The following is a 54,732-nucleotide window of genomic DNA, read 5'->3' as shown; positions in this document are numbered from 1 at the left end:
AAGACCGTCGCCTTTACCGGCGTCCTGTCGCTGCGCACGGCCTCTGAGAAATGGCTGGTCACCCCCATCGCGCTCACGGTGCTGCCATGACGGAAAAGCATCCGATCGGGCTGAAGATGCGCGGGGCGGTCAAGGTCTACCCCGGCACCCGCGCGCTCAAGGGCGTGGATTTTGATCTGCGCATGGGCGCGGTGAATGTGCTGGTGGGCGAAAACGGCGCCGGAAAATCGACGCTGATGAAGCTGATCGCCGGGGTCGAGGACATGACCGAAGGCACGATCACCATGGACGGCCGCGAGATGCGCTTTCGCACCAAGGCCGATGCGGTGGCGGCGGGCATCGGCATCGTGTTTCAGGAACTGAACCTGTTTCCGAACCTGAGCGTGGCGGAAAACATCTTCATCGGCCATGAAACCACCCGCGCAGGCATCGACATCGACATCGAGGCGCATCGGCGCGCAACGCGCGTTCTGATGGAGCGGCTTGAGCAGAACATCCATCCCGACACGCCCTTGGGCAACCTGCGCATCGGGCAACAGCAGATCGTGGAAATCGCCAAGGCGCTGGCGCAGAACGCCCGCATCCTGATCCTCGACGAACCCACCTCGGCGCTGTCGGCGGCCGAGGTCGAGGTGCTGTTCCGCGTCATCGACGAACTCAAGGCGCAGGGCGTCGGCATCGTCTATATCAGCCACCGGCTCGAAGAGCTGATCCGGGTCGGCGATTACATCACGGTTTTGCGCGACGGCACCATCACCGGCGCGCGGTCGATGGAGGGCGTCGACATCCCCTGGATCGTGCAGGCGATGATCGGGTCAAGTTCGAAAGAATACGGCCGCTCCGAAGTTGCGAATTTCGGCCCCGAGATCTTTCGCGCCGAAGCCATCGCCCTGCCCCGCGCGGGCGGCGGCTTCACCGTCGATCATGTCTCGCTGTCGATCCGCGCGGGCGAGATCGTCGGGCTTTACGGGCTGATGGGGGCGGGGCGCTCCGAATTTCTGGAATGCGTGATGGCGCAGCACCCGCATGCGGGCGGGCGGTTCTTTGTCGAGGGCAAGCCGCTCACCGAACGCGACGTGCCCGGGCGCATCGCGCGCGGCATCGCGCTGATCCCCGAAGACCGCAAGCGCGACGGGCTGATCCAGATCATGTCGATCCGGGAAAATCTGACTCTGTCCTCGCTGCCCGGTTTCGCGAAACTCTTCCACCTCGATCTGAAACGCGAGGCGCAGACCGCGCTGGATTTCATCAAGCGGCTGACGATCAAGGTGGCGAGCCCGGAAAACCCGGTTTCCTCGCTTTCGGGCGGCAACCAGCAAAAGGTCGTCATCGGCAAGGCGCTGATGACCGGGCCGAAGGTGCTGTTGATGGACGAGCCCAGTCGCGGCATCGACATCGGCGCCAAGGCCGAGGTCTTCCGCACCATGCGGCGTCTGGCCGCCGAGGGTCTGGGCATTCTGTTCGTGACCTCGGACCTCGACGAGGTTCTTGCCCTTTCCGACCGCATCATCGTCATGGCGCAGGGCCGCGTGACCGGTGAGTTCCCCTCCGGCACCGAAGCCGCGAAGGTGATCTCGGCCACCACTGCCCCTGCGCAAAACTCGAAGGACATCGCAGCATGAGTGCCGCTTCCCCCTCCACCCCCGCGCCGGGCTCGCCTTTGCTGCTGACGCTGCTGCAGGCCCGGACCTATGTCGCGCTGCTGCTTGTCTTCGGCTTTTTCGCCGTCATGGCGCCGAATTTCCTGTCGGTCGCCAACAGCGTGATCGTGGCGAAACATGCCGCGCTGACCGCCTTTCTGGCGATCGGCATGACCTTCGTCATCATTACCGGCGGCATCGACCTGTCGGTGGGCTCGACCGTGGGGCTGTGCTCGATGGTCTCGGGCTGGCTGATCCTTTACGGCATCGATCTTGGCACGGTCGGCACGATGCATTTCAACACGCTGGAAATCACCCTGATCGTGATGTGCGTCGGCGTTTTCGTGGGCTTCATCAACGGGATATTGATCACGAAACTGAACGTCGCCCCCTTCATCGCGACGCTGGGCACGCTGTACATCGCCCGCGGCGCGGCACTTCTGTCCTCGGGCGGGCGGACCTTCCCGAACCTCTCGGGCAACCCGGACTATGGCTCCGACAGTTTCCCGGCGATCGGCGCGGGCACTTTCCTTGGCCTGCCGGTGCAGATCTGGATGCTGATCGCGGTGGGGCTTGTGGCCGCCTATATCGCCAGGCGCACGCCGCTCGGCCGCCATATCTATGCGGTGGGCGGCAATGAACGCGGCGCGGCGCTCTCGGGGGTCAAGGTCAACCGGGTCAAGCTTTTCGTCTACATGTTCTCGGGCTTTTGCGCCGCCATCGTCGGGCTGATCATCGCCTCGCAGTTGCAGGCGGCGCATCCGGCGACGGGGGAAACCTTTGAGCTGAACGCCATCGCGGCGGCGGTTCTGGGCGGCACTTCGCTTTCGGGCGGGCGCGGCAAGATCGGCGGCACCATCGTCGGCGCCTTCGTGATCTCGATCCTGTCGGACGGGCTGGTGATGATGAGCGTGTCCTCGTTCTGGCAGACGGTGATCAAGGGTCTTGTCATCGTTGCCGCCGTGGTCATCGATCAGGCGCAAAGCCGGTTGCAGGCCCGCGTGGCGCTGCAGCAGGAAGCCGCGCTTGGCCGCTGACGAATGGGCCGTTGACCGGCCCCGCCCCCGCCCCTAAGGAGGTCCGAGGCATCCCTGACGTTTCCGCAACCCGCAACCGATAGGCGAACCCGTGTCGACGAAACCCGTTCCGATCCGCGACGACAGCAAGGCCGGTCTCTTGTCCGAACCGCGGCGGCGTCGCATCCTTGAATGGATCGAGGAAGAGGGCTCGGCACGGGTGCGCGATCTGGCGGTGGCGTTTCAGGTCTCGGAAGCGACGATCCGGCAGGATCTGGAAAAGCTCGAAGCCGAAGGGTTCATCACCCGCGAACATGGCGGCGCGTTTCTGAACGCGCCCTCCTCGCGCGCCGAGGGGCTGGTGCTGCATCATCAGGACAACATGGACAAGAAGCGGCTGATCGGCGCGCTCGCGGCGTCGCTGGTCAGTGACGGCGAGACGATCATCCTGGATGCGGGCACGACGACGACCGAGGTGGCGACGCGGCTGGTCACCCGGCGCAATCTGACGGTGATCACCAATGCGCTCAATATCGCGATCATCCTCGGCTCGGTGCCCGGGTTCGCGGTGCACATGCCGGGCGGGCAGTTCAAGGCGCCCACCCTGTCGCTTTCGGGCGACAAGTCGGTCGATTACTTCCGCAACATCTTTGCCGGAAAGCTGTTTCTGGCCACCGCAGGCGTGGCGCTGGATGCCGGGCTGACCTATCCGAGTTTCGCCGATCTGCAGCTGAAAGAGGCGATGATCCGCGCGGCCTCGCGGGTCTATCTGGTCGCCGACAGCTCGAAGATCAACAAGAGCTCCTTCACCCGGCTGGGCTCGCTGGCGGTGATCCATGCCTTCATCACCGATGACGGGATCTCCGACAAGGACGCCAAGGAATTCGAGGCCCGCGGCATCGAATTGCTGATCGCGACCTGACGGGTTCGGGCGGATCAGGAAAGGCACCGCCTTTCCCCGCCCGCCGCGCAGCCGACGTCACAAGACCGTTTCCCCAGGCACAGCAGAGGCCGGCGCCTGCCCCGGCGGGCGAGAAGCGCCCGCCATGGGCGGGGCGGGCGCTGGCCGAGGGCCTTTGGGCCCCCGGCGGCCCCGGGACCACTGTTCCGCGTGACCTCGGCGATAGCCTCGGTCAAATCCCCCCCTCAGCGCAGCGCCGCCTCGATATTGCCGCCGTCCACCGTCATCACATGCGCCGTCGTGCGCTCGGCCCGGGCCAGCGCCACGAAGGCCTCGGCCACGTGTCGCGCCTCGACCTCGGCCCTCAGCAGGTTCCCCGCCATGTAGGTCCCCGCATCGATCCCCCGCGCCGAGGACCGCGCCGCGATCATCTCGGGCGTCAGCAGCCCGGACCGGATCCGGTCGGCATTGATGCCGTTGACCCGGATCCCCTCGGGGCCCAGTTCCAGCGCCAGCTGCCGCAAAAGAAAGAAGCTTGTGGCTTTCGGCAGGCCATAAGCGGCAAAGCCCTTGCCCGGGTTCACCGCCTGTTTCGACACGTTGAACAGGATCTGCCCCGGCTCGGCGCCGCGCGTGCCGCGTCCGGCGGCCTGCGCCCGGTAAAGCGCGATGGCGGCTTGCGAAAACGCCAGATGCGCGAAGAAGTTCAGCTCGAAACTGCCGCGCAGCACCTGCTCATCGAGCGTCGCGATATCGCCGGTGATCGCCGCGCCCGCATTCGACACAAGGATATCGAGCCCGCCAAACCGCGCCGCACAGGCCGCCACCGCCGCCGCCGCCGCGCCCGGTTGCGTGATGTCGCAGCCATGCCCGGCGTGATCGCGGCCAAGCGATGCCACCGCCTTCTCCAGCCCTTCGCCGGGACGGTCGACGATGAAGATCGAAGCGCCCAAGGCCGCGAAAGCCTCGGCCGTCGCCAGACCGATCGCCCCCGCGCCGCCCGTCACCAGGACCACCCGGCCCTGCAACGCGGGCGCCTTGGCCGTGCCCAGCTTCGCCAGTTCGAGCGGCCAATATTCCATGTCGAACAGGTCGGCGTCGGAAATCGAGCGGAAGCCGCCCGCCACCGGACCATCCGCCTTCACCCGCGCCGATTGGCTGCCGATATCGGCCGCGATCCGCGCGGCCTTCGCATCCGCCCCGGCACCGATCGCGCCGATCCCTTCCAGCCAGATCAGCCCCGGCATCGGGTTCAGCATCGCCACCGGACCGCCAAAGCGCGCCTTGTTGGCGTCAAAATAGGCGCGGTAGCGGGTGACGTAATCGGTAACCGCCGCGCGCATCGCCTCGGGCGTTTGCGCGTCTTTGCGCAGCACCAGAACCTCGCCTTTGGTGCGGATGACGTGATCGGGCGTCACCACCCCGGCCCGCGCCAGAGCCTCCAGATCGGGGCGGGACACGAAGGCCCGCGTCGCGTCATCGGCGCGCAGATCGAGGACCGGCAGCGCGGCCTCTTCCGGCAGCGCCGCGGCGAGCGCGCCGCGCAGACCCGCCAGCACCGGGGCAATCCCGGCCACCGGCAGGGCGGCGGCGGGCACGAGCGGCGCGGGGCGGCGATCCGCCAGCCAGGCCTCGACCAGATTGGCATGTTCGATCACCCGGCAGTAGCTCGATTTCGCATCCGGCCCCCAGGTGAAATGGCCGTGGTTTTTGAGCAAAAGCGCTTCGACGCCCGGGTTCGCTTCGTAAGTGGCCAGCCCCGCCTTGGCCAGACCGAAGCCCGGCTTGACGAAGGGCACGAGCGCGATCCGCTCCCCGAACAATTCCCGCAGCGCCGCCTCGGCCTCGGGCAGGTTCGCCAGCACCAGAAACGGCGTCGCATGGGTGTGATCGACGAATTTATGCGGCAGGAAGGCGTGCAGCAGCATCTCGACCGAGGGGTTCGGCGCGGCGGGATCGAGCAGGTTGAGCCGCTGCAGCTTCACCAGCACCTCATCGGCCACCGCATCGCAGGCCGCAAGCCGCAGCATCGGTTCCAGCCGCACCGCAGGCATGCCAGCCGCGTCGATCGTCGCCAGATCATGGCCCGAGCCCTTGACATGCAGCACCGAAACCGTCTCGCCGAACAGGTCCCGGGCTTCGGTCTTCACCGAGCTGTTGCCGCCGCCATGCAGCACCAGCTCCGGCTCCGCGCCGATCAGCCGCGCGGAATAGATCCGCTGGCCAAGGTCATCCCCGGCCGCCGCGGCCGCCTCGTCATTCCAGAGATTGCGGATCATCGGGGTCTCCTTTTCTCGCGGGCGCGGCAACGGCGCTGGATTTCCTTACTTTTGTCACCTATTTTTGTCAAACGGCGAAACCCGGAGGGCAAGATGGCGGGCACGACACGGAAGCGATCTCTGGGGCGGCCGCTGGGCCGGATCAGCGGCGAAAACGCGGTGATCGAGGTGGCGTGGATGTATTACCACGACGGCCGCAACCAGCAGGACATCGCCGAGACTTTGGGGATTTCGCGGGCGACGGTGGTGAACTACCTGCAGGAGGCGCGCGAAACCGGGCTCATTCGCATCACTTTGGCCGCGCCCGCCTTTACCGCGCATCGGCTGTCGCTGGAACTTTGCGCGACATTCGGTCTGACCGAGGCTTTCGTGGTGCCCGATGACGGGCTGGAGGCCGACACCGCTTTTGCCCGCGTCGTGCGCGGGGCGGCGCTGTGGCTGCCCGACCTTCTGGCGCCCGGCGACCGGCTGGGCGTGGCCTGGGGCCGCACGGTCTATGAACTGGCCGAGCAGGTCGAAAACCGCGCGATCGCGGATCTGACGGTGTTGCAGCTGGTGGGCTCGATGGCGACGCCCTATGGCTTCACCGCCGAGGCCTGCTCGACCCGGCTGGCGCAACGGCTGGGGGCGCGCTGTCTGAACCTGCATGCGCCCGCGGTGCTGTCGCGTGCGGCGCTGGCCGAAGAATTGCGGGCCGAACCGATCCTCCGGGCGCAGCTTCAGGCGCTGCAGGGGGTGAACAAGCTTCTCTTTTCCGTCGGCACGGTGAGCGAGAACAGCCATGTCGTCAGTTCCGGTCTGGCCACGCCCGAGGAGCTGGCCGCCCATGTCGCGCGCGGCGCGGCGGGGGTGATCTGCGGGCGTTTCGTCGATGCGATGGGGCGGCAGATGCCGGGCGAGACCGAGGCGCGGATGATCGGCATCGACCTGCCGCGGCTGGTGGGTCTGGAGATGGGGATTCTGGTGACACCGGGGCTGGATAAGGTGGTGCCCAGCCTCGCCGCGATCCGCGGCGGCTATGTCACGCATCTGGCCACCTCGACCCGGGTGGCCGAGGCGCTGCTGGCGGCGGCTTAGGGGGGGGCTTGCGATGACCGAGGCCATCGCCGAGGTCACGCGAAACAGTTGCCCCATGACCGCCGGGGGCCCAAAGGCCCCCGGCCAGCGCCCGCCCCGCCCCATGGCGGGCGCTTTCGCGCCGCCCGGGCCGGGCGCTGGCCTCTGTTGCGCTTGCGGCAGAGGGTCTTTGCACAAAGGGTGCGACACGGGCGGGGAAAGGCAATGCCTTTCCTGATCCGCCCGAAACGAGCCTCAGCCCAGCATCGCGGCCTTGAGATCGGGGAACATCGCCGCCATCGCCGCCTCGTTCGCCGGGCAAAGCCCGCGCTCGGTCAGAAGCCCGGTCACCAATTCGCAGGGCGTCACGTCAAAGGCCGGGTTGCGCGCGGGCGTGCCATCGGGCGAGATCTGCACCAGCGCGATCTTGCCATCCGCGCCGCGGCCCTGCACCAGCGTCACTTCTTCGGAATTGCGCTCCTCGATCGGGATTTCCTTCACCCCGTCCCGCACCCGCCAGTCGATCGTCGGCGAGGGCAGCGCGACATAGAAGGGCACGCCATTCGCCCGCGCCGCCAAGGCTTTCAGATAGGTGCCGATCTTGTTGCAGACATCGCCGCGCGCCGTGGTGCGGTCGGTGCCGACGATCACCATGTCGACCTCGCCATGCTGCATCAGATGGCCGCCCGCATTGTCGACCACCAGCGCATGCGAGATGCCATGGTGGTTCATCTCCCAGGCCGTCAGCTGCGCGCCCTGATTGCGCGGCCGGGTCTCGTCGACGAAGACATGCACCGGGATCCCCGCCTCATGCGCGTGATAAATCGGCGAGGTGGCGGTGCCCCAATCGACCGTCGCCAGCCAGCCCGCATTGCAATGGGTCAGGATGTTGACCGTCTGGCCGGGCTTTTTCGCCGCGATCGCCTTGATGATCTCCAGCCCGTGCTGGCCGATGCGGCGGTTGATCTCCACATCCTCGTCGCAGATCTCGGCGGCGCGTTTCGCCGCCACCGCGGCGCGCAGCTCGGGCGGGACCGGGCGCAGCACCCGCACCATTTCATCGAGCGCCCAGCGCAGGTTGATCGCCGTCGGACGGGTCTCGTGCAGCACCTCCCAGGTCTCGGCCAGACCGGCGTCCGAGGGATCCTCCTGCATCGCCACGGCGACGCCCCAGGCGGCCGCCGCCCCGATCAGCGGCGCGCCGCGCACCCACATGTCACGGATCGCCACGGCGAAATCGGCGCGGCTTTGCAGATCGACGATGCGCAATTCATGCGGCAACCAGCGCTGGTCGATCACCTGCACGATGCCGCGCGCGTCCTGCCAGATCGTGCGATAGGGGGTTCCGTCGATCTTCACCGCATCCTCCTTTGCCCGCCTTGCGGGCCTGATTTGGCCGCAGGTGTTCCATCGGATGCAGCATAAGTCAAACGCTAATGACAATTGCAAAGCCGTCAGGGCGCCGCTGCGACGAAGCGCCCCGCGGGGCCTAGGCCCGCCCCGCGGGGACGGACCCGGGGTCTTCCGGACCGGGGTCAGATCACCAGGAAATCCTCTGCCGTCAGGATCGAGCCGGTGACGAAGGCGACCAGCACCCGGGCGCCCGCGCCGGTGCCGTCGGCGTCGTAATAAAGCCGCGCCGTCGCGGTATCGAACAGGATCCGGTCGCCCGCATCCATCGCCCGGCCGCCCTCGTTCGCGACAAAGGCGCTGTCGGCCAGCGCCCCGCGCGCCAGCGTGGTGAAGATCGCATCGTCAAGCCGGATCTGATCGTAACCGGCATAGAAATCGGTGATCAGATCGACATTGGTCACCCCAAGCGCGGTGTTGAAGACGATCACGTCGCTGCCCAGCCCGGTGGTGATCACGTCATTGCCCAGACCGCCCGCCAGCACATTGTCGGCCTCGTTGCCGATGATCCGGTTGTTCAGCGCATTGCCGGTGGCGTTGATCGTGTAGGTGCCGGTCAGGGTGACATTCTCGACGAAGCGGACCCCGGCATAGGCATCCAGGTTGATCGTCACCGAACTGCTGACATGATCGCGCCCGCCCGCATCGGCGGTGCCGCTCGGGGTCACGGTCTCGAAGATGCGGTCGCCGCTCTCGTCGACGATGTAGCTGTCGTTGCCCGCCCCGCCCAGCATCCGGTCGGCGCCGGTGCCGCCATCCAGCGTGTCATGACCCTCGCCGCCCTGCAAGGCGTCGGTCCCCGCCATGCCGCGCAGAAGGTCATTGCCAAGCCCGCCCGCCAGCAGGTTCGCCGCCGCATTGCCGGTCACCCGGTTGGCCAGCGCATTGCCGCTGCCCGCCAGAACCGTGCCGTCCAGCACCAGGTTTTCCAGATTGGCGCCCAGCGTATGGCCGGAATAGGTGGCGATCACCGTCTCGGTGCCGCCCCCCGCGGCTTCGGTGATCCGGTCGCCCGCCCGGTCGACGACATAGACATCATTCCCGGCGCCGCCGCGCAGATCATCGGCGCCCAGACCGCCGTCGATCCGGTTCGCCCCCGCGGTGCCGAGGATCGTATCCGCCCCCGCGCCGCCGATCGCATTCTCGACGCCCACCAGCCGGTCGGTGCCGACATAGGCCGCATTCACCGCGCGGCCCGCCAGAAGATCGATGACGATCCCCGAGGCCGCGGTGACGGCGCGGTAATCGGCCGTGTCCGAGCCCGCGCCGCCCAGCAGCAGATCATTGGACACATCCATCGCCCCGGCGCGCAGCACATCGTCGCCGGTGCCGCCGGACAGCGTGTCCCGCCCCGCCGCGCCGTTCAGCGTGTCATTGCCCTCGCCCCCTGAAAGACTGTCATTGCCCGCAAGGCCCAGGATCTCGTCGTTCAGGGCCCCGCCCGTCAGCGTATCGGCCAGGTTCGTGCCGCGGATCACGTTGTCGATGTCAAAGCCGCCCCAGTCGATCGCGGCGCCGGTCGGGTAAAGCGCGGGGCTGGGCGCGCCCCAGGACAGGTAATTGCCCGCCCAGGCGGCCATCGCCGCGGCCGAGGTGAAATCGGGCAGCGCCACCCCGCCAAGATAGACGAAGATCTCGTCGAAACCGATCATCTGCGGCGTGCCGCCGACATCCACCACGACATGGCGGCTGATGTGCAGCACATCGGTGAAGGTGCCGTCATCGTAATGCACGCGCCGGATCGCGACCATGTGCCCCTGACCCAGCGCCTCGTTCACCGGCCCAAGGCTGGTCAGCACATAGGACATGCTGGAATCGGCGAATTGCATCGGGTCGGTCATGCCACTGCCCGACAGGATGAAGGTGTTCTGCCCGTCGGGAACCCGCAGAGTGACGGTGCTGTGCTGCAGGGTGTTCACCTGCTCGGACCAGTCCGTCGGATCGGGAAAGCGGCGTGTCAGAATCCAAGAATCGAAACGATAAGAAAGCGTCATGGTGTCCTCCCGTACCAGAGCGGGGGAATTGCCTCACGAAAGCGTGAGCCGCGCCATGACCGGCATCAACTTTGGTTCGAATTGGGGGCATCCGGCGCATATGCCGCAGCCGCTTTGGCGCAGCCGGGCAGCTGCGCGATCCAGGCGCGGATCAGCGCGACCGCCTCGGGCTCATCCAGGAAGGGAATATGCGGACGGCCCGGAACTTCGGCGAAAAGCAGGTCGGGGCGGCGGCGGCGCATCTCGGCCACGGTTTCGGGGCTCAGAAGGTCGGAATTCGCCCCCCGGATCAGCGCCACGGGCAGACCGGCGCAGGCGTCGAACAAGGGCCAGGTCTCGAAGACGCCCGCGTCAAAGGCGTGGAGGAAGGCGTCGCGCAACTCCGGATCGTAGTTGATCTTCACGCCTTGCGGCGTTTCGATATTGTGCCGTTCGGTCTCTTCCAGCCAGCGGCTGGCGGGGACGTTTTCATAGCCGACCATCGCGGCGGGCAGCTTCTCGACCAACTCGGCAAAGCTCTTCGTCCCCGGATTGCGGCCGACGACGTCGAAGATGCGCTCCAGCCCCGCGCGCTCGATCACCGGGCCGATGTCGTTCAGGCACAGCCCGGTCAGACGATCCTTCGCCACCGCCGCCAGATACATCCCGATCATCCCGCCGCGCGAGGTGCCAAGGATGGCAGCCCTTTCCACGCCCAGATGGTCGAGCAGCTGCAGCGCATCCGCCGCCTCGCGCAGGACGGTATAGGTCGCGCCGCCGGTCCATTGGCTGTCGCCGCGGCCGCGGTAATCCATGCGGATCAGACGGCAGGGCGGCAGATGGGCCGCCAGATAGTCGAAATCGCGCCCGGTGCGGGTCAGCCCGGCCAGCGCCAGAACGACAGGCCCCTGCCCCTCGTCGGCGAAAGCGATCTTCGCGCCATCATCTGCGGTGAAAAACGCCATCCTACCCTCCAAAGCAAAGGGCGCCCGAAGGCGCCCCGTGTCACAGTCCATCCTCAGATGTTCTCGGGCTGCGGCATGCCCAGCACATGATAGCCGCAATCGACCATCACCACATCCCCCGTCGTGCAGGCGCCGTAATCGGAACACAGGAACACCGCCGAGCCGCCCACCGCTTCCAGCGTCGCATTCTGGCGCATCGGGCTGTTGGCTTCCGTGTGGCGGAAGGTCTTGCGCGCCCCGCCGATGGCCGCGCCCGCCAGCGTCTTCATCGGGCCGGGCGAGATCGCATTCACCCGGATCCCCTGCGGGCCAAGGTCATTGGCCAGATAGCGCACGGCGCTTTCCAACGCCGCCTTGGCCACGCCCATCACGTTGTAAAACGGCGTCACCCGGTTCGAGCCGCCATAAGTGAGCGTGATCAGCGCGCCGCCGTCCGGCATCAGCTCCGACGCGCGGCGGGCGATGTCGATGAAGCTGAAGCAGGAAATGGCCAGGCTGTTCTTGAAATTCTCGCGCGTGGTGTGGATGAACCGCCCCGCCAGCTCGTTCTTGTCGGAATAGGCGATGGCATGGATGACGAAATCGATCGTGCCCCATTCGTCTTTCAGCCGGGCAAAGGCGGCATCAAGCGAGGCATCGTCGTTCACGTCGACATCGACCAGAAGCGTCGATCCGACCGAGGCCGCCAGCGGCTCGACCCGCTTGCCGAAAGCCTCGCCCTGATAGGAAAAGGCCAGTTCCGCCCCCTCGGCCGCTAAGGCCGAGGCGATGCCCCAGGCGATCGAGCGTTCATTGGCCACGCCCATGACGAGGCCGCGTTTTCCCTTCATCAACTCAGCCATCGTTCCTCAACCCTTGTAGGCGCTCATCACCAGCGTGGCATTGGTGCCGCCAAAGCCGAAGCTGTTCGACAGAACCGAGTCGAATTCGACGTTTTCGACCAGCTTGGTGGCGATTTCCTCGGGCTTGATCGCCGGGTCCAGCTCGGTGATGTTGGCCGATCCGGTGATGAATTTGCCCTGCATCATCAGAAGGCAATAGATCGCCTCGTGCACGCCGGTCGCGCCGAGGCTGTGCCCGGTCAGCGATTTGGTGGAGGAGATCGGCGGCACATTGCCCTCGCCGAACACCCGCCGCACGGCCTCGACCTCGGTCACGTCGCCCGCGACCGTCGAGGTGCCATGCGCGTTGATATAGGTGATCTGGCGGCCTTCGGGCAGGGTATCAAGCGCGAGCCGCATCGAGCGTTCGCCGCCCTCGCCCGACGGCGCCACCATGTCATAGCCGTCCGAGGTCGCGCCGTAGCCGGTGATTTCGGCATAGATCTTCGCGCCGCGGGCCTTCGCGTGTTCGAGTTCCTCCAGAACCAGAACGCCGCCGCCGCCCGCAATCACGAAACCGTCGCGGGTCAGATCGAAGGCGCGGGCCGCGGTGGTCGGCGTGTCGTTGTATTTCGACGACATCGCGCCCATCGCGTCGAAGAGGCAGGAAAGCGTCCAGTCCAGCTCCTCGCCGCCGCCGGCAAAGACGATGTCCTGCTTGCCCATCTGGATCAGCTCGGCGGCGTTGCCGATGCAATGCGCCGAGGTCGAGCAGGCCGAGGTGATCGAATAGTTCACGCCCTTGATCTTGAAGGGCGTCGCCAGACAGGCCGAGTTCGTCGAGGACATGCAGCGCGTCACCATGAACGGCCCCATGCGCTTGGGCGAGCCCTTTTGCAGCACGGTCTGATGCGCCTCGAAGAAGTTCGAGGTCGAGGGCCCGCCCGAGCCCATGATCAGCCCGGTGCGCGGGTTCGAGACGTCGCTGTCCTCAAGCCCCGAATCGCGGATCGCCTGTTCCATCGACAGGAAGTTGTAGGCGGCGCCGCGGCCCATGAAGCGCAGGTTGCGCTTGTCGATATGGTCTTCCAGCACGATCTGCGGGGCGCCATGGATCTGGCTGCGGAACCCGCGCTCGGCATATTCGGGGGCAAAGACGATGCCCGAGCGACCGGCCCGCAGGCTGGCCGAAACCTCTTCGGCATTGTTGCCGATGGGGCTGACGATGCCCAGCCCGGTGATGACGACGCGCCGCATGGGGGCCTCCTGTCCTTCTTCGATCAGCTCTCCGAGAGAGCCACTTTCATGTCCTTGACCACATAGATCACTTCGCCATCGGCCTCGACGATGCCGTCGGCCACGCCCATGGTCAGACGCCGGGTCTGCAGGGCCTTGGTGAAATCGACCTTGTAGGTCAGCATCTTGCGGTCGGGGCGGACCATGCCGGTCAGCTTGACCTCGCCCACGCCCAGCGCATAGCCCCGTCCCTGCCAGCCGCGCCAGCCGAGGTTGAAGCCGGTGAGCTGCCACAGCCCGTCCAGGCCAAGGCAGCCCGGCATGATCGGATTGCCCGGGAAGTGGCAGTCAAAGAACCACAGATCCGGCGTGATGTCGAATTCGGCCACCACATGGCCCTTGCCATGCAGCCCACCGTCTTCCGAAATCTCGGTGATGCGGTCCATCATCAGCATCGGCGGCGCTGGAAGCTGGGCATTGCCCGGCCCGAACAGCTCGCCTCGCGCACATTTGAGCAGATCTTCCTTGCCGAAGCTTGTCGGATAGAGTGACATCGGCGTTTCCCCCCAAGGTCTTGTCCCCCTTCCTCTAGCACCGCCCCGCCCGAAGGTGCAAGACCCGCCCCCCGCCCCGGGGGTGCGTCAGAATCCCGTTGAATACGAAGCCGGTTCAACTTATAATAGTTACAGGAAAAAAGGGTTTTCGATCATGAAGACGATGGCTCAGGAACGTGGACTGCGCTGGCTCGCCGCGGGCGGGCTTCGGCCGACCCGGCAGCGGATGTCCTTGGCGTCGCTTCTGGTCGGCGACGGGACGAACCGGCATGTGACCGCCGAGGGGCTTTATGCCGCCGCCCGCGACGCCGGGGAAAAGGTCTCGCTCGCCACGGTCTACAACACGCTGCGCGCCTTTTGCGAGGCGGGGATCATGCATGAAATCACCGTCGATGCCGGGCGCAGCTATTTCGACACCCGGATGGACGACCACCCGCATTTCTTCTGGGAAGGCGAGAACCGGATCTCCGACGCCCCGGTCGAGGAGCTTGAACTCGTCCGCGTGCCGAAGGCCCCCGAAGGGACCGAGGTCAGCCGCGTCGATGTGGTGATCCGGCTGAAAAAGATCTGATCCGGGACGAAACGCCGCGAGCAAGGCCGGGACAAGCTCCCGGCTTTTTTCTTTGCCGCCAACGCCCCCCTTCATCTTGCTTCAAATACCTTGGGGGTCCGGGGGCGAAGCCCCCGGCGGGTCGCCGCGCATCGCGCGGCGAAATCCGCAAACCAAAAGGCACCCCGCAGGGTGCCTGATGCTGACGACCGTGCGAGCGGATCACTCCTTGGAACGTTCCACATAGGAGGTGTCGGCGGTGTTGATGATGATCTTCGTGCCCACACCGATATGCGGCGGCACCATCACGCGGATGCCGCCGGTGCACATCGCGGGCTTGTAGGAGGAGGACGCGGTCTGCCCCTTCACCACCGGCTCGGTCTCTTCGACCTCGACGGTGACCTTTTGCGGCAGCTCGATCGACAGCGCCACGCCTTCATGCGTCAGCATCCAGACCCGGATGCCGTCGCGCAGGTGGACTTTCGCATCGCCCACCACATCTTCCGACACGGTGATCTGGTCGTAGGTCTCGGGGTTCATGAAGTGGAAGCCCTCGCCATCCTCGTAAAGGAAGTCGAATTCGTTCTCGTCGACATGCGCCTTTTCCACGCTGTCCACGGTGCGCCAGCGTTCCGACACCTTCACCCCGTCCGAAATCCGGCGCATCTCGACCTGCGTCACCGAGTTGCCCTTGCCCGGGTGGATGTTTTCGGCGGTCAGCACGATGTAAAGCACACCGTCCATGTCGACGACGTTGCCCTTGCGCAGCGAAGAGGCGATGACTTTGGCCATTTGAGGTTCCTTGAATGGGGTCTAAGACAGGCTCTGGCGCCCGGATGGCGAAGCGCCTAAACCATCGCGAGCCGTATTTCCAGCAAAAAGCCCCGAAAATGAGCCAAACGCCCTGGTGGAGCCCCTCTCGTCACGCCGATCGCCGCCCGGCGCTGCTGGCGCGTGCCCGCATTCAGGCCGCTTTGCGCGGCTGGCTCACCGATCACGCCTTCCTCGAGGTCGATCCGGTGGCGCTGCAAGTGAGCCCCGGCAACGAGGCGCATCTGCATGGCTTTGCCACCACCGCCATCGGCAATGATGGCGCGGGCGTGCCGATGTATCTGCACACCTCGCCCGAATTCGCGATGAAAAAACTGCTGGCGGCGGGCGAAACCCGGATCGCCGCCTTTGCCCATGTCTGGCGCAACCGGGAACGCGGGGCCCTGCATTCGCCCGAATTCACCATGCTGGAATGGTATCGCGTGGGCGAGGATTACACCGTGCTGATGCAGGACTGCGCCGATTTCCTGCGTCTGGCCGCCGAAGCGGCGGGCAGCGCCGTGCTGCGCTACAGGGGGCATGAGTGCGACCCCTTTGCCGTGCCCGAGCGGCTTTCGGTCGCCGAGGCCTTCCAGCGTCACGCGGGCATCGACCTTCTGGCCACCTGCGGGGCGGACGGGTCGACCGATGCCGCGGGGCTGCGCGCCCAGGCCCGGGCGGCGGGGATCAAGGTCGGCGACGCGGATACCTGGTCGCTGATGCTCTCCAAGGTGCTGGTGGAAAAGGTCGAGCCGCATCTGGGCCATGGCCGGGCGACGATTCTGGATCGTTATCCGGTGGCCGAGGCCGCGCTGGCCCGCCCCGCCCCCGATGATGGCCGCGTCGCCGAACGGTTCGAGCTTTACGCCTGCGGGGTGGAGCTGGCGAATGGCTTTGGCGAATTGACGAACGCGGCCGAACAGCGGCTGCGGTTTCAGGCCGAGATGGACGAGAAAGCCCGCATCTACGGCGAGCGCTACCCGATCGACGAGGATTTTCTGGCGGCGCTCGCTCAAATGCCCGCGGCCAGCGGCATTGCGATGGGCTTTGACCGGCTGGTCATGCTCGCCACCTCGGCGCCGCGGATCGATGACGTGATCTGGACGCCGGTCAGCGATCAGATCGCGTAAAGCCGCAAGACCTCGAGCGGCACCAGCTCCAGCGTGCGGCGATGCGTGGCCTCCAGCCGGATCTCGGGGGCGCAGCCCTCCTCATGCGCCTGCAGGAAGCGGCTGGCGCAGAGGCACCAGCGATCGCCGGGCTTCAGCCCGGCAAAATCATGCTCGGGCCGCGGCGTGGACAGATCGTTGCCGACATAGGCCGACCAGGCCAGAAATTCCGCCGTCATCACCGCGCAGACCGAATGAAGCCCGCGATCCTCCCAGCAGGTGTTGCAATGGCCGTCGCGAAAAAAGCCGGTCTTCGGCGCCATCGAACAGGCCTCCAGCGGCCCGCCCAGCACATTGACCGAAGGTTCCATTTCCATGTGACACCCCTTTCAGGGGCCAGCCTGCGCCAGTTGCCGGAACATCGCAAGGTTTTCATCGGTCACGCCGTCCGCGGCAAAACCCAGATCGGCGGCATTGACCGCAATGACCACGTTCCGGGCGGGGTTGATATAGATGAACTGCCCGTAGATGCCCTGCGCCATGTAGTCGTTGCCGAAATCGGCATTGTCCCTGGGCACCCACCATTGATAGCCGTAGCCCGCCCCGTCCGCCGCCTGATGCGCGGTCGAGGCCGCAACCCAATCGGCGGGCACGATCTGGCGGCCGTTCCAGAAACCGCCTTGCAGGAACATCTGCCCGATGCGCGCATAATCGCGCGTGCGCAAGTTCAGCCCGCCCAGAACGAAACCCGTGCCCTCGCCATCGGTCAGCATCACCGGGCTCGCCTCCAGCGCCATCGGCTGAATGATCCGCTCCGCCATCAGATCGACCGGATCGCGCCCGGTCGCCCCCTTGATCACCATGCCCAGAACATGCGTGTCGACCGAGACGTAATGCATGTGGCTGCCCGGCTCCGTCGCCCGGGTCTTGAGGGACGCCGCAAAGCCGTCCATCGAGCCGCCCAGCGCCAGCACCCGGCCCATCCGGTTGATGTCGCTTGAAAACTTCATGTAATCTTCGTCGAAATGCACGCCAGAGGTCATCGTCAGCACATCGCGGATGCTGACACCGTCATAGGCCGAGCCCTTCAGCTGCGGCACGAAATCCACCACCTGCGCGTCCAGATCGGGGATGGCGCCCTCGGCCACCAGCGTCCCGAACAGCGCCGAGAGCACCGATTTCGCCATCGACCAGCTGATCCGCAGATCCTCGGGCCCGGTGCCCTTGTAGTAGTTTTCATAGGTGATCCGGCCATCGCGCAGGATGACAAGCGCGGTGACCGCGCGGCGGCTGATCCAGGCCTCGGCCTCGGGGGAGAGCGTTTCCGGCACGCCCATCGGCAGCGCCGAGACCGGCCCGGGGCCGCGGTCGAGCACGCGGGCGTGAAAGAGCCGGTCCATCTGCGAGAAATTCTCGACGATCCGCCCCTCGTCGAACAGCATCTGCACCGCCATCAGCCGGGCGATGTCATCGCGTTTCACCAGGGCCGCGCCCGCGCCCAGCACAAGCAGAACCAGAAGAACGCGCCAGAAGATGCGCAGAAAACGCCGCATGATCCCCTCCCAAGCTCCGGCGCCTGGCGCCTGACGAACCCGCAAAGGAAAGCACGCCGCCTGCCCCGGGGGCAAGCGGCGCCATGCAGCCTGTCGCTGCGTCAGTCCCTAGTAGATGTAGCGGATCTGATCCGACCAGTAGCGCTCCATCCGGCGCAGGGTGCGGTTCATCTCGTCCATCGCATCGAGCGTGATCACGTTGCGCGCATCCATGCCCTTGGCATGGCGTTCAAAAAGCGCCGTGACCCGCTCGCGCAGATCGACGCCCTTCGCGGTCAGCTTCACCCGCACCGAACGACGGTCGATCTCGCAGCGCTGGTGATGCATGTAGCCGCATTCCACCAGCTTCTTCAGATTGTAGCTGACATTCGAGCCCTGATAGTAGCCGCGCGTCTTCAGCTCGCCCGCCGTGACCTCGTTCTCGCCGATGTTGAACAGCAAAAGCGCCTGCACCGGGTTGATTTCCAAAATCCCCAGCCGTTCGAATTCGTCCTTGATCACGTCCAAAAGCAGACGATGCAGACGTTCGACCAGAGACAGACTGTCCAGATAGCAGGACATGATACCGGGAGAGGCGCCTTCTTCCGTTCCGGGCGCTTTCATCGGGGTTTGAAATGACATTCGGTTCTCCGCCAGCCTCGCTTCCTGAGACCACCTTGGCGGCAAAACCCGAAAATACGGTTAAACCCAGACGAAGTTTCGGAAATTCGTCACAATTTCTGCAAGATAGCGCCTCAGCCCCGCGCCAGCTTGCCCTGCATGAAGGCGCCGATTTCCGCAAACAAATCAACATATTGTGGCGGACAGGGCAGCGCCCCCGAAAACCAGGGGTACAGATCCTGGTCATTTTCTTCCAGAAGCGTATCGAACAGATCGAGCTGCGCGGTATCGAATCCTTCAAGCTTCGCATCGGCATAGGGCCCCAGAATCAGGTCCATCTCGCGGATGCCGCGGCGCCAGCTGCGCATCTTCATCCGCTTGATCCGGGCTTCGTGCGTTTCGCTCATGATCCACCTTCCTTGCCGTGCGTGTCCCTGCCTTGCACCCGCCAACCCCGCCCGTCAACTGCGTTTTCCTTGAACGCCCGCGCCCGCGCGCGTAAGGAGGGGCGACCCAGAACAGGAGCCCGCCATGGCCTTTTTGTCCGATACGCTTGCGCGCGTGAAACCCTCGCCCACCATCGCGGTGACCAACAAGGCGCGCGAGCTGGCCGAGGCCGGGCGCGACGTGATCGGCCTTGGCGCGGGCGAGCCCGATTTCGACACCCCCGCCCATATCAAGGCCGCCGCCATCGCCGCGATCGAGGCGGGGCGCACGAAATACACTGCCGTCGATGGCATTCCCGAGCTGAAGAAAGCGATCTGCGCCAAGTTCGCGCGCGAAAACGGGCTGTCTTACAAGCCGAGCCAGATCACCGTCGCCTCGGGCGGCAAGCAGGTGCTTTACAATGCGCTCGTCGCCACGCTGAACCCGGGCGACGAGGTGATCATCCCCGCGCCCTATTGGGTCAGCTATCCGGACATGGTTCTGCTGGCGGGCGGCACCCCGGTCTTTGTCGAGGGGCGGATGGAGACGGGCTACAAGATCAGCGCCGAAGCGCTGGAAGCTGCGATCACGCCGAAAACGAAATGGGTGATCTTCAACTCGCCCTCGAACCCCTCGGGCGCGGCCTATACGCGCGATGAGCTCAAGGCGCTGACCGATGTGCTGCTGCGTCACCCCCATGTCTGGGTGATGTCGGATGACATGTACGAACATCTGGTGTTCGGGGGCTTCACCTTCACCACCCCCGCGCAGGTCGAGCCGGGGCTTTACGACCGCACCCTGACCTGCAACGGCGTCTCGAAAGCCTATGCGATGACGGGCTGGCGGATCGGCTATGCGGGCGGGCCCGAGGCGCTGATCAAGGCGATGGCCAAGGTGCAGTCGCAATCGACCTCGAACCCCTGCTCGATCAGCCAATATGCCGCCGTCGCCGCGCTGAACGGGCCGCAGGATTACATCACCGAAAGCCGCGTCGCGTTCGAGCGTCGCCGCGATCTGGTGGTGGCGGCGCTGAACACCTGCCCCGGCATCAATTGCCCCACGCCCGAGGGGGCGTTCTACGTCTATCCCTCGATCGCCGGGCTGATCGGCAAGACCTCGGCGGCGGGCACGGTCATCACCGATGACGAGGCCTTTGCCACGGCGCTGCTTGAGGAAACCGGGGTCGCCGTCGTCTTCGGCGCGGCCTTCGGCCTTTCGCCCGCGTTCCGCATCAGCTACGCTACCTCGGACGCGGCGCTGGTCGATGCCTGCGCGCGGATCAAGTCCTTCTGCGAGGGGCTAAAGTAAGGCCAGACCGGCCCGGGGAGTGTGCGATGGCCGGGGATTTGCCCGAGTATTATTTTCGCATCCGCGACAATGGCGCGGCGGTGTTTCGGGTCGATACCGAGAACCGCCAGCGCCGGATCGAGATGGAGCAGATCGCCGTCGTCAACGTCAGGAACGGCGAGATCAAGGCGCAGGGCGACCGCAAGCTGACGCCCGATGACCTGCGCGAGATCGAGGCCTGGATGGCGAAACGCATCGCCACCCTGGCCGCGCGCGATGTCGATGACATCCTGCGCACCGTCGATCATCTGAACCTGACGACGCACTGGGTGCAGGCGAAGGCGACCGAGGCGCAGCTCGACGAGGTCACCGATCCGCTGTTGCTGGCGATGCATGATCTGCGCACGGTTCTGGTGCGCAAGAAGGCCGAGCGGATGATGAAGGCCGGACCCGAGGCTGACACGGACACGTGACCCGGTTTTGCTTGCTTTGGCGGGCGGGGCTGGGCTAGCCTTACATTCAGACAATAGAATGTAAGGAAGCCCCCATGACCCATATCGTCATCCTCGGCTCGGGCTTTGCGGCGCTGACGGCGGTGCGCGCGCTGCGCAAGCGCGGCGTAAAGGCGGAGATCACCCTGATCTCGCCGCGGGACAGCCTGCATTATCTGCCCTCGGCGATCTGGATCCCCTCGGGTCTGCGCGAAATCGAAGAGCTGCAGATCCCGCTGGCCCCGTTCCTCGCCCGCCACAAGGTGCGCTTCCTGCAGACCGCGGTCACCACGCTGGATGCGGGCGCCCGCAGCGTTACCACCCTCGACGGGCAGGTGATTTCGGGCGATCACCTGATCATCGCCACCGGGGCGCGGTTCCTGCGCAAGCTGCCCGGCATCGAACATGCGCTGATCCCCTGCGAGGGGCTCGCGCCGGCGCAGGCGATTTCCGAGCGGTTTCATGCGCTTGAGGGCGGCACCATCGCCATCGGCATGGCCACGAACCCCAGCGAGCCCGGCGCGATCCGCGGCGGGCCGATGTTCGAATACATGTTCATCCTTGACACGCTGCTGCGCCAGCAGATGCGCCGCGACCGGTTCAAGCTGGTGTTCTTCTCGCCCTCGGACCGGCCCGGGCAGCGGCTGGGCGAAAAGGCGGTCGACGGCATTCTGGCCGAGATGAAAGGGCGCGGCATCGAAACGCATCTGGGCCACAAGATGGTGCGGATCGAGCCCGACAAGGTGGTGACCGAGGCGGGCGAAATCGCCGCCGATCTGATCCTGTTCCAGCCCGGCATGACCGGGCTTTCCTGGTTCGAGGACACCGATCTGCCGCTCTCGCCGGGCAAGATGATCCTGGCGGATGCGCTGTGCCGGGTGACGGGCAAGCCGGGCGTCTGGGTGGCGGGCGATGCCGGGTCCTTCCCGGGGCCGGACTGGCTGCCGAAACAGGCGCATCAGGCCGATCTGCAGGCGCAGGCGATCGCCGCCAACATCGCCGCGATCGAAAAGGGCCTGGACCCGGCAACGCCGTTCCTGCCCGAGCTCATCTGCATCATGGACAGTCTGGACAGCGGCATGCTGGTGTTCCGCCGCGGCAAGATCAACCTGACCCTGCCCGCGCTGAAACCGCTGCACTGGCTCAAGCGGCTTTACGAACGTCACTATCTGCGGGCGTTCCGCTGAGCCAGGGGCCGCGCCAGAACCGCACCATCAGGGTAACACCGACGCAGGCCAGCCCGATGACAAGGCCCAGCCAGAGCCCCACCCCGCCCAGATCGAAGCGGAAGGCGAGGATGTAGCTGGCGGGCACCCCCACCAGCCAATAGCTGATCGTGGCGATCACCATCGGCACCCGGGTATCATGCACGCCGCGCAACAGGCCCAGCGCCATCACCTGCGCCGCGTCGAAAAGCTGGAACAGCCCCGCCACCGCCAGCAGATGCGCGCCAAAGACCAGAATCTCGGCCGCCTCGGGCTTCGTGCGGTCCACAAACAGCCCGACCAGCGTTTCCGGCATCGCCAGAAAGACCGCGATCGTCAGACCGGCAAAGACCATCGACATCAGCACCGCCGCCTTGGCGCCCGCGCGCAGCCGCGCGGGATCGGCGGCGCCATAAGCATGGCCCGCCCGCACGGTGGCCGCATTCGACAGCCCCATGTGGATCATGAAGGTCAGCGAGGCGAGTTCGAGCGCGATCCCATGCGCCGCCAGCTGCACCGTGCCCAGCCACCCCATCATCAGCGCCGAGGCCTGAAACAGCCCGGCTTCCGACAGATGCGTCAGACCGGCGGGCAGGCCCAGACGGACGACGGCCCGCATCGCCTCCCAATCCGGGCGCCAGAACCGGGTGAAAAGCTGGATCTGCCGCAGCTTCGGATGCCACGCGGCATAAGCCGCCAGCAGCAGCGCCGAAGTCGCCTGCACCAGCACCGACGAGAGCGCCGCGCCCTGCACCCCCATCTCGGGCGCGCCGAAATTGCCGAAGACAAAGGCCCAGTTGCCGAAGATGTTGACGCCCACGCCCAGAATGGTGATCCACATCACCACCTGCGCGCGATGTTGCGCCCCCAGATAGGCGCGCAGCACCGCCACCACCAGCGCGGGCACCAGACCGAAAGCGGCGATATTCAGGAACTGGGCCGCCAGCGCGGTCAGATGCGGGTCCTGTCCCAGCGCGCGCAGAATCGGCGTTGCGGCGAAAAGCACCGGCATCGCGACCAGCCCGTAGCCGATCGAGACCCAAAGCCCCATCCGCGTGTCGCGGCGCAGCTGCGTGGCATTGCCCGCGCCAAGGGCCGCGGAGATCCGCCCCATCAGCGCATAGGAAAAGCCCGAGCCCAGGATGAACAGGAAAAAGAAGAACGACGAACCAAGCACGACAGCGGCCAGTTCGGCCACCCCGTACCAGCCCAGCATGATCGTATCGGTGACGTGAAGCGCCATCTGGGCAACGTTGGAGCCGATCATCGGCAGGCCCAGAACCAGAGTGGCGCGGATATTGGCGGCAAGGCCGGATTGCCCTGCGGGAGAATGTACCTGTGTCATGCCCGCAGGTTAGCGCGGAACCCTGCCGCCGTCCATATGGCTCAATCGGGCCGACGCCCGGTGATCATCGGGGTGATCAGGTCTTCGCGCTTCCAGAGCCGGTAGAAGAAGATCGCCGCCACATGCAGCCCGACCAGCGCCAGAATGAGCGGCGCAAAGGTCTTGTGCCAGCTCAGCACCAGCTTGTTCACATCTTCCGAGACATAGTCCGAAAGCGGCCCCATGTTCACGTAATCATCGGTGCCGACGAACAGCCCGGTCAGCACCTGCAGGCCCAAAAGCACGAGCATCGCCACCACCGCCCAGCCGCCCAGCGGGTTGTGGCCCGGCGCATGGCTCGGCTGGCGCTTCGGCAGCGTCAGCAGATAGCGCAGGACCGGCCCCGGCCCGGTGACGAAATTCGCAAACCGCGCCGTGCGCGGGCCGACAAAGCCCCACAGGATGCGGATCAGCAGCAAGCCGCCCACCGCATAACCCAGCCAGAAATGCAACGTCATGATATCCGGGCCGAATTCGCCCAGAATCCAGGCCCCCACGACGCAGATCATCAGCGTCCAGTGAAACACCCGCACCAGCGGATCCCAGATCATCGGGCGGCTTCTCGCGGGGGCATCGGTCATGTCGGTCATCGGGCAACACCTTCAACGGAAAGGAAAAGGGGGCGGGGTTTCCCCCGCCCCGGGCAGATCAGTCTTCTTCGCGGTAGTCGTCGTGGCAGGCCTTGCAGGTGCCGCCAAGCTTTTGCAGCGCCGCGCCGAAGGCGGCGCCGTCACCGGCATTGGCCGCCGCGATCACTTCGGTGCCGGCGTCATGCATGGCTTTGCCCTTGGCGCCGAAATCGTCCATGTTGGCCCAGATCGCCGCCTTGGCTTCGGTCTGGCCGGGCAGATCGGTGCTCGAGGTGCCCGCCGGGAACAGCGGCGCCACATCGGTCGCCAGGATCTTTTCCAGCACCGCGGCTTCGGCCTTGGCGGCCTCGGCGTCGAACGACTTGGCCACGCCCGTCATCGCCTTCATCGATTTGCCGAGCGATTTGAAATAGGCCTCGCGGGCCTCCAGAACCTCTTTGGTATCCGCGGCATAGGCGGCAGAGCCCAGAACAAGGGCGGCCACCGGAAGAGCGAGAAGGATTTTGTGCATGCGTCATCTCCTGAAAGGGTTGGGGTCAGTGCATCGAGCTTACTAAACGCACGACAAGCACGGTTCCGTCTATGCCACGGGCAATAAATTGTCTGTGACGAGGTCACAGGGCGCCATCATCTTGCAGGTTTGACCGCAACAAGGTCGATCAGCGCCGCCTTGCCGCTGTGCCCGGCGCCCTCGGCAAGCCGCGCGTCGTAATCGGCCTGATGCCGGATCGCCCAGCCCGGAAAGGCCGCGCGCAGCAGATCGAGCGTCCAGAGTTGCGCGGCATCCTTTGGCCCGCCCGAGGCATTGGCCAGCTGCCGCACTGAAAAACCGTGCAAGAACAACAGCCCCCCGGGTTTGAGCGCCTGCGCCATGCCGCGAAACATCGCGCCGCGCAGCGCGGGCGGGGCGAATTGGATGAAGACGCCGAAGACCGCGTCATAGGCCGCCACCGGCCAGATGAACCGCGCCAGATCGGCCCGTTCGGTGGTCAGGCTCACCCCGCGCGCCGCGGCCAGCTTCTGCGCTTTCGCCAGCGCCGGGGCCGAGCCGTCCAGCGCATGCACGCACAGCCCCTGTGCGGCCAGCCAGACCGCATTGCGCCCCTCGCCCTCGGCGACCGAGAGCACCTGCGCCCCCTGCGGCAGCCGCCAGGCCTGCGCCGCGACAAAATCCGCCGGTTCGGTGCCGTAGAAATAGCCCTCGCCCGAAAACCGTTCGTCCCACATGGCCCATCCCCCGTTGCCCCGCGCCAAGATGGGCCGGGGCCGGGGGTCACGCAAGGGACTTCACGGTTTCGCCCGTGTCGCAGGGCCGCGCCGCTGCGGGTGTTGCGCGCTGGCCAGAATATGCGCCGCGCCATGCACGACATGGCTGGCATGGCCGACGATCAGCGGATCGGGGGGCGTGACGATCGCCGGATCCTTGTCGGGATAGTCGAGCGAGGCGAGGAAATGCTTCATGCAATTCAGCCGCGCCCGCTTCTTGTCATTCGACTTGATGATCACCCAGGGCGCATCGGCGGTGTCGGTGTAAAAGAACATCGCCTCCTTCGCCTCGGTGTAATCGTCCCATTTGTCGAGCGAGGCCATGTCGATCGGCGAGAGCTTCCAGCGCTTGAGCGGATCGGTGGCGCGTTCGGTGAAGCGCCGCCGCTGCTCCTCGCGCGAGACGGAAAACCAGTATTTGTAAAGCCGGATGCCGGAGCGCACCAGCATCCGCTCGAATTCGGGCGCCTGGCGCATGAATTCCAGATATTCGGTGGGCGTGCAAAAGCCCATCACCCGCTCGACGCCCGCGCGGTTGTACCAGCTGCGGTCGTAAAACACCATTTCCCCGGCGGTGGGCAGCCAGCGCACATAGCGCTGGAAATACCACTGCCCGCGTTCCTCGTCCGAGGGTTTGTTCAGCGCCACCACCCGGGCAAAGCGCGGGTTCAGATGTTCGGTATAGCGCTTGATCGTGCCGCCCTTGCCCGCGGCATCGCGGCCCTCGAACAGGATGACGAATTTCTGCCCTGTCTCCTGCGCCCAGCGCTGCACCTTCAGCAATTCGGCCTGCAACAACGCCTTTTCCCGTTCGTAAGCCACACGGCCAAGGCGGTGCGGATAGGGATATTTGCCGCTCTCGAAAGTCTTGCGGACGGTGACGGCCTCCAGCGTCGGAAATTCCTGCGGCCCGGTCAGCGCGGCACTTTCGCCCGCGGCAGGTTCGGGCGCGGCTTCGGGCGCAGGCCCGACCGGGGAAACCCCCTCGGCCTGCGGCGGTTCGGCAACGGGCTGTTGCCCCCCCAAGGTGACATGATCCTCCATCCGCGGCCCTCCCTGCTGATCGCCCGAGCGTGGCAGACAAAGGTGAAAATCGCCTTGATACGTGTCAAGAAACCGTCATTTTGCGGTTGCATTTTCCGCCTTCCCTCTGCGCCGATCCCGGCGCAGCATGGGGCAAACAGGAGGGAGCGATGATCACACTTTACGGCATGTACCGCTCACGCGCGACGCGCAACATCTGGGCGGCGACGGAACTGGGGCTGGACTGGCAGCTCAAGCCCGTCATCCAGGCCTATCGGCTGGAAGCCCGGGGGGTCGACCCCACCCACCCCGAGGCGCCCTTCAACACCCGCTCGCCGGAATTCCTCAAGCTCTCGCCCGCGGGGGCGATCCCGGTGATGGAGGATGCGGGGCTGGTGCTCTCGGAATCGCTCGCGATCAATCTTTACATGGCGCAAAAGGCGGGCGGGCCGCTCGCGCCGAAAGACCTGCGCGAGGAGGCGCAGATGCTGCAATGGGCGCTTTACGGCGCCACCGCGATCGAGGGCCCGGCGCTCGACATTTCCTTCGCCTATGCGCGGGGCGAGGCCGCGACCGAAACCGGCGAGGCGAAGATCGCCGCCGCGACTGCGCAGCTGCATCGCCCGTTCAAGGCGCTCGAAACCCATCTGGCGGCGCATAGCCACATCGTCGGCGGGCGCTTCACCGTGGCCGACATCAACATGGCCGAGATCGTCCGCTATGCCCAGGCCCACACCGGGCTGATGGCGCAATTCCCGCGGCTCTCCGGCTGGCTTGATCTGTGCCAAAGCCGCCCCGCCTTCCGCGACCTGATGGAGAAACGCGCCGCCGAACCGGCATGAGCAAGCCCGCGCGCTGCTTTTTCTTGGGGAAAATACGCCGGGGGCGCGGGGGCAGCGCCCCCGCCCACCCTTGACCCAGAGCCCGGTCTCGGTCAGATGAACCCATGGTTCCGCTCGACAAACTTGCCCAGATCACCGCGCGTTTCGAGTTTCTCGAAGCGAAGCTGAACACGGCCCTGCCCCCCGCGGAGATCGCGACGCTCTCGCGCGAATACAGCGACCTGCGCCCAGTCGTCACCGAAATCGCCGCCTATCGCCAGTCGCTCGACGATCTGACCGAGGCCGAGGGCTGGCTTGCCGACCCCGAGATGAAGGCCTTGGCCGAGGAAGAACTGCCGCGGTTGAAAGCCCGCATCCCGGTGATGGAACAGGCGCTGCGGCTGGCGCTTTTGCCGAAAGACGCGGCCGATGCCCGCCCGGCAATCCTCGAGATCCGCCCCGGAACGGGGGGCGAGGAAGCGGCGCTTTTCGCCCATGACCTGTGGCGGATGTATGAACGCCACGCCGAAAAGATGGGCTGGCGCTTTGAACGGCTCGAATTCACCGCGACCGAGCTTGGCGGCGTCAAGGAAGCCATGGCCCGGATCGAGGGCGAAGGCGTCTTTGCCCGGCTGAAATACGAATCCGGCGTGCACCGGGTGCAGCGCGTGCCCGAAACCGAGGCCGGCGGACGCATCCACACCTCGGCCGCCACCGTGGCCGTGCTGCCCGAGGCCGAAGAGGTCGACATCGACATCCCCGCCGCCGACATCCGCATCGACACGATGCGGTCTTCGGGCGCGGGCGGGCAGCACGTCAACACCACCGATTCCGCGGTCCGCATCACCCATTTGCCCACCGGCATCATCGTGACCTCGTCGGAAAAAAGCCAGCACCAGAACCGCGCCAATGCGATGGCGGTCCTGCGCGCCCGGCTTTACGAGATCGAACGCGAGCGTCTGGCGACGGAACGCGCCGAGAACCGGCGGTCTCAGGTCGGCTCGGGCGATCGCTCGGAACGCATCCGCACCTACAACTTCCCGCAGGGCCGGATGACCGATCACCGCATCAACCTGACCCTTTACGCCCTGCCGCAGATCCTGGCGGGCGATCTGGGCGAGGTGATCGATGCGCTCGTCGCCCATGATCAGGCGGCCAAACTGGCGGAGATGGACGAATGAAGGCACAGATCGCGCTGATGTTGGGCACGCGCCAGCTCGAAGGCGCCGGGATCCGGGGGGCGGCCACCGATGCCCGCCGCCTGCTCGCCCATGTGATGGAGGTGCCGCCGGAGCGGCTTTACCTGTCGATCCATTCCGAGCTTTCGGAAGACCGCCACAAGCAGTTTCTCAAATGCCTCGCCGCCCGCGAGGCGCGTCAGCCGGTGGCGCAGATCACCGGGCACCGCGCGTTCTGGAAGCACGAATTCCGGGTCACGCGCGCGACGCTCGATCCGCGGCCGGAAACCGAATTGCTGGTCGAAGTGGCGCTTGAAACCGGCTTCGAGCGGGTTCTGGATCTGGGCACCGGCACCGGCTGCATCCTGCTCAGCCTGCTGTCCGAACGCCCCGCGGCCGAGGGCGTCGCCACCGACATTTCCGAAGCCGCGCTGGCCGTGGCGCAGGAAAACGCCGAGCGGCTCAGCCTGCACGAACGCGCCCGTTTCGTGCAGGGCGACTGGTTTCACGGCGTCGAGGGGCGGTTTGATCTGATCGTCTCGAACCCGCCCTATATCACCGAGGCCGAGATGGCCGAGCTTGCCCCCGATGTGCGCGACTGGGAACCCCGCGCCGCGCTGACGCCGGGCGGCGACGGGCTGGGCGCCTATCGCACCATCGCGTTCGGCGCCTTTGCCCGGCTCAGGCCCGGCGGGCGGATCGCGCTGGAGATCGGCCCGACCCAGGCGGCGGCGGTTTCGGCGATGCTCGCGGCGCAGGGTTTCGCGGCGGTGGAGGTCCGGCAGGATCTGGGCCGCCGGGATCGCGTGGTGCTGGCGCATCGGCCCTGAACGGCGGCCCTGAGCCGCGCGAAACGCGGTTTTCCGGTCGCAATCGACAGATTTTCGCGATCTTTTCCCGCGCCGCGCCTGATTCCGTCTTGCACCACTGCCCCCGAAGTGTTTAGTGCAATCGCGTGAGGGGATGGTTTTCGTCCTCCCCCCGGTCAGCTTCCTTCCAGGGTCGGTTCCGTGAGCAGGCGATGCCTGCGGGTTTCGAACCCCGGTCAGACGGGCGCCCAAATCCGGTCCGGCCCAGACCTTCCACCCGCAAGGGTCCAACAGACGCAGGCTCATGAGATCCTCCAAGTCCCGTTCGCGCAACAAGTCGAACCGCCAGCGCAGCATCGGCAACATCATCAACCGGGTCTTCGACAGCTCCGGCCCCGAGGGCAAGGTGCGCGGGACGCCGCAGCAGATCATCGAGAAATACCTGGCGCTGGCGCGCGACGCGCAGCTGGGCAATGACCGCGTGGCGGAGCAGAACTTCCTGCAACATGCGGAGCATTACACCCGCCTGCTCGGCGAGGCGCAGCGCGAACTGGCCCGCGAACAGGAAGAGCGCAACCGCAATTACCAGCAAAACGGCAATCAGACCGGCGGCAATGCGCAACAGGGCGGCCAGAACGGCAACGGAAACGGCAATTTCCGGGACCGGCCCGAGCGTGAACCGCGCGAGCCGCAGCCTGAACCCGTCCGCTTCGAGGAGGCGCCGCAGCCCCGCTACGAAGGCGCGCCGGTGCTGATGCCCGATTTCTTCGCCGCCGCCGAAGACGATGGCCCGGGCCTCGTCGAAACGCCGGAAACGCGCCAGGCCGCGCCGCCGCGGGCCGAAAAACGCAGCCCCGCGCCGCGTCCGGTCGAAGCGGCCCCCGCCGCCCCGGCCGATACCGACACCGCCGCGGCGCCCGAAACCGCCCCGGCTCCGGCAAAATCCGACGCCGCGCCGAAGCCGCGCAGCCGCGCCCCGCGCAAGCCGCGCACGGATAAGCCCAAGGCCGACCGGCCCGCCGAGGCCCCGCCCGAAGGCTCTGCCGCCGAATGAAAAAACCGCGCCTTCGGGCGCGGTTTTCGTTTCAGCAAGTCGGGTCCGCCAGCCGGGTCAGCCCGCCGCCACCAGCCGGGCAAGATGGCAAAATTGCTCCAGGCTCACCCGCTCGGCCCGCTCGGTCGGCGGAATGCCCGCCTCCTCCAGCAGCGCCTCGATACGCGGATGCACCCCCTTCAGGCTCGAACGCAGCATCTTGCGGCGCTGGTTGAACCCGGCCGCCACCACCCGCTCCAGCACCGCCAGATCGGCCGGATAGCGCGGCGCGGGCAGCGCGGTCAGATGCACCACCGCCGAATGCACCTTGGGCGCGGGGGTAAAGGCCTCGGGCGGCAGCACCATGACGATCTTCGCCTCGGCCCGCCACTGCGCCAAAAGCGCGAGCCGCCCGTAATGATCGCTGCCGGGCTTCGCCACGATCCGCTCGGCCACCTCCTTTTGGAACATCAGCGTCAGGCTTTGCCAGAACGGCGGCCAGACCGCGGGGGTCAGCCAGCGGATCAGAAGCTCGGTGCCGACGTTATAGGGCAGGTTCGCCGCGATCCGAATGGGCGGCGTCAGATGCGCCAGAACGTCGACCGCCAAAGCATCGCCGTTGATCACCTCAAGCCGCCCGGGGTAATGCGCGGCGATCTCGGCCAGCGCGGGCAGACAGCGGCTGTCCTTTTCGACCGCCAGCACGCGCCGCGCGCCCTCGGCCAGAAGCCCCCGCGTCAGCCCGCCCGGACCCGGCCCGACCTCCAGCACGTCGCAGCCGGTCAGATCCCCCGCCGCCCGCGCGATCTTCGCGGTCAGGTTCAGATCCAGCAGAAAGTTCTGCCCCAAAGCCTTTTTCGCCACCAGCTCATGGGTCGCGATCACCTCGCGCAGGGGCGGCAGCCCGTCAATCGCAGCCAAAGCCCGTCCTTCCTTTTCATCTTGCCCAAAATACCTCGGGGGTCCGGGGGCAGAGCCCCCGGCGCGTCGTCACAAACGCGCGGCCCCCATCTTCGCCGCCATCGTCAAGGCCGCGATCAGGCTGTGCGGACTGGCCTTGCCGGTGCCCGCAATATCATAGGCCGTGCCATGATCGGGCGAGGTCCGCACGAAGGGCAGCCCCAGCGTCACATTCACCCCGCCGTCGAAATCGAGCGTCTTGATCGGGATCAGCGCCTGATCGTGATAGGCGCAGATCGCCGCGTCATAGCGCGCCCGCGCCGCCGGGTGAAACATCGTGTCGGGCGGCAAGGGCCCGGTCACCGCCAGCCCCTCGGCGCGCAGACCGGCCACCACATCGGCGATCCAGTCGATTTCCTCGCGCCCCATCGCGCCCCCCTCGCCCGCGTGCGGGTTCAGCCCCGCCACCGCAAGCCGCGGATTTTCAAGCCCGAAATCGCGCCGCAGCCCCTCGGCGGTCAGCCGCACCACCTCGCGCAGCAGCGCGGGCGTATAGGCGTCGAAGACCTCGCGCAGGGCGATGTGGATCGTCGCGGGCACGACGCGGCAGGGCGGATCGACCCGGTCCGAGGCCAGCATCATCACCACCCGCGCGCCGCCCGCCAGATGGGCGAGATATTCGGTGTGGCCCGGAAAGGCGAAACCCGCCCCGTCTTTCAGCACCTTCTTGTTGATCGGCGCCGTGGTCAGCGCCAGCCCCGCGCCGCGGCTGACCAGATCGACGCCGCGCGCGATCACGTCGATCACCGATTGCGCATTGGCCGGATCGGGTTGCCCCGGCACCGCCGCCGCCGGAAACGGATGCGGCAACACGCAAAGCGCCGCCCCCGCATGGGTCATCGCCTGATCGGGGGTCTCGATTTCCCGCACCGCCGCGCCGCGCGGCAGATGCGCCGGATCGCCCAGCCAGACAAAGGGCAGCCGCGCGCCCAGCGCCTGGCTCGCCCGCACCGCCAGTTCCGGCCCGACCCCGGAAGGATCGCCGCAGGTCAGGATCACCGGCCGGTCGCCCGCCGCCGCTTCGATCGCGCGCAGGGTCATTTCCGCACGATCACAGCTTCGGCGCGCAGTTGCGCCAGCAGCCGGTCGGCCAAAGCGCCCACCCGCGCGTTCAAAAGCTGATCCCGCGTCGCCTCGCGCGAGGGGCCGGTTTCGCCCAGCGCGGCGTTGATCGCGCGGCCGCGGTCGCACAGCATCACCAGCACGTCATTGCCGCCGCGCGCCAGAACCGTCATCTCGCCGATATCCATCCGCGGCAAAACCCGCGCGATATCGGCCGGGATCTGCCCGGCCCGCGCCGCCTCGACCCGCTCCAGCCGCTCGGCCGGCAGCTTGCCCGCCACCGAATAAAGATCGTCGCAGCGCTGCGCATCGGCCTCGGCCCTGGCGCGCCAGCCCGCCGCCTCGGGCGAGCCCGAGGCGCCCAGAAGCAGCGTCGCATAGCCCAGGGCCGCGGTTTGCGGCGTCAGCGGCGCCCCCTCGTCCAGACCGCGCAGGAAGAAGACCGACACCGAATTCGGCGTCTCGACCGGCGCCGAGGCGCGGCCGGGCCGCAGCCCCAGCACGGTTTCGCGCACTTCGGGCGGCAGCGCGGTGACCGGCATCCAGTCCAGCCGCCCGCCCTGCCCCGCGCTTTTCGCCGAGGACAGCTCTTTTGCCAGCGCGGCGAATTCCGCCTCGGTCTTCGCCGCGGCGGCCTTGCGCGCCTTGGCCATGGTCTCGGCATCGCGGCCGGGGAAATTGCGGATCACGATTTCCGAGATCAGCACTTTCGGCGGCTCGGGCTCGGCGCCCTTGGGCGCCTCATGGGCCAGCGCCCGGTCGATCTCGGCATCGGAAATCCGGACCCGGCCGCCGCCATAGGTCGCTTTGACCACCTCGCGCCAGGTCACCCCGGAGGTGACAAAATCGCGATAGGTCTGCGCCTCGACCCCGGCCCCGGCCAGCACCTTGAGGAAATCTTCGGTGCTCAGATTGGCGCGGGCGGCGAATTCCGCCATGCCGCGGGTCACCGCCTCGCGCGAGATGGAAATGCCAAGGCTCTGCGCCTTCCAGCCCTGCAGCCGGTCGTCGATCAGCGCCTCTTCCGCCATCTTGCGCACGTCGTCCTTGGCGCCCAGAAGCTCCATGAACCGGGCGCGCTGCGCGATTTCATAGCCGGTGATGGCAAGGCCGTTGACGGTGATCGCCGGGGCGAAATCGCCCGCCGATTGCGCCTGCAGCGGCGCGGCGGTGCCCAGCGCCAGCCCGGCCGTCAGAACCCATCCGAGAAGCGAGGGAAAATGCCGCATCATTCGTTCCGTCATCCGTTCGTCGTTTCCTTGCGCGGGCCGCGCGCGTCCGGGCCCGGTTTCAGCGCCGACAGACCCGCTCGGTCCGGTTGCCGCCCGATCCGGCGCCAAAGCCCGCAAGCGAGATCGACAGGCCGAAGTCGGTTTCGGGCTCCACACTAGTGGAGGACGTGAACCGGCGCGAGAGGGAAAGATCGACGGTGACGCATTCGTTTGAATATTGCAGACCAAGCGACGCCTTGGCGGCGCGGTCGGCGACAAGGTCGTAGCGGGTGTCGAAACTGGTCGACCAGCCGCGGCGCAACTGCCAGTCGGATTCGAACAACAGCTCGGATGTTTTCGGCGTCGCCGCGGTTTCGAGCATCCACAGATAGCCCGCCGCCACCTGCGCCCGGTCGCCCAGATAAGCCAGCCGCAATTCGTCGCGATCAAAGTCCAGATCATCATCGACCAGCGCCCGGTTCGACAGCACCAGCCCGCCCGCCGTGCTCAGATGCGTGGCGATCAGCCAGTCGGAACTGGTGCCCGAAAGCCCCGAGCCCTCGGCGAAATCGCCAAGGTCATCCAGCCGGAACACCCGCCCCGCCGTCAGCCCCAGCGACCAGCCCGAGGCATCATGCCGCGTCCAGCTCAGGCCAAGGTTCGCCCGGGTGCCGCGTTCGCGCCGGTCGCCGCCCGGATAGCGGGAAAAATCGAACAGGTTGCCCTCGTCGAATTCGGTCAGCAGGCTGTCCTCGTCGGGCAGCTGCTTCAGGCTCTTGCCGCTCCAGATGATCTGCGCGACAGGCTCGATCACCTGCACCGCGCGGCCCTCGCTTTTCACCAATGGCCAGCGCAATTCGACCCCAAGCGAGGGCAGCGCGCGCAGGCTTTCGCCGGACAAATCCTTGTCCTGCCGCACCGCGGTGGCGTCGACCGCCAGCTCGCCCTCCAGCGCCGCCAGCACGCCGCCGCCCAGAAGCCAGTTCCGCCGCCATTCCGCCACGCCCGAGATCCGCGTCATGTCGCGCCCGTCGGCGCCCCCCCCGGCATCCGGCCCGTCCGTCGCCAGGTCCGAGGCCCGCCAATGCGCATGCAGGCTGCCCTCGAAGCTCAGCTCGCCGCCGATCAGCCCGGGCCGCCAGACCCGCGTCCAGGCGGCATCGGCCGAGCGCATCGGCTCGGTCTCGTTGCTTTCGCCCTCGCGCAGGGAATGGGTCTTGCCGATCTTCGCCAGCACCATTTCCGTGGCGCGCACCCGCGACAGCGTCACCCCCGACCACAGCCGGTCATCCTCGGTCACGTCGTAATTGAGCAGATAGGACGGGTCCGAGACCATCCGCAGCTGCAGCCCGAGCGTGTAATCGGCGGGCAGCGCGAAAGTGCCGGTGCCGAACAGATAGCCGCGGGTCTTGCCCTCGCGGATGGAATCGCGGCTCGCCGCGCCTTCCAGCTCGAAATGCCCGGTGCGCAGCGCCTGACGATAGCGCAGCCCCAGCGTGCGGGTGTAATTCGCCGACAGATAGGGCGTCACCGTCAGATCGGCCGAGGGGCCGAAAGTCAGGAAATAGGGCACCTTGAGCCCCGGCCCCAGAAGCGAGGTGGTGCGCAGCGTCGGGCGCAGCACGCCCGACATCCGTTCCACCGTCGGATCGGGCATGCGCAGCCGCGGCAGCCAGACCAGCGGCACGCCCATGGCGCGGAACTGTGCGCTTTCGAACAGAAGCTGGCGGGTTTCGGTGTCATGGGTGATGGTGCGGGCGCGGATTTCCCACAAAGGTTCGGGATCGGTCAGACAGACCTTGCACGACGAAGCCACGACCTCGCGCAGCACGGTGCGGGTGCCGTCCTGCCGTTCCAGCCGGTTCGCCGCCAGCTGCAATTCGCGCGACAGCACCATCCGCGCCCCGGTCAGCACGCCGTTTTGCAGATCGCGGCTCAACTCGGCGGTGTCGGCCAGAATGACCGAGCCGGTCGCCCCCGGCTGCACCAGCCGGATCGGCCCCTCGATCGCCAGCCGGTCGGTGGCCTTGTCATAGGTGATGCGCTCGGCGGTCAGCCGGTGTTCGTGCCAATAGACCTCGACATGGCCCGAGGCGATCAGCCGGTCGGCGCCGGTGACCTCGATCCGGTCGGCGAGCAGCGTCGCGGCATCGGAATAAAGCGGCGCCGCCAGCGCGGGGGCGGGCGCGGCCGGGGTCTGCGGCCAGGCCGGGACGGCAAGCGTCAGCGCCAGAACCGTGCCCAAGGCCGTTCCAAGCATCCGGGGCCGCAAGTGGCGGTTGCGCATCATCCCTCCTCCTGCTGCAGAACCAGCGTCAGTGCCAGCATCAGGGCGATGGCAGGCGGCGCCCAGGCCGCCAGCGTGGCCGGGATCTGCCCGTTGTCTCCCAGAACCTGTGCGACATTGCGCAGGAAGAATAGCGCAAGTCCGGCCAGAAGCGCCAGCATCACCCGCCCGCCGGTGCCGCCGAACCGCGTCGGGCGCATGGTGAAGCCGGCCGCCACCAGCACCATCGCGGCGAGCATCAGCGGCTGCGCCAGCTCCACCTGCAGCCAGACGATGTGACGGCGCGCGGAAAAGCCCGCCGCCTCCAGCGCGCGGATGAAGCCCGGCAATTCCCAGATCGGCATCGCCGAGGGGGCGCCGAAACTGTCGGCGATGCTTTCGGCGGTCAGCGTCGAGGGCAGCGAGATCGTCTGCGCCCGCGTCGCGTCGCGTTCGGGGTTGGTCGAGCGGCCCAGCGGCCAGTCCTTCGCCTCTGACAGCACCCAGGCGCCGGGCGTCAGCCAGGCCGAGGCGGCATCGATCCGGCGCACCGGCCCGGCCTTGGCGTCGAACAGAAGGAAGGTCACCTGATAAAGCGCCGTCGCATCGGCATTGCCGCGCATCGCATGGATCACCGCCTGCCCGCCATCGGCCGTGCCCTGCCGCATCCACAGCCCCTCGCGGCCGATCGAGACGGTCTGGCGGCCCTCGGCGCGCAGCTGGCCCTCGATCTCTTCGGCGCGCTTGCTGGTGGCCGAGACGATCGGGTTGCCGACCGCGACCAGCACGACGCCGATCAGCAAAGCCACCGTCACCGGCGCCAGCAGCATCCGCAAGGCCGAGCGCCCGGCGGCGCGGATCACCACCAGTTCCGAAGACCGCGCAAGGCCCAGAAAGGCGACCACGCCCGAGAGCATGACGACCAGCGGAAAGATCGTGTAAAGCGTCGAGGGGGTGGACAGCACCGCCAGCCGCGCCGCATCCGACAGCGCGCCGCGGGCGGGGTCGAGACGGCGGATTTGCTCGACCATCTCGATCAGGAACAAAACCCCCCAGAACGCCCCGGCGACGATCAGGAAGGCCTGCCCGAAGCGGCGCGCGATATAAAGCGACAAGGTCATGCCCGGCCCTCCGCCGCCGTCAGGGGGGGCGACTTGCGCCGCCGCCCGGCCCAGGACAGCGCCAGCGCGACAAGGATCAGCCCGGCCAGCGCGGGCATGTAATGCAGCGCCCAAAGCTCTGGATCGGCGCGGGTCATCGAGGTGGCCAGATTGGACAGCGACTGCAACCCGATCAGCGCCAGCACCGCCAGCCCGATCTGCCGCCACAGCCCCAGCCGCGAAAACCCGCCCAGCATCATCGCCGCCGCCGCGATCAGCGCCGCCACCGGCGCCAGAAGCGGCTGCGCCAGCCGGTCGTTCAGCTCCAGATGCGCCGCCGCCACCGTCGATCCGGTCGCGGCCAGCAGCTCGGGCCCCGGCGCGATCAGATCGCGGCTGGGCACTTCCTCCCAGTCGATGCGCCCGCGCAGGCCGGTGCCGATCGCGCCGCCCAGATCATAGGTGAAATCGGCAAAGCGCGTCAGCGCCAGCGACCCGTCCGAAGGCCGCAGCGTCTGCGCCGTGCCGTCGAACATCACCAGCTTCGGCCCGGCATCCGAGGGCACGATCAGCGCCTTTTCGGCGGTATAGATCGTCTCGGCGGTCTGGCCCCGGGCATCGTAAAGAAAGATGTCCAGAAGCTCGCCCAGATCGGAAATCTCGCGAATATAGACGGTGATGCCCGCGGTGGGGGTCTGGAAACTGCCCTCGGTCAGAAAGCGCGCGGTGACATCTTGCGACACCTGCGCCTGCCGCTCGGCCAGCCGCGCGCGCGAGGCGGGGACCAGTTCATGCACCAGAACCAGCATCAGCGCCGCGACGATCAGCCCGAAAAGGGCGACGGGCCGCGCCAGCCGCCACGGGCTTGCCCCCGCCGATTGCATCACCACCAGCTCGGATTCGCCCGAAAGCCGGTTGATCGCGTAAAGCGTCGCCGCGAAAGCCGCCACCGGCAGCACCAGCGAAATCACCTTGGGCAGGGTCAGCGCGGTGAATTCCAGCACCACCCAGGCGGTCTGGCCGTCGCCGATCAGCTTGTCGAACAAAAGCACCGCCCGGTTCACCCAATAGACCGAGACCAGCACCAGCGCGAAAAATCCGAATATCGCCATCAGCTGGGACAGGAGATATCGGTCCAGGCGTTTCAAAGTCGGATCTCTCCCGCGGGGTTTGCCCCTCTCTAGCGCGGGAACGGGACCGGGAAAAGACGGAAAGACCCGGGGTCGGGCAGCTTCCCGCCCATCACCGGCGCGGCTATACAATCGCTTTGGCGCCGCTTAGGCTTGGCCCGAACCAACCAGCCGCAGGGACAGCCATGATCCACCCCGTCGCCCTTCGTTTCACCGCCTCCGATGCCGAGGCCCTTGCCGCCCGTGAAGGCCGTCTGGCGCTGATCGTGCCGCCCGAGGGCAAGCTGGGCCTGATGGGGCGCAAGCTCGACCGGCTGACGCGGGGCGCGGTGCGGCGGGCGCTGGCATCCGAGGGCTGGGGCAAGCTGGCGGTGGGTGATTCGCTCGACCTCGGCTTTCCGGGCGGTCTGGCCTGCGAGGCGCTGGCCTTGGTCAAGCTTGACCGCCGCGCCAGCGTGGCCGAGGCGCGCAAGGCAGGCGCGACCGTCGCCAAGGGGCTGAATGAGAAAGGCGCGCTGGTGATTGCCGAGGCGCATCCGCGCGCCGCCGACATTTCCTTTGGTCTGGCGCTGCGGGCCTACCGTTTCGATTACCTGAGCGAGCCGAAGAAGCCCTTCGGCCCGGTCGAGATGATGGTGGCATCGCCCGAAACCGTCGCCGCCGAGGCCGCCCCCCATGCCGCGCTGGCCGAGGGGGTGTTTTTCACCCGCGATCTGGTGCACGAACCGGCCAATATCCTGACCACCGACGATTTCGCCGCCCGGCTGGCGGCGATGCACGAGCTGGGCCTCGAGGTCGAGATCCTGGACGAGGACGAGCTGGAGAAACTCGGCTTCCGCGCGCTGCTGGCCGTCGGCCAAGGCTCGGAGAGCCCCTCGAAAGTCGTGGTGATGCGCTGGCAGGGGGCCGAGGCCGATGCGGCGCCGCTTGCCCTTGTCGGCAAGGGCGTCTGCTTTGACAGCGGCGGCATCTCGATCAAGCCCGCGGCGGGCATGGAAGAAATGACGATGGACATGGGCGGGGCCGCGGTCGTCGCGGGCGTGATGCGCACGCTGGCGCTGCGCAAGGCCCGCGCCAATGTCGTGGGTCTGGTCGGGCTGGTCGAGAACATGCCCGACGGGCGGGCGCAGCGGCCGGGCGATATCGTCAAAAGCCTGAAAGGCGACACGATCGAGGTGGTCAACACCGATGCCGAGGGGCGGATGGTTCTGGCCGATGTGCTCTGGTATGCGCAGGAGCGTTTCGCCCCCGCCGCGGTGATCGATCTGGCGACGCTGACCGGCGCGATCATCGTGGCTTTGGGCCATGACCATGCGGGCATTTTCAGCAACGACGACAAGCTCTCGGGCGATCTGCTCAGCGCCGCGAAATCCGAGGGCGAAGGCGCCTGGCCGATGCCGCTCACCCCCGCCCATGATCCGCTGATCAAGTCGCGTCTGGCCGATATCAAGAACTCCGGCGGGCGCTGGGGCGGCGCGATCACCGCGGCGGCCTTCCTCAAGCGCTTCATCAAGCCCGATGTGCCGTGGTGCCATATCGACATCGCGGGCGTCGCCCTGCCGCCCGGCGAGGCCGCGCTGGCGCCGAAAGGCGCGACCGGCTGGGGGGTGATGACGCTGGATCGGCTGATCCGCACCCGCTTCGAGGCGTGAACCCATGCCCGCGCTTTTCTATCACGTCACCCAGTCGCCGGTCGAAGGGGTGGTCGAAACGCTGCTCACCCGCGCGCTGGCGCAGGGCTGGCGGGTGGAACTGCGCGGGGTTTCCCCCGAACGGATGGACTGGCTCGATCAAAAGCTCTGGCTTGGCCCCGAGGAAGAGTTCCTGCCGCATGGGCTGGCGGGCGGGCCGCATGATGCGCTGCAACCTGTTTTGCTGACCACCAGCCCGCGCCCCGAGGGGCGGCAGGCGGTGATGACGCTGGATGGTGCCGAGGTCACCCCCGCCGAGGTGGCGGCGGCCGAACGGGTCTGGATCCTGTTTGACGGCCGCGACGAGGTGGCCGTCGCCCGCGCCCGCGATCAATGGAAGGCGCTGACCGGGGCGGGCACCGCCGCGCAATATTGGAGCGAGGAAAGCGGCCGCTGGCAGAAGAAGGCGGAAAAGTAGCCCCCTGCGCCCCCCACCTCGCGCCCCGCAAAATACAGTTTTCGCTTGCAGCTTTGGCGCGCGGCCTTATGGTCCGATCCCACCTCGGGGTGCTCTGTCAGGGGCTGAGATGCGTTTTCGCAAACCCGTTGAACCTGAACCGGTTAAGACCGGCGGAGGGAAGGTATCCGGGCACTCTCCCGGCCTGACCCCGCCCGTCAAGCCATTGGAGAGAAAGATGAAAACTGCTCTGATGCTGGCGGGTTGCGTGCTTGCCGCAACCCCTGTTCTGGCCGGGGACAAACCCGTCCTCACCGTCTATGCGCCCGAATATTTTACCTCTGAGTGGGGCCCCGGCCCGGCGATCGAAAAGGGCTTCGAGGCGGACTGCGGCTGCGATCTGCGCTTCGTCGCGGGCGATGTGCTGCCGCGGCTCTTGCTGGAAGGCGAGAAGACCGAGGCCGATGTGGCGATCGGGCTGAACACCGACATCACCGCCCGCGCCCGCGCCACCGGGCTTTTCGCGCCGCATCATCAGGATCTGTCGCGCCTGACCCTGCCGATTGCCTGGGCGGATGACACTTTCCTGCCCTTCAACTGGTCCGAGGTCGCCTTTGTCTATGACAAGACGAAGCTGGCCAACCCGCCGAAATCCTTTGCCGAATTGCTCGACGCCCCCGAAGGCGCCTTCCAGATCGCCATCGAGGATCCGCGGTCGTCAACCGCCGGCCTCGCGCTGCTTTTGTGGGTCAAGCACATCTACGGCGACAAGGCGGGCGAGGCCTGGGCGAAGCTTGCGCCCAAGGTGCTGACGGTGACGCAGGACTGGTCCGAGGCTTACGGGCTTTTCACCGAGGGCGAGGCCGACATGGTCCTGTCCTTCACCACCTCGCCCGCCTATCACCGCATCGCCGAACAGGATGACAGCAAGGCAGCGGCGATCTTCCCCGAGGGGCATTATTTCTATACCGAGCTCGTGGCGCAGCTGAAGACCTCGGACCAGCCGGAGCTGGCGCAGAAATTCATGGATTACATCCTGTCGGACGGGTTTCAGAGCATGATCGCCACGGCGAACTGGTCCTATCCGGCGATCGAGAAACCGGGCTTCCTGCCCGAGGGTTTCGCCACCCTGCCCCGCCCCGCGACAACCTTCTTTTACACCGAAGCCGAGGCCGAGGCCCTGCGCGCCCCGGCGCTGGAAGAATGGCGCGCGAATTTCGGCAAATGATCCCGGCGGCATCGGCGGCGGTCCTCGTGGCCGCGCTGGTGCTCGCCCCCCTCGGCGCGGTGATGATCCGCGCCGGGGGGCTTTCGGCTTTGACCGCCGCCGATCTGGAGGCGCTGCGCTTCACGCTCTGGCAGGCGTCGCTCTCGGCCCTTTTTTCCTGCCTGCTGGCGATCCCGCTGGCCCGGGCGCTGCACCGGCGCCGCTTTCCAGGCCGCAGCCTGTTCATCGCGGCGCTTGGCGCGCCGTTCCTGTTGCCGACGCTGGTCGCGGTGTTGGGGCTGCTGGCGATCTTCGGCCGTCGCGGACTCCTCAATGGCGCGCTTCAGGCGCTGGATCTGCCCGGGGTCTCGATCTATGGCCCCTGGGGCGTGGTGATCGGGCATCTGTTCCTGAACCTGCCGCTGGCGACGCGGATGGTGTTGCAGGGCTGGCAGGCGATCCCGGCCGAGCGGGTGCGGCTGGCGCTCTCCCTTGGCCTTGGCCCGGCGGAAATCGCAAGGCATCTGGAGGCGCGGATGCTGCGCGCCGTCCTGCCCGGGGCGTTTCTGGCGGTCTTCCTTGTCTGTCTGTCGTCCTTTGCCGTCGCGCTGACTTTGGGCGGCGGTCCCCGCGCCTCGACGATCGAGGTGGCGATCTATCAGGCCTTCCGCTTCGATGCCGATCTGGGCCGCGCCGCGGCGCTCTCGCTTGTGCAGGTGGCGCTGGCGCTGGTGGCCCTTGCCATCGCATCGCGGCTGACGCTGCCGGCCGGCTTCGGCGCCGGGCTGGACCGGGCGCAGCCGCTGCAGCTGGCGCCGGGGCTGCCGCATCGGCTGATCGATGCGCTGATCCTGACCGCGGCGGCGGGCTTTTTGCTGAGCCCGCTGGCCGCCATCGCGCTGCGCGGCCTGCCTGCGCTGGGGTCGCTGCCCGGACAGGTCTGGCAGGCGGCTTTCACCTCGGTCTGGCTGGCGCTCGGAGCGGCCGCGCTGACGATGGCGCTGGCGTTGCCGCTGGCTTTGGCGGCCCCGCGCCGGATCTGGGCCGAGCCCGCGGCGATGCTGCCGATGGCGGCTTCGTCGCTTGTCCTTGGCACCGGGCTTTTCCTGATCGCGCAGCCCTTCGTGGCGCCGACCGCGCTCGCCCTGCCGGTGACGCTTTTGACCAATGCCGCGCTCAGCCTGCCTTTCGCCGTCCGCCTGCTTTTGCCCGAGGTCCGCGCCCTGCAGGCCGATTACGACCGGCTGGCCGAAAGCCTGAACCTGCGCGGCCTGGCCCCCGGCTGCGGTTCCTCACCCTGCCCCGGCTTGCCCGCCCGACGGGCTTTGCCGCGGGCATCGCGGCGGCCTTTTCGATGGGCGATCTGGGCGCCATCGCGCTGTTCTCGGATGGGCGCAGCCAGACCCTGCCGCTCGCCGTCTATCAGCTGATGGGCAGCTACCGGATGGATCAGGCCGCGGGCGCGGCTTGCCTTTTGATGGTGCTGACCTTTGTCCTTTATGCCGCCTGTGACCGGATCGGAGCCCATGCTGACCCTCGATAAGATCCTGATCCTTCAGGATGATTTCCGTCTGAACGCCGATTTCGCCATTCCCGAAGCCGCGCGGGTGGCGCTATTGGGCCCCTCGGGCGCGGGGAAATCGACGCTGCTGTCGACGCTGGCGGGGTTTCTGGCGCCCAGCCGCGGGCGGATCCTGTGGCGCGGCACCGACATCACCCAGCTTGCGCCGGGCGCGCGGCCGCTCTCGATCCTGTTTCAGGACCAGAACCTGTTTCCGCATCTGAGCGTGGCGCAGAACCTTGGCCTTGGGATTTCGCCAAAGCTGCGGCTGGCCCGCGCCGATCACGCGAAGATTGCGGCGGCGCTTGACCGGGTCGGGCTTTCGGGGCTGGGGGATCGGCGGCCCGCGACGCTCTCGGGCGGGCAGCAAAGCCGGGTGGCGCTGGCGCGCTGTCTTCTGCGGGGCCGCCCGATCCTTGCGCTGGACGAGCCCTTTGCCGCGCTGGGTCCGGCGCTCAAATCCGACATGCTGGCGCTGGTGGCCGAGATCGCCGCCGAGCAGCGCGCCACCGTGCTGATGGTCAGCCACGATCCCGCCGATGCGATCGCGCTTTGCCCGCAAACCGTGCTGGTGGCCGAGGGCGTCGCCCATCCGCCCGCCGCCACCGCGGCACTTCTGGCCGATCCGCCGCCCGCGCTTGCCGCCTATCTGGGCAAATGATCGAAAAAGCCGCCCGATCCCTGCAAGCCGGGTTCTCTTCCGCCTTTCCGGCCTGTATAGAAAGGGCGATTTCGCGGCCTTGCCGCATCTGCCGGATGGAAGACTATGCTCACCAAATATGCCCTTCTTGCCCTTGCCGCGCTGAGCCTGACCGCCTGCGGCCCTTCGCCTGAAGAAGAAGCCGCCGCCGAGCCCGCGCCGGTGCCGCATCTGACGCAGCCGGTGTTCCAGACCGGGGTGCTGGAAAACCGCTCGCCCGACACCTGCCACGCGGCGCGCTATGCCTCGGCGCTGGGGCAGCCCGCGACGATCATCCCGACGCTCGGCATCGCCGATCCGGTCAACGTGATCGAATGGCGGGGCATCGAGCCGCAGGAATACAATTCGCACCGCGTGGTGTTCCGCCTCGATCCGAAAGGCAACATCTTCAACATCGACTGCGGTTGAGCCGATGCGGGCGAAAGCTCTTTTCCGGCTGGCCGTCGGTCTGTCGCTTGTCGGCCTGACCTCGGGCTGCTTTCTGGTCGTGCCGGTGCCGCTCGGCACCGCCGTCCCCCCGTCCGCAACCGCCCCTTCCGTGCCCGACAGCTGCGGCGCCGCCGCGCTGAAGGATCTGATCGGGCAGCCGAAATCCGCGCTGGACGGGCGCGATCTGGCCGCCGCGACCCGGATCATTCATCCCGGCCAGCCGGTGACGCTGGATTACAGCGCCGAGCGGCTGAACATCCTGATCGACCGCAAGGGGCGGATTTCCAGCCTGAATTGCGGCTGAGCGGGCCCGGATCGAAAAAGCAAGATCGAAAAGCAAAGGGGGCCGCGGCCCCCTTTTCATTGCAGCTTGAAGCGGCCGTGGCAGTCCTTGCAGGCCGCCTGCACCGGGGCCAGCGTTTCCGCCAGCGCCCCCGCCTCCGACCCGTCCAGCGCCGCCGCGGTCTTCACCAGCTTCGCCGTCTTTTGCCGGAATTCGGACGGCGCGGCCCAGATCTCGGGCAGCGCCTGCGAGGCCGGATCATCGGCCTTCGCGCGAAAGGCCGGGGCCAGCCCCTCTGCCCCCGCCTGCAGCGCCGTGATCGCCGCAGCGACCTTGTCGGCCGCAAAGGGCTGCGCCCCCGAAGCGGCCTCGGACAAGAGTTTCATCTGCGCCTTGTAGCCCTGCATCAGCTCGACCCGGGCCCTGACCTCCGGGTTGCTGACGCCATCGGCGGCATAGACGATGCCCCCGACAAGAGCCAAGGCGACGGTCAGGCCAAGATGAATGGCCACATACAGTCGTCGTTTCAATTGCATGAAGTTCTCCCTCTTCATGCCTCCACATGAGAGCGGGAGGGGGCACATGGCAAGCGCCCCGACGATCACGAAAATGAAAGCCCCGCCCGGGTGGGGGCGGGGCTCTCGGTGCGGAAAGCCGCCCCGGCGAACGAACTGGGTGGGGGCTGTTGACCGTCCGCCGGGGCTTTCAGCGTTTTCCGCCGGGGCTCAGACTGCGGACCAATCGCGGCGCAATCGCGCTGGCCAAAGGGTATTTTACGGGCCTTTTCGCGGCAGGATCCGGGCAGGGTGAATGACGTGAAAGCCCTGTCAAACAAGGGCGGATTGATTTTTCGCCGCGGGAATGCCACGCTTTCGCCATGACACTTCAGCCGCCCACGCCCTTCCCCGGACCCGCCGCCGCGCCCGCCCAGGTCAGCTTCGACCGGCGGGAACTTGGCGCCATCCTGACGGTCTACGGACGCATGGTGGCGATGGCCGAGGCGCGCGATTACGCGCTCAGTTTCGGGCGCGAGGCGGCGGTCTTTGCGATCTTACGCCGCACCATGGAGAGCCCGCTCTACCGCCTCGAAAAGCGGCCGGCGCTGCGCAACCGGCAGGGGATCTATGCGCTGATCGGGGCCGAGGGGCAGGTTTTGAAACGCGGACACGAGCTGGCGCCGCTTCTGCGGGTGATCGAGCGCAAGCTGATCCGCGCGGTGGAGTGAGCGGCGAATCACCCGTCGCTCTCACCCCGGACGCTTGCGCCCGAAATAGCGCCCGCCCTCGGTGGCGGCGATGCGGGCCAGACAGGCACCGATCGGCTCGCGGCTGACCTGCATCGCATGGCCGTTGGCGTGCAAAAGCGTGCTGTCATCCAGCGCGATCGCGACGTGACCGGCCCAGAAGAACAGATCGCCGCGTTCGGTCGGCGCGTTGTCGGGCAGAAAATCGCCAAAGGCGGCGCGCTGCTGGTCGCTGTCGGCGGGACAGGCGCGGCCCGCCAGCGTGAAGGCCAGCTGCACGAGGCCCGAGCAATCGATCCCCGCGGCGGAATTGCCGCCCCACAGATAGGGCGTGCCGAGAAGCCGCTCGGCCACCGCGACCGGATCGGGCTCGGGCTCGGTCAGCGGGCGCAGATGGCTGGCGGGCACGAAACCGTCGGGGGTGCGGGCGAGCGCCCCGACAACCTCCAGCACCGCGACGCGGGCGCCAAGGCTGAGCGCGCCGATCTCGCCGCGCTTGATCGAGGCCTCGCGGTAGAGATGCGTGCCGCGGCTGGCGACGACATGGGTGGCGGGCACGGGCGCGGCCAAAGCGGCCTCGGGCAGCCAGCCGCAGGCGCCGTCCATCGCCGCCTGCGCAAAGGCGAAACCATCACGCCGGTCGATCACGGTGACCGCGGCGCCATGCAGCCATTGCCGCTCCCGCGGGCCCCCGGGGTCGAGCGCCAGATCCACCAGCATCGCGCCGATCCGCGCCGGTTCGCCCGCATGGAAGGCGGGGGCCTCGATCTGACCGCGCAGGCTTTCCAGCGCGACACGGCCCGAAAAGGGCACCAGACGGCGGTCGCTCACAGCCCCAGAACCTCGGAGAGCGCGCCCAGAACGGCGCGGCCGCCCTGCCCCAGCCCGCCCTTGCTCCGGCCCGGCGCGGCGGTGGGTTGCCAGGCGTAAAGGTCGAAATGCACGAAACGTTCGGTCTCGGTGACGAAGCGGCGCAGGAACAGCGCCGCGGTGATCGAGCCCGCCATGCTGCCCGCGGGGCAGTTGTCGAGATCGGCAAGGCTCGGCTCGATCTGCGGCTCATAGGGTGCCCAGAACGGCATCCGCCAGAGCGGATCGCCATTGCGCATCCCCGAGGCCGTCAGCGCCGCCGCCAGATCGTCATCATCGGTGTAAAAGGGCGGCAGATCGGCGCCCAAGGCCACCCGCGCCGCGCCGGTCAGCGTCGCCATGCACAGGATCAGATCGGGTGCCTCCTCGTCGGCGGCGGCCAGCGCATCGGCCAGGATCAGACGGCCCTCGGCATCGGTGTCGTTGACCTCGACCGTCAGCCCCTTGCGCGAGGTGTAGATGTCGCCCGGCCGCATCGCATTGCCCGCCACCGCATTTTCCACCGCGGGGATCAGAAGCCGCAGCCGCAGCGGCAGGTTCAGCGCCATGATCATATGCGCGAGCGCGAGCTGGTTCGCCGCCCCGCCCATGTCCTTTTTCATCAAGGCCATCGTGGCCCCGGTCTTCAGGTTCAGCCCGCCGGTGTCGAAACAGACGCCCTTGCCGACCAGCGCCAGATCGGGGCCCGTCTCGCCCCAGCGCAGCTCGATCAGCCGCGGCGCCCGCGCGCTGGCGCGGCCCACCGCATGAATGAGCGGATAGCCCTGCGCCAGCAGATCCTCGCCGGTGATCACCGCGACCTTCGCGCCATGCCGCGCGGCAAGGTCGCGGACGGCGGCCTCAAGCTCATCCGGGCCCAGATCGTTTGCGGGGGTGTTGACCAGATCGCGGGCCAAAGCCTCGGCCTCGGCCATGATTTCAAGCCGCCCCGCATCCAGGCCCGCAGGCGCCACCAGCCGCGCCTCGGGCACCGATTGCGGGCCGTAGCGGTCGTAGCGATAGGCTTCAAGGAGCCAGCCCAAAGCTTCGGATTTTTGCACCTCGGCCGGCAGCGGGCCGGCCAGAGCCCAGGCCCCGGCGGGCAGTTTTGCCGCCGCCGCCGCCAGCTGGAACCGCGCCCGCGCCCGTTTGCGCGCATCGCCATAGCCGAACAGCGCCGCCACGATCGCCCCGGTTTCGTCGGGCAGCAGGCACAGGCTGCCCAGCGCGCCGGTGAAGCCCTGCGCCGCAGCAAAGGCCCGTTGCGCCGGTGTCAGCGCCGCGGGCAGATCGGCCCCCGCCTCGACCAGATGCAGCGGACGCGCCGCGGCATCGGCGGGCGCGAAGCGCATCTCGGGACGGAAACGGAAAAGATCGGACATGCTCGGGCCTCCTGCGACTGTCGCGCCAGCCTAGCGCGGCGATCGGCGCCCGCAAGCCCCGTTCGCCGCCCGAAGACCGCCCGACGGCATCAGAGCTGCATGTCCTGATAATCCCAGACCGCGGTCAGCGAGCGTTCGGCCAGCCGCACCAGCCGCGCCAGAACCGAGGCCTGCGCCACCGCATCGCCGCGTGTGACACAATCGCGCAGATCCTGCGCCACCCGCGCCAGAAGCACCATGCCGACCTGCCGCGCCAGCCGGGCAATCTCGGCCGAGCCATGGTCGAGCACCTCAAGGCGCCGCTCCTGCGCGGCCAGCTGCACCGCCACCAGATGCACCGCCAGATCCTCCATCGCGGCGGCAATCAGCCGTTCTGCCGCGAATTGCCCCAACTCGGCATACAGAACCACAAGCCTGTCCGGATCGAGCCGCACCGGCTCGTCCATCCGCAATTTCTCGATCGCGCTCACCCCAGCCTCCGTCTTCGTCTTCGTAATTCCAGCCCCCACGGCCACGGTCACCATGACTGCCAAGTTTCAAGAAAAGGTTGAGGCGCGGCGAAAAAGCCCTCGCATTCAAGCGGGTTGATGCCTATCTGATCTGGAACTTGCGACGGGGATGACAATGAAAGAGCACGTGCGGCCCTTGCCCTCCTACCTTGCCAACCGCTACCATGGCTGGCGCGCCACCACTTATACGGAAAACCGCCCCTGGTATCGCCGTCTGGCCGATGCCGGTCAGCACCCGCGGGCGATGGTGATTTCCTGCTGCGACAGTCGCGTGCATGTCACCTCGATCTTCGGCGCGGACGAGGGCGAATTCTTCATTCACCGCAACATCGCCAATCTGGTGCCGCCCTACAACCCGGACGGCGATCACCACGGCACCTCGGCCGCGATCGAATATGCGGTGCGCAATCTGAAGGTGGCGCATGTGATCGTGCTCGGCCATTCGCAATGCGGCGGCGTCGCGGGCTGTCATGCGATGTGTTCGGGCCATGCGCCGGAGCTGGACGAGAAGACCTCGTTTGTCGGCACCTGGCTTGATCTGCTGCGGCCCGGTTTCGAACGGGTCAAGGACAAGCCCGAGGCCGAGCGGGTCACCGCGCTGGAACGGGAATCGGTGGTGATCAGCCTGGAAAACCTGCTGACCTTCCCCTTCGTGCGCGCCGCGGTCGAGGCGGGCGACATGAGCCTGCACGGGCTTTGGAACGACATCGGCGAGGGGATGCTCTGGCAGTTCAACCCGGAGAGCAAAATTTTCGAGCCGATCTGAATCAACCTTAATTCGATTCACCTCGTATTAAGGTCGATGCGCGAATCTGGGGACATGACACAGCACCGACTCGTCACCCTTCGCCTTCCGACGGACCTGATCGCCAAGATCGAGGCCGCCGCCCGCCTGCAGGAGGAAACCCCTGCAGAGCTGATCCGACGCTCGCTTTGCGACGCGCTGCGCGAAGCCCCGAGCGTCGTGCAAAAAAACGAGATGGCGGTGATCACCGCCGCCTTCGACAAGGCGCAGGGCTGGCTTGATTTGCAAGCCAAGCTGCGCAAGGCCGGCTTCGTGCTGCGGCTCGAGGACGAACGGCTGGGACTGCACGAATGGCCTTCGGACCGGTTCGTGCTCTGGATAGAAGAGATCGGCCATTCGCTGACCGATCTGATGCTGCAATACCGCGCCCCCTTCCCCGGCGCGCTGACCCGACGGGCGGGGCTTGCCCCGCGCGAGGTCGGTGTGACCGGCAGGGGACGACACTCGGGGCGGGCCGCCTGAAGGCGACCCCGCTGCACCGCCAGAATGGCGGCGTGATCCGGCCCCCCGCATGCGGGGCCAGCCCTGACCGGCGGCAGAACGCCCCCGGTCAGGGTTTTTCTTTGCCGCTTTCGCCCGATGATCGGCGGGCGGCGTCCTGTCGCCCGCGGGCGATCTGTCGGAACACCAGCCCCACCGCGGCGGCCCAAAGCCCGGCGATCAGCGCCAGTTCCAGGGCCGAGGGCGCCCTGTCGGTCCATTGCAACACGGCATAGACCCCGGTGCCGATCAGCAGGCCCTTGAGGATCTCCATCCGAAGATCTCCCCGCGCCCGGGGCTCACTGCAACACCTGATCGGCGGGCCAGCGCATCTTCGTCTCAAGCCGGATCGCCTGCGTCGCGCCCGCCGCCAGATCGAATTCCCAAGCCAGAACGCCGCGCATGTCGTCGTAGTCGGTCGTGGTCGCGGGCGGCGTCGCGCTATGGCTGATCTGCAGATCCTCCTGCTCGGCATAGGGCACGCGGTCGATCACCCGTAGCGCCCAGGGCTTGCCGGTCAGGTTCTCGACCGTGATCTCGGCGGTCTCGGTGCGCTCGTTCGACTTGGTGATCAGGCCGCGGTCGCCCTCGTTCGCCTGCGGGATCACCCGCTTCAGCCGCAGCCCGTCGATCGCGCCAAAGCCCAGCCGCAGGGTGTCGCCCGCCGCCACCAGCGGCAGATCGGCCGCCCCCACCACCGCGCCATCAAGCCAGAGCACCGCCGGGCCGGGCAGGATCGGCTCTGCCCCCGCAGTCTGCCCCTCGACGACCCGATAGGCGGTCTCGTCGAACATCGGCACCGCCTCGGCCAGCAGCTTGACCGGCAGCTCGATCCGGTCGAGCTTCAGGCGCAGGTTTTCCACCCCGTCGCGGATATCGACCGCGGCCGGATAGGTGTAAGTCACGGTTTCGCCTTGCAGTTCCATCGCCATCCGGCCCGCCGCCGGGGCCGCCTCCATCACCGGGGCGGCCGCATAGCTGTCCATCGCCGCTTTCGGCGCGGCCATCCCCCCCATCGGCGGCGCGGGCGGGCCGATCCGGCGCAGATCCGACCACATCTCCGACGGGTCGGTGCGGTCCGAAGGCCGCGCCGTCGACAGCACCAGCGCCACCCCACGCCAATCCTCGCCCGAGGCCTGATGCACCGAGACGAAACGATCCAGCGCGAGGCTGCCCGCGGCACTGTCCAGCCGGGCGTCATAGCTGGGCGCCCAGCCCGCCTCGGCCACAAAGGTCGTCACCGTGACCCTGCCCGCCCCCGACACCGTCAGCAGCAGGGAATCGCTGTCCTTCGCCGGGTTTTGCAGCGCCGCCAGCGCCTGTTTCGCCCGCGCCACCGCCTCTTTCGCCGGTTTCAGCGCCGCTTCCGCCGCGCGCAGCTCGGCCCGGGCCGCGATCCGGGCCTGTTCGGCCGCCAGAACCCCCGCGGAAACCGTCCGCGCCAGCGCCGTCACCTTGTCGGGCGGCGTGTTCGAGGTGTCGAGCGCGGTGAAGAAATCGGCCTCGGCCTCGGCCGCGGTGATCCTGGCACGCAGCGCGGCCAGCTTGTCCTGCTGCGCGGCCAAATCGGCGCGCGCGGCCTCAAGCGCGGCGCGGGCGGCGCGGACCTCGGCCGAAGGCGCGCGGTCTGTGGCGGGTTCACGATCCGCCATCAGCGTCACCGCACCGATCTCCACCCCCTCCCCCGTCACGCGCAGGCTGGCGGGATCGGTGCCGTCGGGCAGATCGGGCACCAGCACCTCGGTCACGCCCGCGGGCACGGTGACGGCGCGCGTCACCTGCGCCCCTTCGGGGAAAAGCGTGACTGTCGAAAGGGTTGCCGGAATTTCGGCAGGCGCGGCGAACAGCGCCGCAGGGGCACAGGCCAGACAAAGGCTGGCGAAAAGCGGCAGACGGGGCATGGGTTCCTCCCGGAAAAGATGCTCCAGCGTCCCTTGGGTCGCGCCCAAAAGCAAGAGGGCGCCCCGGGGGACGCCCTCACGTTTCAGCGGGTGGCCCGTGATCAGCCTTTTTTCAGGCAGCGCTGGCCCAGCACTTCGGCGATCTGCACCGCGTTCAGCGCCGCGCCCTTGCGCAGGTTGTCCGAGACGCACCACAGGTTCAGCCCGTTCTCGATCGTGCTGTCTTGCCGGATGCGCGAGATATAGGTGGCATATTCGCCGACGCATTCGACCGGCGTGATGTAGCCACCGGCTTCGCGCTTGTCGACAACGAGCACGCCCGGCGCCTCGCGCAGGATCTCGGTCGCCTCTTCCCAGTCGAGGAAGTCTTCGAACTCGATGTTGATCGATTCCGAATGGCCGACGAAGACCGGCACGCGCACGCAGGTGGCGGTCACCTTGATCTTCGGATCCAGGATCTTCTTCGTCTCGGCGACCATCTTCCATTCTTCCTTGGTATCACCGGAATCAAGGAAAACGTCGATATGCGGGATCACGTTGAAGGCGATCTGCTTCGGATAGACCTTGGGCGCGACTTCCTGACCGGGGACATACATGCCCTTGGTCTGGTTCCACAGCTCGTCCATCGCTTCCTTGCCGGTGCCCGACACGGATTGATAGGTCGAGACCACGACGCGCTTGATCTTGGCGCGGTCATGCAGCGGCTTGAGCGCCACCACCATCTGCGCGGTCGAGCAGTTCGGGTTCGCGATGATCATCTTGTTGGTGTAGCGCACGACGTCATGGGCGTTCACCTCCGGCACGATCAGCGGGATCTCCGGGTCGTAACGGTAGAGCGAGGAGTTGTCGATCACCACGCAGCCCTGCGAGGCGGCTTTCGGCGCATAGACTTTCGTCGCGTCCGAGCCGATCGCGAAGAGCGCGATGTCCCAGCCGGTGAAGTCGAACGTGTCCAGATCCTGGGTCTTCAGAGTTCGGTCGCCAAAGCTGACTTCGGTGCCAAGCGACTTGCGCGACGCCAGCGCCGCGATTTCGTCCACCGGAAACTCGCGCTCGGCGAGAATGTTCAGCATTTCCTTGCCAACGTTGCCCGTGGCTCCGACGACGACGACCTTGTAGCCCATTCGGACCTCCTTCTCGAAAGAACGACCCCGGCTAGCGGAAACGGGGGGGTTTGGAAAGGGGTTCGGGAAGTTTTCGGGAAAGTGGTGCCGAAACACCCGCCCGGCTCACGCCGGGCGCGCGCGGGAAAACAGATAGACGGCGAGCCCCGCCACCACCGGGATCAGGAAGAACAGGAACAGCATCCGGTAAGCCGCGACCGGATCGCCCGCGCTTGAGGCCGCAGCAAAGACCGGACGCGAGAGGAACAGCCCGATCCCCGCCCCGGCGATGGAAAAAAGGTTCAGAAGCGTCACCCCCCGGCCCACCAGATGCGGCGGCAGGAAGGCCCGGCCATGCGCCATCAAGACCGGAAAGGAGGCGCCGAAAAACCCGACGGCAGCCAGAAGCGCGGTCGCCTGCCACAGCCCCGCATCGGGCGCGAGGGCCAGCGCGGCAAGGGCCAGACACAGCACCAGATTGCCTGCGATCGCCACCCGCTTGTGGCTGCCCAAAAGCCGATCCGCCGGACCATAGGCGAAATTGCCCAGCACCATCGCCACCCCCATCACCAGCGTCACCGTGCCAATCAGGCCCGCATCGGCGTCATGCAACGCGCTCAGCCAGGGCCCCGCCCAAAGGCCCCGGATCGCCGCGGCGGCGGTGTAATTGGCAAAGATCAAGGGCAGGATCAGCCAGAAGCCGGGAAGGCGCAGGATGTCGAAGACAGTGCCCTTTTGGCCCTTTTGCACGATCCGCTCGGGGTCGCGGGTAAAGATCAGGATCGCCAGCGCCACCAGCAGCGTCACCCCGGTCAGCCCCCACAGCGTGGCCCTCCAGCCAAAGGCGTCAATCGCCGCGGCGAGCGGCGCCGCGCCTGCCAGATTGCCCAGACTGCCGACGCCGATCACCGCCGCGGCCAGGGTGCCGAAGATCGCGGGGGAAAAACTGCGCGCAAAGATGTAGTAAGATCCCATCAGAACGGGCGAGCAACCGATGCCGATCAGCACCATCGCCAGATGGATGCCCCAGGGCCCGGTGGCCAGCGCGAAGGCCGCCGCGCCCCCGCCCCCGCCCAGCGCCAGCAACCAGCCCACGGTATGGCGCGGCCCGATCCGGTCGAGCGCCTCGCCCACCGGGATCTGCATCAGCGCGAAGGCCAGATACCAAAGCCCGAGCGAGACGGCCAGATCCTCGGCCGTCGCGCCCAGTTCCGTCTTCAGAACCGGCGTCAGCACCGCAAGGCAGGCGCGATAGAACTGGCTGAGCACATAGCCCGCCACAAGAAACGCAATCGACAGTCGCATGATCCCTCCCCGGAGCCGGGCCAAGCTGCCTTGGGCCGGAGGCAAACACAAGGGGGGCCGCGCCCCGAAACGGCAAGCCTGGGGCCTTTGCGGCGCGCGGCCCGCAAGCTTGCGGGCGCCCTGCGGCTGACCTATAGCTCACGCCATTCTTGCCGCGCCGGGGGCCGATCCTTGTTCGATTACACCGTTCTGCACTGGTCGACCTTTCTGACCGCCGCCGCGCTTTTGAACCTGTCGCCCGGCCCGGACATGGCCTTCATCCTCGGGCAGACCCTGCGCGGCGGCCGCAAGGCGGGTTTCGCGGCGATGTCGGGGATCTGGACCGGCGCTCTGGGCCATGCACTGTTGGCCGCGGCCGGGCTTTCGGCGATCCTCGCCTCTTCGGCGCTGGCCTTCGGACTGGTGAAATGGGTCGGGGCGGCCTATCTGATCTGGCTCGGCCTCGGGGCCCTGCGCGCGCCCGGCGGCGCCTTCCTGTCCGAGCCGCCGGAGGGCGCCCGCCCCGGCCTGCAAGTCTGGCGGCAGATCTGGCGGCAGGGGGTGTTCGTGTCGCTCCTCAATCCCAAGGTCGCGATCTTTTTCCTGGCTTTCCTGCCGCAATTTGTCGTTGCCGGGGCGGGCCCGGTCTGGGCACAGCTTTTCCTGCATGGGTTTCTGGTCATCGCCGTTGCGGCGCTGATCGAGCCGCCGCTGGTCCTGATCGCCGAGACGGTGACGCGCGGGCTTCGCCGACGCCCCGGGTTCGGGCTGTGGCTGGACCGCGCCCTTGGCACGCTGCTCGTCGGCCTCGGGGTCGGATTGGCGTTTCAGCAGCGCTGATCCGGCGCGGCCCCGATCACCCGGGAACCGCGATGTGTATTGCCCCACTGAATTTCTACTCATGCTACAAAGGAGAACGTGGCAATGAGTATGACGATGGACGACAGCATCAAACGTTGGACGGCAAAGCGGAAAACCGCCTTGGTGATCGAGATCATTCAGGGCACTTGTGAGGGACCGTGGCGCCAGTGGCGCCGCGTAAGCCCGAACAAGGACGGTGGCGGAGGCGAGCCGGTCGTTTGACCTGACGCCTTCCGAGATCGAGGGCTGGGTCGAGGACGCGAAGCGGGGCATGGAGAATTCCTTGCGCGCCAACCCGCTCGATATTCGCGAGCAATACGAAAAGCAGCTCA

Annotated in this window: 55 protein-coding genes, 1 pseudogene and 1 riboswitch (1 of these 57 only partly in view); of the genes and pseudogenes, 25 read left to right on the top strand and 31 right to left on the bottom strand. The window is 67.2% G+C overall.

The window, feature by feature from the left end:
* The 4 genes from LY44_RS16020 to LY44_RS16005 form a co-directional block, all read left to right on the top strand.
* Nucleotides 1–90 carry the 3' end of a DUF2291 domain-containing protein gene (locus LY44_RS16020; protein WP_055209018.1) on the top strand. 558 nt of this gene lie to the left of the window's left edge, so 90 of the gene's 648 nt are visible here — the last part of the coding sequence; the start codon falls outside the window, past its left edge; its stop codon occupies nt 88–90.
* Nucleotides 87–1,622: a sugar ABC transporter ATP-binding protein gene (locus LY44_RS16015; RefSeq protein ID WP_055209019.1), complete on the top strand. Its 1,536-nt coding sequence runs from the start codon at nt 87–89 to the stop codon at nt 1,620–1,622. The genes LY44_RS16020 and LY44_RS16015 overlap by 4 nt, the downstream gene beginning before the upstream one ends.
* Nucleotides 1,619–2,677 carry an ABC transporter permease gene (locus LY44_RS16010; RefSeq protein WP_055209020.1) on the top strand — a complete coding sequence of 353 codons (1,059 nt, stop codon included), beginning with the start codon at nt 1,619–1,621 and terminating at the stop codon, nt 2,675–2,677. The genes LY44_RS16015 and LY44_RS16010 overlap by 4 nt, the downstream gene beginning before the upstream one ends.
* A gap of 91 nt (nt 2,678–2,768) precedes the next feature.
* Nucleotides 2,769–3,578, top strand: coding sequence for a DeoR/GlpR family DNA-binding transcription regulator (locus LY44_RS16005; RefSeq protein WP_081024390.1), 810 nt, complete (start codon nt 2,769–2,771; stop codon nt 3,576–3,578).
* 224 nt (nt 3,579–3,802) lie between these two features.
* On the opposite strand, the gene LY44_RS16000 is transcribed toward LY44_RS16005, so the two are convergent.
* Complete coding sequence (locus LY44_RS16000) at nt 3,803–5,836, bottom strand: bifunctional aldolase/short-chain dehydrogenase (protein WP_055209021.1); 2,034 nt, start codon at nt 5,834–5,836, stop codon at nt 3,803–3,805.
* A 93-nt stretch (nt 5,837–5,929) separates the two neighbouring features.
* Here LY44_RS16000 and LY44_RS15995 point away from each other — a divergent pair, with 93 nt between their 5' ends.
* A complete protein-coding gene (locus LY44_RS15995; protein ID WP_055209022.1) occupies nt 5,930–6,913 on the top strand; it encodes a sugar-binding transcriptional regulator in 984 nt (327 codons plus the stop codon).
* 234 nt (nt 6,914–7,147) lie between these two features.
* Here the strand turns inward: LY44_RS15995 and mtnA are convergent, their stop codons facing one another.
* The 6 genes from mtnA to fabA all read right to left on the bottom strand — a co-directional run bounded on the left by mtnA (nt 7,148) and on the right by fabA (nt 13,851).
* Nucleotides 7,148–8,251: an S-methyl-5-thioribose-1-phosphate isomerase gene (gene mtnA, locus LY44_RS15990; RefSeq protein ID WP_055209023.1), complete on the bottom strand. Its 1,104-nt coding sequence runs from the start codon at nt 8,249–8,251 to the stop codon at nt 7,148–7,150.
* A gap of 176 nt (nt 8,252–8,427) precedes the next feature.
* Nucleotides 8,428–10,296, bottom strand: coding sequence for a calcium-binding protein (locus LY44_RS15985; RefSeq protein WP_055209024.1), 1,869 nt, complete (start codon nt 10,294–10,296; stop codon nt 8,428–8,430).
* A gap of 65 nt (nt 10,297–10,361) precedes the next feature.
* Nucleotides 10,362–11,240: an alpha/beta fold hydrolase gene (locus tag LY44_RS15980; RefSeq protein ID WP_055209025.1), complete on the bottom strand. Its 879-nt coding sequence runs from the start codon at nt 11,238–11,240 to the stop codon at nt 10,362–10,364.
* 53 nt (nt 11,241–11,293) lie between these two features.
* Entirely contained in the window at nt 11,294–12,082 is a 789-nt protein-coding gene (locus LY44_RS15975) for an enoyl-ACP reductase FabI (protein ID WP_055209026.1), read from the bottom strand.
* 6 nt (nt 12,083–12,088) lie between these two features.
* Nucleotides 12,089–13,318: a beta-ketoacyl-ACP synthase I gene (fabB, locus tag LY44_RS15970; protein WP_055209027.1), complete on the bottom strand. Its 1,230-nt coding sequence runs from the start codon at nt 13,316–13,318 to the stop codon at nt 12,089–12,091.
* A gap of 23 nt (nt 13,319–13,341) precedes the next feature.
* The gene (gene fabA / locus LY44_RS15965) at nt 13,342–13,851 is read right to left on the bottom strand and encodes a bifunctional 3-hydroxydecanoyl-ACP dehydratase/trans-2-decenoyl-ACP isomerase (RefSeq protein ID WP_055209028.1); all 510 of its coding nucleotides are present in this window, start codon (nt 13,849–13,851) and stop codon (nt 13,342–13,344) included.
* A gap of 154 nt (nt 13,852–14,005) precedes the next feature.
* On the opposite strand from fabA, the gene irrA reads away from it, so the two are divergent.
* On the top strand, nt 14,006–14,422 hold the full coding sequence (gene irrA, locus LY44_RS15960) for an iron response transcriptional regulator IrrA (RefSeq protein WP_055209029.1): 417 nt from the start codon (nt 14,006–14,008) through the stop codon (nt 14,420–14,422).
* 201 nt (nt 14,423–14,623) lie between these two features.
* On the opposite strand, the gene efp is transcribed toward irrA, so the two are convergent.
* On the bottom strand, nt 14,624–15,193 hold the full coding sequence (efp, locus tag LY44_RS15955) for an elongation factor P (protein ID WP_055209030.1): 570 nt from the start codon (nt 15,191–15,193) through the stop codon (nt 14,624–14,626).
* Nucleotides 15,194–15,291: 98 nt separating this feature from the next.
* On the opposite strand from efp, the gene epmA reads away from it, so the two are divergent.
* Nucleotides 15,292–16,341, top strand: a complete 1,050-nt coding sequence (epmA, locus tag LY44_RS15950) for an EF-P lysine aminoacylase EpmA (RefSeq protein ID WP_055209031.1) — start codon at nt 15,292–15,294, stop codon at nt 16,339–16,341.
* Here the strand turns inward: epmA and LY44_RS15945 are convergent.
* The 4 genes from LY44_RS15945 to LY44_RS15930 all read right to left on the bottom strand — a co-directional run bounded on the left by LY44_RS15945 (nt 16,329) and on the right by LY44_RS15930 (nt 18,880).
* Nucleotides 16,329–16,697 (bottom strand): DUF2237 family protein, encoded by a 369-nt coding sequence (locus tag LY44_RS15945; RefSeq protein ID WP_023914887.1) that lies wholly within the window; start codon nt 16,695–16,697, stop codon nt 16,329–16,331. The two genes, epmA and LY44_RS15945, sit on opposite strands and share 13 nt — an antisense overlap.
* Nucleotides 16,698–16,709: 12 nt before the next feature.
* Nucleotides 16,710–17,873, bottom strand: coding sequence for a serine hydrolase domain-containing protein (locus LY44_RS15940; RefSeq protein WP_055209032.1), 1,164 nt, complete (start codon nt 17,871–17,873; stop codon nt 16,710–16,712).
* A 108-nt stretch (nt 17,874–17,981) separates the two neighbouring features.
* Nucleotides 17,982–18,476 carry a MarR family winged helix-turn-helix transcriptional regulator gene (locus tag LY44_RS15935; RefSeq protein WP_051394428.1) on the bottom strand — a complete coding sequence of 165 codons (495 nt, stop codon included), beginning with the start codon at nt 18,474–18,476 and terminating at the stop codon, nt 17,982–17,984.
* Nucleotides 18,477–18,607: 131 nt separating this feature from the next.
* Complete coding sequence (locus LY44_RS15930) at nt 18,608–18,880, bottom strand: succinate dehydrogenase assembly factor 2 (protein ID WP_055209033.1); 273 nt, start codon at nt 18,878–18,880, stop codon at nt 18,608–18,610.
* A 124-nt stretch (nt 18,881–19,004) separates the two neighbouring features.
* On the opposite strand from LY44_RS15930, the gene LY44_RS15925 reads away from it, so the two are divergent.
* The 3 genes from LY44_RS15925 to LY44_RS15915 all read left to right on the top strand — a co-directional run bounded on the left by LY44_RS15925 (nt 19,005) and on the right by LY44_RS15915 (nt 21,864).
* Nucleotides 19,005–20,207, top strand: coding sequence for a pyridoxal phosphate-dependent aminotransferase (locus tag LY44_RS15925; RefSeq protein ID WP_055209034.1), 1,203 nt, complete (start codon nt 19,005–19,007; stop codon nt 20,205–20,207).
* A 26-nt stretch (nt 20,208–20,233) separates the two neighbouring features.
* A complete protein-coding gene (locus LY44_RS15920; protein ID WP_055209035.1) occupies nt 20,234–20,659 on the top strand; it encodes a hypothetical protein in 426 nt (141 codons plus the stop codon).
* A 74-nt stretch (nt 20,660–20,733) separates the two neighbouring features.
* Entirely contained in the window at nt 20,734–21,864 is a 1,131-nt protein-coding gene (locus tag LY44_RS15915) for an NAD(P)/FAD-dependent oxidoreductase (protein WP_055209036.1), read from the top strand.
* Here LY44_RS15915 and LY44_RS15910 read toward each other — a convergent pair.
* From LY44_RS15910 to ppk2, 5 genes are all read right to left on the bottom strand, one after another.
* Complete coding sequence (locus LY44_RS15910) at nt 21,821–23,227, bottom strand: MATE family efflux transporter (protein WP_055209037.1); 1,407 nt, start codon at nt 23,225–23,227, stop codon at nt 21,821–21,823. The genes LY44_RS15915 and LY44_RS15910 overlap by 44 nt on opposite strands.
* Nucleotides 23,228–23,268: 41 nt before the next feature.
* Nucleotides 23,269–23,856, bottom strand: a complete 588-nt coding sequence (locus LY44_RS15905; protein ID WP_055209038.1) for a cytochrome b/b6 domain-containing protein — start codon at nt 23,854–23,856, stop codon at nt 23,269–23,271.
* A 58-nt stretch (nt 23,857–23,914) separates the two neighbouring features.
* Nucleotides 23,915–24,367, bottom strand: coding sequence for a c-type cytochrome (locus tag LY44_RS15900; protein ID WP_055209039.1), 453 nt, complete (start codon nt 24,365–24,367; stop codon nt 23,915–23,917).
* A gap of 116 nt (nt 24,368–24,483) precedes the next feature.
* On the bottom strand, nt 24,484–25,083 hold the full coding sequence (locus LY44_RS15895) for an SAM-dependent methyltransferase (protein ID WP_055209040.1): 600 nt from the start codon (nt 25,081–25,083) through the stop codon (nt 24,484–24,486).
* A gap of 60 nt (nt 25,084–25,143) precedes the next feature.
* The gene (gene ppk2 / locus LY44_RS15890) at nt 25,144–26,166 is read right to left on the bottom strand and encodes a polyphosphate kinase 2 (protein ID WP_055209041.1); all 1,023 of its coding nucleotides are present in this window, start codon (nt 26,164–26,166) and stop codon (nt 25,144–25,146) included.
* 149 nt (nt 26,167–26,315) lie between these two features.
* Here ppk2 and LY44_RS15885 point away from each other — a divergent pair, with 149 nt between their 5' ends.
* From LY44_RS15885 to LY44_RS15870, 4 genes are all read left to right on the top strand, one after another.
* Entirely contained in the window at nt 26,316–26,987 is a 672-nt protein-coding gene (locus LY44_RS15885; RefSeq protein WP_055209042.1) for a glutathione S-transferase family protein, read from the top strand.
* 104 nt (nt 26,988–27,091) lie between these two features.
* Nucleotides 27,092–28,147 carry a peptide chain release factor 1 gene (gene prfA, locus LY44_RS15880; protein WP_055209043.1) on the top strand — a complete coding sequence of 352 codons (1,056 nt, stop codon included), beginning with the start codon at nt 27,092–27,094 and terminating at the stop codon, nt 28,145–28,147.
* Nucleotides 28,144–28,974: a peptide chain release factor N(5)-glutamine methyltransferase gene (gene prmC, locus LY44_RS15875; protein ID WP_055209044.1), complete on the top strand. Its 831-nt coding sequence runs from the start codon at nt 28,144–28,146 to the stop codon at nt 28,972–28,974. Before prfA ends, prmC begins: the two co-directional genes overlap by 4 nt.
* 283 nt (nt 28,975–29,257) lie before the next feature.
* Nucleotides 29,258–30,007 (top strand): DUF4167 domain-containing protein, encoded by a 750-nt coding sequence (locus LY44_RS15870; RefSeq protein WP_055209045.1) that lies wholly within the window; start codon nt 29,258–29,260, stop codon nt 30,005–30,007.
* A gap of 57 nt (nt 30,008–30,064) precedes the next feature.
* Here LY44_RS15870 and rsmA read toward each other — a convergent pair whose 3' ends face one another.
* The 6 genes from rsmA to lptF form a co-directional block, all read right to left on the bottom strand.
* Nucleotides 30,065–30,907: a 16S rRNA (adenine(1518)-N(6)/adenine(1519)-N(6))-dimethyltransferase RsmA gene (gene rsmA / locus LY44_RS15865; RefSeq protein ID WP_055209046.1), complete on the bottom strand. Its 843-nt coding sequence runs from the start codon at nt 30,905–30,907 to the stop codon at nt 30,065–30,067.
* A 69-nt stretch (nt 30,908–30,976) separates the two neighbouring features.
* Complete coding sequence (pdxA, locus tag LY44_RS15860; protein WP_055209047.1) at nt 30,977–31,987, bottom strand: 4-hydroxythreonine-4-phosphate dehydrogenase PdxA; 1,011 nt, start codon at nt 31,985–31,987, stop codon at nt 30,977–30,979.
* Nucleotides 31,984–33,252, bottom strand: coding sequence for a peptidylprolyl isomerase (locus LY44_RS15855; protein ID WP_160320017.1), 1,269 nt, complete (start codon nt 33,250–33,252; stop codon nt 31,984–31,986). The genes pdxA and LY44_RS15855 overlap by 4 nt, the downstream gene beginning before the upstream one ends.
* Before the next feature lie 46 nt (nt 33,253–33,298).
* On the bottom strand, nt 33,299–35,506 hold the full coding sequence (locus LY44_RS15850) for an LPS-assembly protein LptD (RefSeq protein WP_160320018.1): 2,208 nt from the start codon (nt 35,504–35,506) through the stop codon (nt 33,299–33,301).
* Nucleotides 35,506–36,606 carry an LPS export ABC transporter permease LptG gene (lptG, locus tag LY44_RS15845; protein ID WP_055209049.1) on the bottom strand — a complete coding sequence of 367 codons (1,101 nt, stop codon included), beginning with the start codon at nt 36,604–36,606 and terminating at the stop codon, nt 35,506–35,508. Before lptG ends, LY44_RS15850 begins: the two co-directional genes overlap by 1 nt.
* A complete protein-coding gene (gene lptF, locus LY44_RS15840) occupies nt 36,603–37,733 on the bottom strand; it encodes an LPS export ABC transporter permease LptF (RefSeq protein ID WP_074554706.1) in 1,131 nt (376 codons plus the stop codon). Before lptF ends, lptG begins: the two co-directional genes overlap by 4 nt.
* 167 nt (nt 37,734–37,900) lie before the next feature.
* Between lptF and LY44_RS15835 the strand changes: the two genes are divergently transcribed.
* From LY44_RS15835 to LY44_RS15805, 7 genes and pseudogenes are all read left to right on the top strand, one after another.
* Complete coding sequence (locus LY44_RS15835; protein WP_055209051.1) at nt 37,901–39,367, top strand: leucyl aminopeptidase; 1,467 nt, start codon at nt 37,901–37,903, stop codon at nt 39,365–39,367.
* Nucleotides 39,368–39,371: 4 nt separating this feature from the next.
* Nucleotides 39,372–39,824 carry a DNA polymerase III subunit chi gene (locus LY44_RS15830; protein ID WP_055209052.1) on the top strand — a complete coding sequence of 151 codons (453 nt, stop codon included), beginning with the start codon at nt 39,372–39,374 and terminating at the stop codon, nt 39,822–39,824.
* Between the two features lie 75 nt (nt 39,825–39,899).
* A riboswitch (TPP riboswitch) is annotated at nt 39,900–40,002 on the top strand.
* 39 nt (nt 40,003–40,041) lie between these two features.
* Entirely contained in the window at nt 40,042–41,031 is a 990-nt protein-coding gene (gene thiB / locus LY44_RS15825; protein ID WP_055209053.1) for a thiamine ABC transporter substrate binding subunit, read from the top strand.
* Nucleotides 41,007–42,553 (top strand): annotated as a pseudogene (locus LY44_RS15820) (thiamine/thiamine pyrophosphate ABC transporter permease ThiP). Before thiB ends, LY44_RS15820 begins: the two are co-directional and overlap by 25 nt.
* Entirely contained in the window at nt 42,537–43,232 is a 696-nt protein-coding gene (locus LY44_RS15815; protein ID WP_055209054.1) for a thiamine ABC transporter ATP-binding protein, read from the top strand. Before LY44_RS15820 ends, LY44_RS15815 begins: the two are co-directional and overlap by 17 nt.
* Nucleotides 43,233–43,337: 105 nt before the next feature.
* Entirely contained in the window at nt 43,338–43,679 is a 342-nt protein-coding gene (locus LY44_RS15810) for a hypothetical protein (RefSeq protein WP_055209055.1), read from the top strand.
* Between the two features lie 4 nt (nt 43,680–43,683).
* On the top strand, nt 43,684–44,004 hold the full coding sequence (locus LY44_RS15805; RefSeq protein ID WP_081024393.1) for an I78 family peptidase inhibitor: 321 nt from the start codon (nt 43,684–43,686) through the stop codon (nt 44,002–44,004).
* 56 nt (nt 44,005–44,060) lie between these two features.
* Here LY44_RS15805 and LY44_RS15800 read toward each other — a convergent pair whose 3' ends face one another.
* Nucleotides 44,061–44,519, bottom strand: coding sequence for a c-type cytochrome (locus tag LY44_RS15800; protein WP_074554724.1), 459 nt, complete (start codon nt 44,517–44,519; stop codon nt 44,061–44,063).
* Between the two features lie 341 nt (nt 44,520–44,860).
* On the opposite strand from LY44_RS15800, the gene LY44_RS15795 reads away from it, so the two are divergent.
* Nucleotides 44,861–45,208 (top strand): DUF2794 domain-containing protein, encoded by a 348-nt coding sequence (locus tag LY44_RS15795; RefSeq protein WP_055209057.1) that lies wholly within the window; start codon nt 44,861–44,863, stop codon nt 45,206–45,208.
* Nucleotides 45,209–45,229: 21 nt separating this feature from the next.
* On the opposite strand, the gene LY44_RS15790 is transcribed toward LY44_RS15795, so the two are convergent.
* From LY44_RS15790 to LY44_RS15780, 3 genes are all read right to left on the bottom strand, one after another.
* Complete coding sequence (locus tag LY44_RS15790) at nt 45,230–46,057, bottom strand: C40 family peptidase (protein ID WP_055209058.1); 828 nt, start codon at nt 46,055–46,057, stop codon at nt 45,230–45,232.
* Nucleotides 46,054–47,457, bottom strand: coding sequence for a leucyl aminopeptidase family protein (locus LY44_RS15785; protein WP_081024396.1), 1,404 nt, complete (start codon nt 47,455–47,457; stop codon nt 46,054–46,056). Before LY44_RS15785 ends, LY44_RS15790 begins: the two co-directional genes overlap by 4 nt.
* 89 nt (nt 47,458–47,546) lie before the next feature.
* The gene (locus LY44_RS15780; RefSeq protein WP_065118335.1) at nt 47,547–47,927 is read right to left on the bottom strand and encodes a hypothetical protein; all 381 of its coding nucleotides are present in this window, start codon (nt 47,925–47,927) and stop codon (nt 47,547–47,549) included.
* Nucleotides 47,928–48,081: 154 nt separating this feature from the next.
* Here LY44_RS15780 and LY44_RS15775 point away from each other — a divergent pair, with 154 nt between their 5' ends.
* A complete protein-coding gene (locus tag LY44_RS15775; protein WP_055209060.1) occupies nt 48,082–48,732 on the top strand; it encodes a carbonic anhydrase in 651 nt (216 codons plus the stop codon).
* 54 nt (nt 48,733–48,786) lie between these two features.
* The gene (locus LY44_RS15770; protein WP_074554730.1) at nt 48,787–49,233 is read left to right on the top strand and encodes a hypothetical protein; all 447 of its coding nucleotides are present in this window, start codon (nt 48,787–48,789) and stop codon (nt 49,231–49,233) included.
* Nucleotides 49,234–49,321: 88 nt separating this feature from the next.
* Here LY44_RS15770 and LY44_RS15765 read toward each other — a convergent pair whose 3' ends face one another.
* The 4 genes from LY44_RS15765 to LY44_RS15750 all read right to left on the bottom strand — a co-directional run bounded on the left by LY44_RS15765 (nt 49,322) and on the right by LY44_RS15750 (nt 53,560).
* Nucleotides 49,322–49,525 carry a hypothetical protein gene (locus LY44_RS15765; protein WP_055209062.1) on the bottom strand — a complete coding sequence of 68 codons (204 nt, stop codon included), beginning with the start codon at nt 49,523–49,525 and terminating at the stop codon, nt 49,322–49,324.
* Nucleotides 49,526–49,550: 25 nt separating this feature from the next.
* Nucleotides 49,551–51,152: a DUF4139 domain-containing protein gene (locus LY44_RS15760; protein WP_055209063.1), complete on the bottom strand. Its 1,602-nt coding sequence runs from the start codon at nt 51,150–51,152 to the stop codon at nt 49,551–49,553.
* 101 nt (nt 51,153–51,253) lie between these two features.
* A complete protein-coding gene (locus LY44_RS15755; protein ID WP_055209064.1) occupies nt 51,254–52,276 on the bottom strand; it encodes an aspartate-semialdehyde dehydrogenase in 1,023 nt (340 codons plus the stop codon).
* A gap of 105 nt (nt 52,277–52,381) precedes the next feature.
* Nucleotides 52,382–53,560, bottom strand: coding sequence for an MFS transporter (locus LY44_RS15750; protein ID WP_055209065.1), 1,179 nt, complete (start codon nt 53,558–53,560; stop codon nt 52,382–52,384).
* A gap of 171 nt (nt 53,561–53,731) precedes the next feature.
* On the opposite strand from LY44_RS15750, the gene LY44_RS15745 reads away from it, so the two are divergent.
* The gene (locus LY44_RS15745; RefSeq protein ID WP_055209066.1) at nt 53,732–54,379 is read left to right on the top strand and encodes a LysE family translocator; all 648 of its coding nucleotides are present in this window, start codon (nt 53,732–53,734) and stop codon (nt 54,377–54,379) included.
* Nucleotides 54,380–54,732 lie beyond the last annotated feature (353 nt).

Source organism: Rhodobacter capsulatus (genome assembly GCF_003254295.1).
GTDB classification, from domain to species: Bacteria; Pseudomonadota; Alphaproteobacteria; order Rhodobacterales; family Rhodobacteraceae; genus Rhodobacter; species Rhodobacter capsulatus.
This window is presented reverse-complemented; position numbering and strand designations above follow the sequence as displayed.

Excerpts from the sequence above, each read along its gene's own strand:
- LY44_RS16015 (WP_055209019.1), top strand. The coding sequence starts at position 87 with ATGACGGAAAAGCATCCGATCGGGCTGAAGATGCGCGGGGCGGTCAAG.
- LY44_RS16010 (WP_055209020.1), top strand. The coding sequence starts at position 1,619 with ATGAGTGCCGCTTCCCCCTCCACCCCCGCGCCGGGCTCGCCTTTGCTG.
- LY44_RS16000 (WP_055209021.1), bottom strand. The coding sequence starts at position 5,836 with ATGATCCGCAATCTCTGGAATGACGAGGCGGCCGCGGCGGCCGGGGAT.
- LY44_RS15995 (WP_055209022.1), top strand. The coding sequence starts at position 5,930 with ATGGCGGGCACGACACGGAAGCGATCTCTGGGGCGGCCGCTGGGCCGG.
- LY44_RS15985 (WP_055209024.1), bottom strand. The coding sequence starts at position 10,296 with ATGACGCTTTCTTATCGTTTCGATTCTTGGATTCTGACACGCCGCTTT.
- LY44_RS15980 (WP_055209025.1), bottom strand. The coding sequence starts at position 11,240 with ATGGCGTTTTTCACCGCAGATGATGGCGCGAAGATCGCTTTCGCCGAC.
- LY44_RS15975 (WP_055209026.1), bottom strand. The coding sequence starts at position 12,082 with ATGGCTGAGTTGATGAAGGGAAAACGCGGCCTCGTCATGGGCGTGGCC.
- fabB (WP_055209027.1), bottom strand. The coding sequence starts at position 13,318 with ATGCGGCGCGTCGTCATCACCGGGCTGGGCATCGTCAGCCCCATCGGC.
- fabA (WP_055209028.1), bottom strand. The coding sequence starts at position 13,851 with ATGTCACTCTATCCGACAAGCTTCGGCAAGGAAGATCTGCTCAAATGT.
- irrA (WP_055209029.1), top strand. The coding sequence starts at position 14,006 with ATGAAGACGATGGCTCAGGAACGTGGACTGCGCTGGCTCGCCGCGGGC.
- efp (WP_055209030.1), bottom strand. The coding sequence starts at position 15,193 with ATGGCCAAAGTCATCGCCTCTTCGCTGCGCAAGGGCAACGTCGTCGAC.
- epmA (WP_055209031.1), top strand. The coding sequence starts at position 15,292 with ATGAGCCAAACGCCCTGGTGGAGCCCCTCTCGTCACGCCGATCGCCGC.
- LY44_RS15945 (WP_023914887.1), bottom strand. The coding sequence starts at position 16,697 with ATGGAAATGGAACCTTCGGTCAATGTGCTGGGCGGGCCGCTGGAGGCC.
- LY44_RS15940 (WP_055209032.1), bottom strand. The coding sequence starts at position 17,873 with ATGCGGCGTTTTCTGCGCATCTTCTGGCGCGTTCTTCTGGTTCTGCTT.
- LY44_RS15935 (WP_051394428.1), bottom strand. The coding sequence starts at position 18,476 with ATGAAAGCGCCCGGAACGGAAGAAGGCGCCTCTCCCGGTATCATGTCC.
- LY44_RS15930 (WP_055209033.1), bottom strand. The coding sequence starts at position 18,880 with ATGAGCGAAACGCACGAAGCCCGGATCAAGCGGATGAAGATGCGCAGC.
- LY44_RS15925 (WP_055209034.1), top strand. The coding sequence starts at position 19,005 with ATGGCCTTTTTGTCCGATACGCTTGCGCGCGTGAAACCCTCGCCCACC.
- LY44_RS15920 (WP_055209035.1), top strand. The coding sequence starts at position 20,234 with ATGGCCGGGGATTTGCCCGAGTATTATTTTCGCATCCGCGACAATGGC.
- LY44_RS15915 (WP_055209036.1), top strand. The coding sequence starts at position 20,734 with ATGACCCATATCGTCATCCTCGGCTCGGGCTTTGCGGCGCTGACGGCG.
- LY44_RS15910 (WP_055209037.1), bottom strand. The coding sequence starts at position 23,227 with ATGACACAGGTACATTCTCCCGCAGGGCAATCCGGCCTTGCCGCCAAT.
- LY44_RS15905 (WP_055209038.1), bottom strand. The coding sequence starts at position 23,856 with ATGACCGACATGACCGATGCCCCCGCGAGAAGCCGCCCGATGATCTGG.
- LY44_RS15900 (WP_055209039.1), bottom strand. The coding sequence starts at position 24,367 with ATGCACAAAATCCTTCTCGCTCTTCCGGTGGCCGCCCTTGTTCTGGGC.
- LY44_RS15895 (WP_055209040.1), bottom strand. The coding sequence starts at position 25,083 with ATGTGGGACGAACGGTTTTCGGGCGAGGGCTATTTCTACGGCACCGAA.
- ppk2 (WP_055209041.1), bottom strand. The coding sequence starts at position 26,166 with ATGGAGGATCATGTCACCTTGGGGGGGCAACAGCCCGTTGCCGAACCG.
- LY44_RS15885 (WP_055209042.1), top strand. The coding sequence starts at position 26,316 with ATGATCACACTTTACGGCATGTACCGCTCACGCGCGACGCGCAACATC.
- prfA (WP_055209043.1), top strand. The coding sequence starts at position 27,092 with ATGGTTCCGCTCGACAAACTTGCCCAGATCACCGCGCGTTTCGAGTTT.
- prmC (WP_055209044.1), top strand. The coding sequence starts at position 28,144 with ATGAAGGCACAGATCGCGCTGATGTTGGGCACGCGCCAGCTCGAAGGC.
- LY44_RS15870 (WP_055209045.1), top strand. The coding sequence starts at position 29,258 with ATGAGATCCTCCAAGTCCCGTTCGCGCAACAAGTCGAACCGCCAGCGC.
- pdxA (WP_055209047.1), bottom strand. The coding sequence starts at position 31,987 with ATGACCCTGCGCGCGATCGAAGCGGCGGCGGGCGACCGGCCGGTGATC.
- LY44_RS15855 (WP_160320017.1), bottom strand. The coding sequence starts at position 33,252 with ATGACGGAACGAATGATGCGGCATTTTCCCTCGCTTCTCGGATGGGTT.
- LY44_RS15850 (WP_160320018.1), bottom strand. The coding sequence starts at position 35,506 with ATGCGCAACCGCCACTTGCGGCCCCGGATGCTTGGAACGGCCTTGGGC.
- lptG (WP_055209049.1), bottom strand. The coding sequence starts at position 36,606 with ATGACCTTGTCGCTTTATATCGCGCGCCGCTTCGGGCAGGCCTTCCTG.
- LY44_RS15835 (WP_055209051.1), top strand. The coding sequence starts at position 37,901 with ATGATCCACCCCGTCGCCCTTCGTTTCACCGCCTCCGATGCCGAGGCC.
- LY44_RS15830 (WP_055209052.1), top strand. The coding sequence starts at position 39,372 with ATGCCCGCGCTTTTCTATCACGTCACCCAGTCGCCGGTCGAAGGGGTG.
- thiB (WP_055209053.1), top strand. The coding sequence starts at position 40,042 with ATGAAAACTGCTCTGATGCTGGCGGGTTGCGTGCTTGCCGCAACCCCT.
- LY44_RS15815 (WP_055209054.1), top strand. The coding sequence starts at position 42,537 with ATGCTGACCCTCGATAAGATCCTGATCCTTCAGGATGATTTCCGTCTG.
- LY44_RS15810 (WP_055209055.1), top strand. The coding sequence starts at position 43,338 with ATGCTCACCAAATATGCCCTTCTTGCCCTTGCCGCGCTGAGCCTGACC.
- LY44_RS15805 (WP_081024393.1), top strand. The coding sequence starts at position 43,684 with ATGCGGGCGAAAGCTCTTTTCCGGCTGGCCGTCGGTCTGTCGCTTGTC.
- LY44_RS15800 (WP_074554724.1), bottom strand. The coding sequence starts at position 44,519 with ATGCAATTGAAACGACGACTGTATGTGGCCATTCATCTTGGCCTGACC.
- LY44_RS15795 (WP_055209057.1), top strand. The coding sequence starts at position 44,861 with ATGACACTTCAGCCGCCCACGCCCTTCCCCGGACCCGCCGCCGCGCCC.
- LY44_RS15785 (WP_081024396.1), bottom strand. The coding sequence starts at position 47,457 with ATGTCCGATCTTTTCCGTTTCCGTCCCGAGATGCGCTTCGCGCCCGCC.
- LY44_RS15775 (WP_055209060.1), top strand. The coding sequence starts at position 48,082 with ATGAAAGAGCACGTGCGGCCCTTGCCCTCCTACCTTGCCAACCGCTAC.
- LY44_RS15770 (WP_074554730.1), top strand. The coding sequence starts at position 48,787 with ATGACACAGCACCGACTCGTCACCCTTCGCCTTCCGACGGACCTGATC.
- LY44_RS15765 (WP_055209062.1), bottom strand. The coding sequence starts at position 49,525 with ATGGAGATCCTCAAGGGCCTGCTGATCGGCACCGGGGTCTATGCCGTG.
- LY44_RS15760 (WP_055209063.1), bottom strand. The coding sequence starts at position 51,152 with ATGCCCCGTCTGCCGCTTTTCGCCAGCCTTTGTCTGGCCTGTGCCCCT.
- LY44_RS15755 (WP_055209064.1), bottom strand. The coding sequence starts at position 52,276 with ATGGGCTACAAGGTCGTCGTCGTCGGAGCCACGGGCAACGTTGGCAAG.
- LY44_RS15750 (WP_055209065.1), bottom strand. The coding sequence starts at position 53,560 with ATGCGACTGTCGATTGCGTTTCTTGTGGCGGGCTATGTGCTCAGCCAG.